This window comes from Belliella filtrata (assembly GCF_022549775.1).
Lineage (GTDB): Bacteria > Bacteroidota > Bacteroidia > Cytophagales > Cyclobacteriaceae > Belliella > Belliella filtrata.
The window spans coordinates 1-43,323 of the sequence record NZ_JAKZGP010000045.1 but is presented as its reverse complement, the minus strand read 5'-3'; the positions used below and the strand labels follow the sequence as shown (position 1 = coordinate 43,323).

Sequence of the window (43,323 nt, the reverse complement as noted above, 5' to 3'; positions counted from 1 at the left end):
AAATCCAACAATGGAGCTGAAAACTTCTGTGTTATAAGATCCGTCGTGGATACCCTGATCAAACGTTCGGGAAATATCTTAGAAAATCTAAATCATATAGCTAATTTACAACCTGAGTAGTTACAATTTTTAAACTAAACCCATATCCAAGTAAATTAAAATTATTCCAAACAAAGGGATTTACATTTTTCAAAATCATTAAAAAGTAAGTAAAACCCTGTTTTTTGAATATTGTATTATTTCATGATAAATATCATTTTTTGAATGATCTATTGGTGTGAAGTTTTCGTATTTATTTTTTGAGATTCAAAGAAATATTCCATAAGTTAAGTTAATCACCCAGTGAAATAGAATATCATTTTGATATTTATGAAAAGCAAAAAATAATATTTTAAAATATTATTGACAATAATATGGCCTTGAAGTGCATAAAAAGTGCTGTAAAAGCTTGTCGAAAATCCGACTTATGAGTTTATGTGATAAAAAATATGGTGGTTTTGTCTTGATGTCGCTGATCATGGTTATGATCAGTGTATTTGACATGCCTTATGTTTTTGCACAGCACTTGAACAAAGATTTAGCATTGCAAACAATCGGGTTAAGAGAAACAAGTTACGGTGAATTACAAGTTTTTGTGTCGGGTAAGTTAGCACTTTGTTCTCATGAGGAGCGTGGAAACATTGATTTGGACGTTCAGGGTGGTGTTCCGCCATATACGTTTAAGTGGAACAATAATGATACAACTCAAAATAGAGTCAATTTATATGCTGGAACCTACACTGTAAACATAACAGATTTTCAGGGAAATAAAATCACCGAGCAAATAGTGATTCAACCTCCTTTTCCTTTGATTTTGGGTGCTATAGAGAAAGTGGATGCCTCTTGTAGTAGTAGCAAAAATGGTTATGCAAAAATTAGCGTATTGGTTGGAAGAGGGGAGCCTTACAGGGTAGAATGGAGCCATGGGTTGGTAGGTGGCATGGAGGCGAATGATTTGCCTGTTGGAGATTATTCAGTCACAGTCTATGATATTTATAATTGTAGCAGAACGGTATCTTTCAGTATAGGGGCTGAGACCTCAGGCTTGCATATCGATGAATCAGTAACTGCCAGTCAATGTGGTGATGCTAATGGAAGCATAGCATTGAAAGTGACAGGAGGAAGGGAACCTTACAGCTATAAGTGGAAGCATGGAGCTTATAGTAACACCGTTAATAAATTGGCCGCAGGGACTTATGAAGTTTTAGTCACAGATGCTGGCGGTTGTACCGCGAGTAAAGTGGTGACAGTGACTTCGAGTGATCCGATCGAGATCCATACAAAGTCCATTTCCCAGCTGACTTGTGACACAACTTCTGAAGGTAGCATCGAGGTAGAAGTCAAAGGTGGTACAGCACCCTATCAATATAAGTGGAGTAATGGAGCGAATACATCTCGGATCACAAATTTAAAGGCAGGGAAATATAGGGTTGAAGCGATAGATGCAAATGGTTGCATGACTTCTACCGAATTTGAAATGAAGCAAGTAGCGTATGATTTAACAGTAAATGTTGTTCAGCTCGGACAAGTCAGTTGCCATGGTGCAGCTGACGGGGTGGTGGAATTGATGGTAGAACAGGCTCAGGAGTCTGTTCGAATACGCTGGTCTGATGGTTTTCATGACCAATGGAAGCGAGATGGTTTGACAGCAGGCACATATACTGCCGTGCTTGAAGACGCTACTGGCTGCAAAATTGAGCATCAAGTGAATATACAAGAGCCATTGGTCTTGAAAGCCAAAATCGATAGCTCTTTAGAAATGAACTGCGATACAGGCGAGCTTACGGGGATTTCGTGGGTTGACATCAGTGGAGGTGTTCCTCCATATACAGTAAAATGGAGTAACGGAGAAACAAACAGTAAGGAAATCAAATTCTACTCAGCCACTGAGATCAGGATAGAAGTGACAGACGCTAATGGCTGTATGACCTCTGATTTGATAAAAGTCGATTTCCCAACTTTTACTGGGTCCGCTAGAGTAGATTTTGAGTATAGAAAATTGGCTTTTGTGAGTGATCCTGAAGTTTTAGTAAATGATAGTATAGCTTTCACCAGCTATATGTCCAATGAGTTTATTCTTTGGGAGTGGGATTTTGGAGATGGGAAGGTGAGTTCTGAAAAGGATCCAATTCACAGTTTTGCCAAAGAAGGTGCATATACCGTGAAGCTAACTGCTTTTGATGTATATGGATGTTCTACTTTCGAGGCAAATACACTTCATGTGAGCTCAAGTACTGAAGTAGTGGTAATGCCAAATGCCTTTAGCCCTAATGGAGATGGACTCAATGATAGGCTGAAACCTGTACTGAAAGGGATCAAACATTTTCAAATGGATGTTTTCAATCATTGGGGAGAACATATTTATTCAGAAAATGGATTGGAAGTTGTGGGCTGGGATGGTACTTACAAAGGGAAGTTGTTGCCAGCCGGCAATTATGTATACAAAATTTCTTACAGCAGACTCGATGATAATGTGGTCAATCAAACGGGGGCGTTCACTTTAATAAGATGATGATATGAGAAAGCTGTATACCCTTGTCGCCATGATCATGTTCTTTGCCAATATTTCGGCGCAAGACATGCAATATTCGCAGTTTTATGCTGCACCTCTTTATCTCAACCCTGCTTTTGCAGGATCATCGGAGATGACTAGAATAGGTGTCAATTACAGGAACCAATGGCCAGGCTTAGGTCACACCTTCAATTCTTACTCTGCCTATATGGATCATTACCTCTTCAACTTGAATAGTGGTATAGGGCTGATCGTGAATGGTACTCAAGAGTCAATGTCCAATTTAAGCACTATGGAAGTTGGTGGAGTGTACGCTTACAGGCTTCAGTTGGGCTTTAGTAGTTTTTTAAGATTTGGTGGTCAGGCAAGTTTTGTCTCACGTGATGCAAATTTCAGCCAGATGATCTTTGGAAGTCAGATAGATGCTAATGGAAATATTGGGGACTTCAGTGGTGAGAATTTAGGAGCTGATGTACGGCATAGATTTATGGATTACAATTTTGGTGCATTGTATCACAATGAGGCTGTGTGGTTAGGAGTTTCGGCACACCACATTACGCAGCCCAATGTGTCTTTTGTAGAGGAAGGTATTTCCAAGTTACCTATGCGACTTTCTGCCCATGGAGGTGTCAAAATCGACCTTTCTCAAGGAATGTCTCAGCAGTTCAATAATAACATCATGGGGAGGAGAGAGCTGCTTTTAGCATTCAATTACAAGCATCAAGATCCATTCAACCAGCTTGACCTTGGAGCACAGATCAACTTGCAGCCGATTGTTTTTGGAGTTTGGTACAGGGGACTTCCAACTATCAGCAGCATGTTGCCCAACAACGAATCTTTGATTGGCTTGATTGGATTTTCATTAGGAAATGGGCTAGATGTTGGGTACAGCTACGATTACACACTTTCAAAACTAAATCAAGCCAACTCAGGAGGAGCCCATGAAATCTCCATGAGGTTTTCATTCTTGGCTGGGGATTCAGGTCAAAGAGATAGAAAAGTGAGCATGATGCCATGCTTTAAGTATTAAGATATTTTGGTTAGGGTGATTTTGCAATTTGCAATGCCTCTGCTTCTGGAAAGTGGAGGTATTTTTTTGTTTTAGAAAAAACAAAACAAGCTTGTATATGCTTCAATTGTTACTAAAAGTTGGGATATGAAAAAGACCTTAAGACTGATTTTGGGAGATCAATTGAATGCAAATCACAGTTGGTTTGAAGAAGCTGACAGCAATGTAACTTACCTAATCATGGAAATCATGCAAGAAGCAGAATACACCAATCATCATATTCAAAAAGTGGTTGCCTTTTTTCTTGCAATGAGAAATTTTGGTGAATTTCTTAAAGAAAAAGGGCATGAAGTGATCTACTTTCACCTAGACGATGACGAAAATACCCAGACACTCAAAGAAAATGTTTTGATGCTTGTAGAGCAACATGATTTTGTAAGATTTGAATACCAGCTTCCAGATGAATATCGTTTGGATCAAATACTCCTAGAATTGACAGAAAAGTTAGAGTCGGATTTGGGGGTTTCTGTCAAGTTAGTAGATAGCGAACATTTCTTAACCGAAAGGGGATTTCTAAAGGATTTTTTCAAAGGGAAGAAAACTTATCTCATGGAGACATTCTATCGGGCTATGAGGGCAAAATACAATGTGCTAATGGATGGTAAAGAGCCTCTGACAGGGAAATGGAATTATGATCATGAAAACCGCAATAAGCTCAAAGACCCACTATTATTGGTACAACCTAAAACATTTCCGAAAGCTGTGAAGGAAATGGTGAAAATGATCCATTCCAAAGGAGCCACTACAATAGGAGAAATTGATGAGAATGCTTTTGATTGGCCAGTAAGCAGGGAGGAGTCTTTGGAAGTATTACGATATTTCTGCGAAAAGCTTCTCTTTCGATTTGGGGAATATCAAGACGCCATGTATGATGGGGATAGTTTTTTGTTCCATAGTAGACTTAGCTTTGCTTTGAATGTCAAGATGATATCACCTCTGGAGGTTGTTGAGTATGTAGAAAAATACTGGTATGGACATCAAGACACTATTGATATAGCGCAGGTGGAAGGGTTTATAAGGCAAATATTAGGGTGGAGGGAGTATATGAGGGGAGTTTACTGGGCAGAAATGCCAGATTTTGCTTCACTCAATTTCTTTGAGCACCAGGAGAAACTTCCTGCTTATTTTTGGACAGGAAAGACAAAGATGAACTGCTTAAAACACGCTATAGAGGGATCCCTAAAGTCAGCATATGCTCACCATATCCAAAGGCTGATGGTCACGGGAAATTTCATGCTACTAGCCGGTATAGATCCCGATGAAGTGGACCAGTGGTACTTGGGTATATATATTGACGCCATAGAGTGGGTGGAAATCACCAATACGAGAGGAATGAGCCAGTTTGCAGATGGAGGAATCGTTGGTACAAAACCTTATGTGTCTTCAGCAAATTACATTGACAAAATGAGTAATTATTGTGAATCTTGCTTTTACAAAAAGAACCTTAAAGTAGGAGATCGAGCTTGTCCTTTCAACAGTCTTTATTGGCATTTTTATGCGAGAAATGAGGAAAAACTCTCGAAAAATCCAAGGATAGGAATGGCGTATAGGACATTGGCGAAGATGAAAGATGCTGATGCTATATTGAAGCAAGCCGAATTTTACCTTGGTCAAATCGATAAGTTGTAGGTGGTGTTAATAAATCCTTTATTCCATAAACTCCTAATTCGAAATGAAAAGAAAAATTTAACCTTCATGAACCTATACTTATTTTTTTACTATCATTTTTCTTTTAGATTCATCAGCTCCAGTACTTTTGGTACAGGTAGAGCTGAGACTTTTCTACCGCCTTTTCCAATCATATCTTCAGCGGCAAACAAGGAGTTGATGATGGCTTCCTCAGTTGCCTCTATTGTGGCTAAAAATAGTGCTGACATATCATCATTTCTTAGCTCCTCTCTCTTGATCAATGTGCTGGAGGATTGATGAGGAATCAGGTTTTCTTTAAAATTCGAAAATGCAATAACGTAATCTCCAGAGCCATTTGAGGCTATTCCGCCTGTTTTGGCTAAGCCAAACATTGCTCTTTCAGCTATTCTTTTGAGATTTCGCTCACCTACTGGTGCGTCAGTAGCTACTATGATCATACATGACCCGTCAGCGGACTCCAATTGGTTTTTGAAAGCATATTGCCCTAAGGTGACGCCAACAGGAGCGCCATTGACTTGAAGCACCCCTCCAAAGTTGGACTGAACAAGTACACCAACGGTGTGACCTCCTAGTGTAGCTGGAAGCTTTCGGGAAGCTGTTCCTATTCCCCCTTTGAATCCAAAGCAGACAGTGCCCGTGCCAGCCCCGACATTCCCCTCCTGTACGATGCCAGTATTTGCTGCATGTATTGCCGCTAGCACCTCTTTACTGTCAATGTGCATCCCACGAATATCATTTAGTAGTCCGTCGTTTGTTTCTCCTACGATTGCATTCACGGATTGAACTTGTTCGTTTCCTTCTTGACTGAGACTATATCGTACTACACCTTCTATTCCGGCTGCGACACTTAACGTGTTGGTGAGAATAATTGGGGATTCAATATTCCCAAGTTCCTCTACCTGAGTAACCCCCGCTAATTTACCGAAACCGTTTCCTATAAAAACTGCCGCAGGAACTTTGTTTTGAAATAGATTCCCTTGGTGAGGAAGGATTGCTGTAACGCCTGTCCTGATATCCTCACCTTCTATTTTGGTCAAATGTCCTACACTGACTCCCGCTACATCTGTTATAGAATTGTTTAGCCCAGGTTTTAGCACACCGATATGTATACCAAGATCTCTAGGCCTCTCTTGACTGTAGGACAGATTGATAAGGAATGGGAAAAGGAGAAGTAGATGGATAACCGTGAGTCTATTCATGAAACAATTAAAACCATTTAAGTAGAAGTTTTGTAATTTTTTTTCCAGCAAAACCATATGGCGGATAAAGCGGTTTGGAGCCTGTTAGTCCTATTCTCTGCTTTAAAATTGCTTTCTCATTGCTGAACGCCAAGAAGCCAAATTTCCCATGTGCTTTGCCTATACCAGAGTTGTTTACCCCTCCGAATGGTAGTTCATGCTGTAAATAGTGAAGGACACAATCATTGACCACCACGGCTCCAGAAGAAGTTCTTGCGATCACTTGATCAGTGATGTCCGACGACTTAGAAAAAGCATACAGAGCCAAAGGCTTTGGTTGAGCATTAACATAAGTAATAGCCTCATCCAAACTTTCATAAGGCACGATGGGAAGAATAGGTCCAAATATCTCTTCTTGCATGACCAGCATCCCTGCATTCACATCGGTGAGTAATGTGGGCTCAAAATAATTCTCATTGCTATTTACTTGACCACCAGTGATGATTCGGGCTCCTTTTTCAGTAGCGTCCGCCAGTAGACGATGAAGTCTTTGCAAGTGTTTTCCATTTACAATTCTCGCATAATCTTTAGATTTCTCTATTCCTTTTCCTTTAGGGTTATACATCTTGTTCAGTGCATCGGTCAATGCTACGACTAATTGCTCCGTGATGCTATTTTGTACTAATATATAGTCAGGGGCAATACAAGTTTGTCCACAATTTACAAATTTACCCCAAATGATTTTGTCTGCTGCATCTTTGAGATCGGCATTGCTGTCAATGATAGCTGGTGATTTGCCTCCAAGTTCAAGCGTAACTGAGCTCAAGTGTTCGGCAGCTGCTTTCATTACGACTTTTCCTATGGCTGGACTTCCAGTAAAAAATATATGGTCGAAGGGCTTACCAAGTAGATATTGTGCTACGTCTGCCTCTCCTTCAAAGACAGCAACATCTTGACTTTCAAACACCTCGTCTACAAGTCTACGGATTAGGGCTGAAGTATGCGGCGTAAGCTCTGAGGGCTTGATGATAGCAGTACACCCCGCTGCTATTGCTGAAACTAGCGGGCCTATTGCCAAGTTGAATGGGTAATTCCATGGTGATATGATAAGTGATACACCTTTTGGCTCATATTCGATAAATGATCTACTACCAAGCATGGTGAGAGGTGTAGATACTTTTTCGGGAGACATCCAGTCTCCAATGTTCTTGATAGCATGTTTGATATCGGAATTGACTACAAAAATTTCAGAAATGTTAGTTTCAGTAAATGGTTTTTTGAAATCAGAAAAAATAGCCTTTCGTATATCATCTTGATTGGCGTCGATCCAACTCTGCAAATCTTCTAGCTTTTTTACCCTCTGTGCTTTGCTGCTTGTCCTGAGTTTGAGCGACTGTGCTTTTTGAGCATCGAAAACCTGATCTATTTGTGTCTTATCCATAGTTTCTTAACATTCTAGTTTTGTTAGAGTATTTAAACCACTTTCATGCCATGCTTGCATCTTATTAGCTTTTTATTAGAAATCTAACGCTCATTGGGCTTTTGGTTTTAGCAAGATAATTGTTTTAGCGGATATTTCCTGATGTTTGAAAGATCAGAATGGTTTGTGGCAAAGTAGTTGTGGTTTACTGTTTTGAAAATATCACCAAAGAATTTCTTACTAAATCTTGATTACTGTTTAAAATTGTTATAAATTTAATTGTTAACAATTTAGATGTGCTTATGAATTCCAAGAAACCCTTATTGATCGAAAATCAAATATGTTTTCCATTGTATGCAGCGTCTAGAATGTTGATTCAGAATTATCATGAGCCTTTGTCTGCGATCGGCTTGACCTATCCACAATACTTAGTAATGTTGGTGCTGTGGGAAGAGGACGGGTTGGCAGTCAATTCAATCGGTAAGAAGCTTCATTTGGATTCAGGTACTTTGACTCCTTTGCTTAAGAGAATGGAGTCTGCTAGTTTGATCAAAAGGGTTCGTAGTGATGTGGATGAGCGAAAGGTAGAAATAGAACTTACATTTCAAGGCAAGGCCTTAAAAAATAAGGCAGAATCAATTCCTGATAAAGTAAGAGTTACATTGAACAGTATGGATACAGAATCGTTAGATAGTCTCAAATCAAAACTTCATCAATTATTAGATACTTTAAACCAATCTTAACAACAAAATGGAAAAAATTAAAATTGATTACACCGCAACAGCTGTAAATACAGGAGGAAGAAAAGGACATGTCAAAACGGATGATGGTCAGCTAGACTTTGATGTGGCCATGCCAAAGGAAATTGGAGGAGAAGGTGGTAAGACTAATCCAGAGCAACTGTTTGCTGCAGGATATGCAGCTTGTTTTGGTGGAGCTTTAGGAGCTGTTGCCAAAGGTGTCAAGCTCAATGATGCAGAGATCACAGTGAAAGCACATTTGGGTAAAACCGAAAATGGCGGCTTTGGACTTGCCGTAGATATTTTGTGTAAAATACCACAAGCTGAATCATTAGAAGCCGCTCAAAAGTTGGTTGAAGCCGCTCATGAAGTTTGTCCTTATTCTAAGGCGACAAGAGGAAATATTGAAGTGAATGTGAAAGCAGTAGAATAAATTCATTTTCTAGGGAAAGAGATTTTTTTCCCAGACAAAAAGAGTACATTTGCAAAGCCTGATAGACCTATTTTAAAAGCTAGGGTTATCAGGCTTTTTTGTATAGAATCATTTGATAGTAATGAGTCTTAACATAAATTAACCGCCTAAATACGAAAGTAGGTTTTTATATCGTTTGGTACTTTATAAATTGCAACGTCTTGAAAAAAGTCAACTTTAATTCGATCTTCATTTTTGTGTTATTAGGATGCCTAAGTCTATTGGCAGTACCAAATGCAAATGGGCAGCAATATGAATTTGGAGGGGGATTAGGGGTAGCGACTTACTCGGGGGACCTAGTCCGCAGATTGGACATGGGAAGACTTGGGGCTCAAGGAACGTTATTTGGCAGACGAAATTTTGACAATGTTTGGTCACTCAGAGTAGGACTATCTTATGGTAGACTCAGTGCGGCTGACAGTATTAATCCAATAGATCCAGTCGCTTTGGTAAGGGATGCCTATTTTCAGGGTAACTTATTTGAGCTATCGGCAGTGATGGAGTATCACTTTCTTGACTATCTTCATCCACAATCACCGAATAGGTTTTCCCCTTATGGTTTTTTTGGAATAGGGGTGTCTTATTTCAATGGGAAAGGAGGGTTTGGATTTGACCCAGACCAGCCTGATAGAGGAGGGTACAGTATAGGTGTTCCAGTGATTCCATTTGGAGTAGGTGTGAAATATAAGCTGACAGACAAATGGGGTCTTGCCTTAGAGATGGGCTTTAGGGCTACTTTCACGGACTTATTGGACAGGGTGGATGGGAATGTCCGTTTTAGAAGAGCGGGTGATGGTATGGGACAGATTGAACCAATTGAACAAATTTATTACCCATATCAAGCCAACTCGAGTGATCGTGATTGGTATTATTTTTTAGGACTTACAGTAAGCTATTCTATATCTTCAGTAAAATGCTACATCTATTAATTAATTGACCTTTAGGTTAGAATATTGAAAAAGAAATAGCATTTTTGTACCTCCAAAAAAATACCGTATTTGGATTTGATCGGAATGAAGGAAAAAATAGATAGTGCAAAAATTCCCCAACACGTAGCGATTATCATGGATGGCAATGGGCGATGGGCTCAGAAAAAAGGTGCCATGAGGATTTTTGGGCATAAGAATGCCCTCGCAGCAGTGAGAGATACCATAGAAGCAGCTGATGATTTGGGTATCAAAATCGTGACTTTGTATGCCTTTTCTACAGAAAATTGGTCTAGGCCAGCCGATGAGGTGAGTGCCTTGATGGAGATCATGATCAATAGTTTTATATCCGAATTGCCAAGAATGCTTCAGAATAATGTGAGACTGACAGCCATAGGAGATATAAATAGCTTGCCTAAAAGTATGCAGGAAAATTTAGCCAATACCGTAGAGAAGACCAAGAATAACACTGGAGTACGAGTAAACTTGGCTTTGAGCTACAGTGGTAGATGGGAAATAGAACAAGCAGTAAAACAACTTGTCAAAAAAGTAGTCGATGGTCAAATGACCATGGGAGATGTTAATCAAGAAGCAATTGCTTCTCATTTGAATACACAAGATATGCCAGATCCTGAACTCTTGATCAGGACAAGTGGGGAATTACGAATTAGTAATTTCCTCCTTTGGCAGATGGCTTATACAGAACTGTATTTTACAGATGTATTGTGGCCAGATTTCAGGAGGAAAGACCTAGAAGAGGCCGTTCTGGATTATCAAAGCAGAGAAAGAAGGTTTGGAAAAACCGGTTCTCAGATTAAATCATAATAAAATTGATGAAGAAGTACTTATTTATCCTAGCTTTTCTCCTGCTTGCAGGCTCTATGCAGGCTCAGATTCGTCTGGGTCAAAGTCGCTACACCTCCAGCAAGCCGGTGGATATCCTCGAGTTGGATTATTCTAAACCAAAAAAGTATAGGATAGCAGAAATCAAGGCCGTTGGTCTTGCTACATTGGATGAAATTGCAATCATTTCCCTGTCAGGATTGAGAGTGGATGATGAGATCACCGTTCCAGGAGATGCAATTTCTAATGCACTTAAAAAGCTTTGGGGGCAAGGAATCATCGGCGATGTTAAGATTTTGGTCACCAAAATCGAAGATGATGATATCTACCTGCTTTTGGATTTGACAGAAAGACCAAGGTTCAGTAGGGTAGAATTCTCAGGTGTGAACAAAACACAGGAATCAGATCTTAAAGATAAAGTCAAAATTCGAGGTAGAGTAGTTCGAGATGATGTATTGAATACCTCACAGAGAAATATTAGGCAGTATTTCGTAGACAAAGGTTTCTTAAACACTGAAGTAAAAGTAACACAAGAAAGAGATACCACACTCCCAAATAGTGTGAAGCTTAGGTTTGATGTAGATACCAAAACCAAAGTGAAAATCAACGAGGTTCTTGTAGATGGGAATGAGGAAATATCAGATCGCAAGATCAAAGGTAAACTGAAGGGTACAAAGGAACACCCTCGTATGCACTTTGTCCGTGAAGTATTTTCTAGAGCAACCAATACCACACCTGAGTCTGCCAAAGAAGCGATTGCCTACAGAAATCCAGTAACTGATGAAGAAGTGAAAACTTACATCAACAAAAACTTTAAGCTGAATTTTTTCAATGCTTCAAAATATGTAGCCAAGGACTTCAAGGATGATAAGAAAAAAGTAATAGATTTCTATAATACTAGAGGATTTAGAGATGCTGAAATACTTTCAGATACTTTGTACAAGTACTCCGATAATACGGTGAATGTAGGTCTGAAAATAGAAGAAGGTCAAAAATATTACTACAGGAATATAAGTTTTGTAGGAAATTATATCCATCCAGATAGTCTTTTGATAGCCAAGTTAGGTATTGAAAAAGGTGATGTTTACAATAAGGAAAAGCTTGACAAAAGGTTGAATTATGACCCACAAAAAGGGGATGATATTTCATCTATTTATCAAGACAATGGATACTTATTCTTCAATATAGACCCAGTAGAAACCAATGTTCAAAATGATTCTATAGACATAGAGCTGCGAATTGTAGAGGGACCTCAAGTGACCGTGAACTCTGTGACAATTGAAGGGAATGAGCGTACCTCTGACCACGTGGTGATGAGAGAAATTAGGATTCTTCCAGGGCAGAAGTTCAACAGAAGTCTCCTGGTAAGAACAATCAGGGAACTGTCCCAACTTGGGTACTTTGACCCTGAGAATATCGAGCCGGATATGCGTCCTAATTTTGAAGATGCTACGGTAGATATTATATTCAAATTGGAAGAACGACCAAATGATCAAGTCGAACTCTCAGGTGGTTGGGGTGGATTCTTCGGGTTTGTGGGTACTGTCGGATTGGTTTTTAACAATTTCTCCATTAAGAATATCAGGCATTTCGACAAGTGGAGACCACTTCCTGTTGGAGATGGTCAGAAACTTTCTTTGAGAGTACAGGCAAATGGTAGGTCTTTCCAAAATTACAGTGTGTCCCTGACCGAGCCTTGGTTTGGTGGTAAGAAACCTAATGCACTAAGCTTTAGTTTCAACCACTCTGTACAGCGTCAGATGAACTTTGGAGCTTTCTCTCCTGCCCAAATGATGAATAGTGGAGGATCTTTCAAAATTACTGGAGCTACACTTGGGCTAGCCAAGAGGGTAACTTGGCCAGATGATTATTTTATGATCAGTAACTCACTACAATACCAAGTTTACGATTTTGATAGATTTGGTAGGAACTTTGGATTAAGCTATGAGACAGGTAGGTCAAATAGTTTGACTTTCAATACTACGATCTCTAGAAATAATGTGGATAACCCTATCTATCCGAGGATGGGTTCAAATATCTCCTTAGCCACTTCATTTACACCACCATATTCTTCTTTGAATAAAAATATCGACAGAGAGTCTCCAGATCAAGAGAGGTTCAAATGGCTAGAATACCACAAGTGGATGTTTGATGCCACTTTCTACAGCCCAGTATTTGGTTCTAACAAATGGGTGCTAAGTGCAAGGACACATATGGGCTTCTTGGGATCTTACGGAAACAGGATCGGAATGATCCCTCTTGAGCGCTTTGTACTAGGTGGAGATGGTATGACTTTCAATAACTTTGCACTAGGTCAAGAAATAGTGGGTCTAAGAGGTTATGAAAATCAAGTGCTGACCCCTGGTGCAGCAGATAGGTTTAATCCAGACTCTAATGTGCCTTATGGTGGGATTGTGTATAATAAGCATGTAATGGAGCTCCGATTCTTGGTGTCACCAAATCCGTCAGCGACGATATTCTTGCTTGGATTTGCTGAAGCTGGTAATAACTGGGGTTCTTATGCAGAATACAATCCATTTACTTTGTATAAATCAGCTGGTATAGGAGCTAGAATTTTTATGCCAGCTTTTGGATTGCTAGGAATAGATTGGGGTTATGGATTTGATGCACTTGGTGAGGAGTTTATTACCAATCCTAACCAAAGAGGTGTAAGGTCTGGACCACAATTCCACTTTACTATCGGACAACAATTCAGGTAATCATGGAAAAATGCATGAAATTGTTATTTTTGTCGGGCGTAATGTTTTTGATGACATGCATGACGCCTTCAATAGCCCAAAAGTGGGGTTATATTGATACAGAGTTTATATTGAACAAACATCCTGATTATAAGCTTGTTCAGCAAGAGTTAGAGGCCTATAGTTCACAGTGGAAAAAAGAGGCACAAAATTTGGAACAAGAGGTTAAAGAGATGCGAAGTGCACTTAAAGCAGAAGAGGTTTTACTGACCGAAGAAATGTATCAAGAGCGTTTGGCGATGATTGAAGAGAAGCAAAAACAAGCTGTGGCATTCAATAATAGAACCTTTGGTATCAATGGTCAGTATTATCAAAAGCAGACAGAATTGATGCAACCATTGCAGTCCAAGATTTATGAAGCCATAGACAGGGTGTCGAAGCGAAATGGTCTAGCTGGACTTTTTGACAAAGCAGCTGGTTTAGGATTGATATATACTGACCCGAGACATGATTACTCGGAGTTTGTTTTGGAAGAATTAGGAATAGAAAACAAATAAATAACAAATTATAATTAAAATGATGAAAGCAAAGTTTATCCTATCTGCAATTGCAATCTTTTGCGTAGGATTTGTAGCACAGGCCCAGGATATCAAGATTGGGTATACCAATGTGGAGTTGATTATGGATATGATGCCAGAGATGGAGCAGATCGGTGCTGATATTCAAGATTACCAGCAGCAACTTCAAACTAACATCCAAACTAAAGGTGAAAGCTTCCAGAGACAAGTACAAACTTATCAGCAGGCAGCCGCTACCATGACTGAAGATGCTAGAGCAACAAAGGAAAATGAATTAAGAAAATTGAACGAAGAGCTTCAGAAGTTTGAGCAAGATGCACAAGTTTCTTACCAAAGAAAACTTCAGCAGTTACTTGAGCCAGTACAGACTAAGGTATTTAATGCCATCAATGCTGTAGCTGCGGAAAATAACTATACACATATTTTCTCAGACTCAGTAGGTAATAACCCTGTATTGCTTTATACTAAAGATGATGATAAATTCACTGAATTAGTATTGAAGAAATTAGGTGTTGCTATTCCTGAAGGTGGTATCCCGAGTGGATCTAACTAATCAATAGATTAGATGATATTTAAAAGTCCCTTTCGAGGGACTTTTTTTTGCTTAGAGGTTTTTAAATTGAGGATGAATATCAAATTGATCATTAATTTTAACTTGAATAGAAGTTTGTTGTAAATATTCTTCTATCTAAGATTGATCTTTTCAATTATTATATTCTAACCAAAGGGTGTATTTTTGGTTCTGATTAGTAAAACTTATCGTATATACACCAACTATGGGAAATCTAAAGGCCAAGACAGGCGTATTGTTAGTGAATCTAGGTACTCCAGATAGCACCGCAACAGGAGATGTTAGAAAATATCTTAGGGAATTTTTAATGGATGGAAGGGTGATCGATATACCCGTGATTCCACGCTGGATGTTAGTCAATTTGATTATAGCGCCCTTTAGGGCTCCTAAATCTGCCAATGAATACAGAAAACTTTGGACAGATAGAGGGTCTCCATTGCTATTTCACACGGAAGATTTGAAAGCAAAGCTTATCCCAAAGCTGGATAATAGTAAATACATTGTGGAAATGGCCATGAGGTATCAGACGCCAAGCATAGAGGAAGGGTTGAACAAGTTAAATAAGGCGAATGTAAGTAAGATTATCGTTATTCCACTTTTTCCTCAATATGCATCAGCTACGAATGGCTCTGTAGTCGATAAGGTAATGGAGATAGCTAGAACATGGCAAATCATTCCTAATATTACTTTTGTCAATAACTTTGTAGAGCACCCTCTTTTCTTAGAAGCATGGGCAGAGCTTGGAAGGGAAATGATGGCAAAAGATGAGTACGATATGTATCTCTTTTCTTATCATGGCTTACCAGAGCGTCAGATCAAAAAAGGCTCTGTTGATGGGTACTGTAAGCTTTCTGACAAGTGCTGTGGAAATTATACAAAGAAGAATCAATTTTGCTATCGTGGTCAATGCTTTCATACCACACGCCAGCTAGCTTCAAAACTTGGCTTGCCTGAAGAGAAAGTAATGACCTGTTTTCAGTCCAGACTTGGAAAGGATCCATGGATCAAGCCTTATACAGAAGATGTGATCAAGGAACTAGCAAATAAGGGTGTCAAAAGAGTTTTAGTGTTCTCTCCAGCATTCGTAGCGGATTGTCTTGAGACTACAGTAGAAGTAGGTCAGGAGTATAAGGAAGAGTTCGAAGAGCTTGGAGGAGAAAAGTGGGATTTAGTTTCAAGTCTCAACTCTAATGACACTTGGGTTGAATGTGTCAAGGATTTAGTGATTTCAAATTCCTAATAATCCTTTTCTTTCTTTTCTATACAACAATTTTATTCGATCTATGTCTGTGTCAAGACAAAAGCCCATTTATCAAAGCTCAGGCTTCCTCTTTTTTGGGATTATGTTGGTGGCTTTCAACCTTAGGCCGTCTATCACCGCTGTAGGGCCTTTGATTCCTATGATTCGTGCTGATTTGGGTCTTTCCAACGGATGGGCAGGGTTTCTGACCACCTTGCCACTCCTCACGTTTGCTACCTTTTCTCTGTTTGCAGCAAGTATTGGTAAAAGACTTGGCAATGCCCAAGCCATATTGCTTGCATTGTTCATTCTTCTAATTGGATCCGTAATTCGGGTGCTTGGGGGAGCCATGTGGTTATACATTGGTACTGGGCTTACAGGTATAGGAATTGTAATATGTAATGTGTTGTTGATTCCACTGATCAAGAATAGACTTCCTCAAAAGACTGGGATAGTCACAGCTTCCTATACAACGGGAATGACTTTGACAGCCGCTGTAGCTTCTGGTGTGAGTGCTCCCCTTGCTTTGGACTTAGGTCTAGGCTGGAAAGGCTCTTTATTGTCTTGGGCTGTATTGATTGTACTTGGGATATTGATATGGTCGCCTCAAGCTAAAATGCCGAAAGTAGCGCCTATTCCTGCCATTCAAAAGTTCAAAGTAAATGTGTGGAAGTCAAGACTTGCCTGGCAGATCAGTATGTTTATGGGAGTACAATCTTTGTTGTTTTTCACATTGATAGCCTGGCTACCTGATATGATGATTTCTCGTGGATTGAGCCCTGTAGAGGCTGGAGCTTTGATGTCTTTGATGCAGCTCATTGGTCTAGTGGGGACTTTTCTAGCGCCTATTGTAGCCGTCAAATTCAAAGATCAAGTAGGGATAATTCTAACCTTGGGGAGTTTTTATTTGTTAGGTTTTTCTTCTTTATTCATACATGTATTATGGGTGAATTACATTGGACTTACTTTGGTAGGATTGGGCTTAGGTGCAAGTATTTCTCTTGCATATACCCTGATAGGTTTGAGAACTAAGTCTGAAAAAGTAACGGCGTCACTTTCTGGGATGTCTCAGTCTGCTGGCTATTACCTTGCCGCATTGGGGCCATTGCTGTTTGGAGTAGTATTCGATGTTTTTTCAGATTGGGACCACCTGATTTACCTGATGCTAACCAGTACAATTCTTTTTATGTTTTTTGGTGTTAAAAGTGGGCGATCAAGATCAGTTGATTAAAGGTTTTTAACCGCAGAGTGCGCCAAGTTTTCGACAAGTAAGCAATGTATTTTTAATCATTTAGTCAAATACAATTCTCCGTGCCCCTAACGTAACCTGGTAATTCTTTGCAGTTAAAAAAAAGAAAACCGCAGAAGTCGCTAATCTTTTGCGGTTAAACCAATTCAGCCCTCTCCTAAGATAGCCTTGATTTCCTCTGCTTGTAAGTTGCAATTGATCCATTCACTATCTAGGTCAGCACCATATTTTTTGTAGAAATTGATAGCTGGTTCATTCCAATCCAATACTTGCCACATCATGCCCGTACATTTATCCTCCAGGCATTTTAGCATAGTCCTGTCAAAAAGGAGTTTTCCAGCTCCATTTCCTCTTTCGGATGCGGTGACAACTATATCTTCTAGATAAAGCCTTCTGCCTTTCCAAGTGCTGTATCTATAATAATAAATAGAAATCCCAATGATTTCATTTGTGCTGGCCTTTACAGCAACAAAACAACCAAAGACAGGGTTTTCTCCAAAGCCATCAGCTTCCATCATGGCTACGGTATTGCTTACTTGCTCAGGAGCTTTTTCATAAATAGCTAGTTCCATTACTAGCTCCAAAACCCTGGGTAAATCCGCTTTTTCTCCTTTTCTAATTGTATACATGTTCGAATGTAGGCAAAAATTGAAAAAGCTTAAAATCAATTTTTATATTTGAATTCCTTTGTGCTGAAAAAGGACAAATTTAACACCTGCCTTATGTTTATATCTATCGATGCCGGCAATACCAACATTACCATTGGATTTCACGACTCAAATATAAGGGAATGGATACATGAATTTAGGATAGAAAGCAAAGGTAGCTTAACACTTCTGAGCCTGGAGAGGGCCATGCATTTGTTCTTTTTGGAAAATGACCTAAAAGTAGACTCCGTCTCATTCGTAGGGGTTAGCTCGGTCGTGCCTGAACTGAACGAACTTCTTGACCAATTTTGTAATGAATTCCTTGGTAAACCATGCTACTTTATCAATGGTAATAGCTATCAAAAATTAAATGTAAGTACAAGTAGACCGAATGAAATTGGAACTGACTTAATGTGCAATGTCACCGCTGCATACGAGAGGTACAAGCAGGCTAATATTATCGTAGATTTTGGTACAGCTTTGACTTTTACCGTTGTAGATAATGAAGGTAAAGTAGTCGGAGTCAATATTGTTCCTGGGTTAAAAACAGCCGTTAAGTCGCTTTTCTCTAATACTTCCAAACTACCCGAAGTTCCGCTTATAGTTCCCAAAGCTGCAATCGGAACAAATACTGTAGAATCCATTCAAGCAGGTATACTTTATGGTTATTCAGGCTTGGTTCGTGGTATGCTTGAGACCATTAGCCAAGAGCTTGACGCTCCAGTAAAGGTGATAGCCACAGGTGGTCTTTCGACTATTTTGTCAAATTTGGAAGACAGTTTTGATGATGTGGATCGTAACCTAACACTAGAGGGAATAAGGCTGATTACTTTAGCAAATATTAATAGCCAATTATAAAATGAGGGTTTGGGCAAATCAGACGGTACTTTTCTTGCTCTCTATGTGAACAAACACCAGGGAAATCCCCAACATTTCCCATCATATCCCACATCAATTGAAAATGTAAATGAGCAGGCCAGTCTCCATTTTCAGGAAATTCACCTACATGGCAAAGCAAATCCCCCTTTTTGAATTTCTTCCCTACTGTCAAGTTAGCTAAATCAACTCTTTGTAAGTGACCATAAAGGCTGTACAGAAGTTTGTTCCCAAGCTTATGCTCCATGATGATCGTTGGACCATAATTCCCGAAACCTACGTTGTCTTGAAAGCTATGTATGGCTCCATCTATAGGTGTGTACACAGGATGCCCAGCTTTTGTCCAAATATCTACGCCCAAATGAATATCTCTAAAGTCTTCTACAGCAGTGGCGAAAACTTTACTGCGCTGATAGATCGCTCGATGCTCGAAGTAGCCCCCTATTCCGTATTGTTTTCGTGATGAGTTTAGTAGTCCGAATACATATCTGTCGAATAAAGCTGTACTACTTAGGTCTATTTCAATAAGTTTGTGGTTAGAGGGGGAAAAATCCATCTTCATGGTGTTTTTTTCATTGAGAGGGACTCCCATAAGTGGGAAAATTTCAACATTTGCTAAGAGTTGTTCAAGCATAGGGTTCATGAATTTGGATTAAAGATATAAATCAAACGTCTGAAACTTGCTACCTTTATCAGAGAAAATCCAAATAGTACTTTATGCACGTTTTTCCGACCTTAGAAAATATCCAGGTTGCTCATCAGAGAATCCAGCCTTTTATTCATCGCACGCCAATTATGAAATCTACTGCTATCAATGAATTGGCAGGATGTGAGATTTTTTTCAAATGTGAGAATTTTCAGAAAGTTGGGGCATTCAAAGCTAGAGGAGCTGCCAATGCAGTTGCCAAGCTCAATAAAGAGCAGAAGACAAATGGTGTGGCAACCCATTCTTCGGGAAATCATGCCGCAGCGTTGGCACGTGCGGCTAGCGTGGCTGGAATCAAATCATATATCGTAATGCCATCTTCTGCTCCAAAGATCAAAAAGAAGGCGGTCAAGTCTTATGGGGGTGAAATCATAGAGTGCGAGCCAAACTTACAAGCTAGAGAAACTACCTTGCAGCAAGTGGTGGCTGAGACAGGAGCCATTTTCATCCCTCCGTATGATTACTTTGATGTAGTCGAAGGTCAAGCTACTTGTGCTTTGGAGATGTGGGAGGAAGGTATACCATTTGATACCATCATGGCTCCGGTAGGGGGAGGAGGGCTTCTTGGAGGAACGGCCCTGGCAAGTAAATATATTTCACCTAATACAAAGGTGATTGCAGCTGAGCCTGAAGGAGCGGATGATGCCTTCAGGTCTTTTCAAGCCAAAGAGCTTATTCCCATGCAAAGCCCAAACACTATCGCTGACGGACTTCTGACATCTCTTGGAAAGTTGAATTTTGAGATCATCCTAAAGCATGTTGATGATATACTTACTGTTGGAGATGTGGAAATAGTAGAAGCCATGAGATTAATCTATGAAAGAATGAAAATTGTTGTCGAGCCGAGTTGTGCGGTACCATTGGCAGCTTTATTAAAGCATAAAGAGCAGTTTCAAAATCAAAAAGTTGGTATAATCTTGAGTGGAGGCAATGTGGATTTGGGAAGATTGCCATTTTAAAAAAATAGATGCATTAGGTTACCTATGCTTTGCATGGATACCCTAATGCATATTTCTGGCTTATGTGATGCAGTTTACTTTTGAATTTTTTTTCCGATATCAGCCAATGCATTGGCATCAAAGTCACCTTGGAACTCTAGTACGATAAAATCACTATTTTTATCATTGATAAGCAATACAATATCACTGATTTTTTTAGAACCTTTGGTGAAGATGATCACATCATTTGACTTTTCGGATACTTCCATCATAAGTTCAAATTTCTCTTTTTCTAGCCCTCTTTTGAGTCCATTGAATTCTGTTGTATTAGATGATTGCTTGGGAAGTTTGTAAAACTTCATTTTCTCAATCGACTTGGTAAGTATAGATGATTGAGCTTCATCTAGATCGATGTTGAATCCTTTGGCAAAGTTCATGAAGTTTCCGCCAAGATCTAAGTGGAAGAAATCAGGATTGCTCTTATGCTTTTGATAAAGTGCGTCTACAGCTTTGCTTTGAGCTATAGCTGATTGGACGATCAGCAAAAGTATAGATGCAATGAAGGTTAGCTTCAGTTTCATAATTTGATGTTTTATAGTTAAGATTTTATTTTTTCTTTGATTTGTAGTTCTCCATTCCTGGAATATTGGTTTTTTCGGAGAGCATATTTAGATCTTGATAGGTGAAATTTCCGAGCATGCTGAGCAAGGTGAAATTTTCATCGGAACCTGTTATCATCAATAGTTCTCTGACCTTGCCTCCTTCTTCTCTCACCATGAATTTGACATTGGAATTCTTGTCTTGGACGTCCATGAGGTCTTCGTACTTGTTTTTGGTCAAGGTAGACATGGCCTCATTGTATAGTGGCTTGCCATTCACTTTGTCAGCAGTCAGTATTCTGATCCCTCTTACTTTTGAAATTAGCTCTCCTAGGTCAGCAGCATCCTTGTCATTGCTGACATCAGACTTTAGGAAACCTCCAGCCATTTGCATCATTTTTGGGCTGATATATACCCTAGAGAAGCGATCATCTTCCATGTACTTGGAAAAAAACTTCACAATGGCATCGTCTTGCGCCTGAGCACCCGTAAACAGGAAAAGGGCAATGATTATAAGGAAATATTTTTTCATGTTTAATTAGTTTCTATTTCAAAGATTTGATTGGTCGTGTTGAGGTACCGAAGCTCTTGAAGTGTCTGGAGATTGTCAGTGCCCTTGTGCATGTTGTGTTGTATTAGGCTAAATGCTTCCATGACTTGTAGGTAGGCCAGCCTTTCAGCTTCTCTTTGTTTATAGGAGAAAAAACTGACCCCAGCGACTAGTAAAATGATCAATCCAGCAGCAATTTGAGTCCAATAGGTGTTCAAATAGAACTTTTTGATACTTGGGTTTTGTATTTTCTCAGGAGAGAATGACTTGATTTGATCTATTCCTAAGAAAAATGCTTTTTCTGTTTCATGTTTTTTGGAATCTTTCAAGAGTACTTTAAGCTCTTTTTCCTCTTTCAAAGAAGTGTTGCCTTCCCAGTATTTTTCGATTAAATAAGTTATTCTGTCCATTATTTTTTCTGAGTCAAATAGTTTTTTAGCGCTTGTCTTGCTCTATAGAGGTTTACTTTTACTGCATCTAAACTAATGTCTAGGTAAGAAGATATTTCTTCATAAGTTAACCCTTCTACTTCTCTGAGATGGAAAACTTCCCTTTGCTTTTCTGGCAATGATTCTAGGTAGTGATAGACCAATTTCAATCTCGAGGCTGTGTCCTGATCAGGTTCTCTTGGTATTAAATCTTCTCGTTCTATCTCTCCCAATGGCTCAAGTCTCTTATTGGTCCTGAAGTGCTGTAAGGTTTCGTTTTTAAGTGATTTGACAATCCAGCCAGTGGGGTTTTCCATTTTTTCTAGGTCGCTTTTCTTAAGCCATGCTTTTTCAAATACTTGCTGCAAGACATCATTGGCGACCTCTCGATCTTTGACCCAGAGGTATGCCATGCGGTAGAGCTTGCCCTTGAGTGGCCAGATATGTGTCTCAAAGAATGACTTCATTCGAGTAGATGATGCATGTGAATTGAAAATGTTACAGCAATTTGAGAAAAAAATTTAAACTTAGAATAATTTTAAATTGCCACTAAAAATAGTATGCATGCCTACTATTTCTTATTTTGCATGGACGATTATACAATGGACGATGAAATGATGTTTGATTGCTGTCCAAAACAAAAGAACTGTATATTTGAAATGTGAAATTGCCTATCAATTTAAAGCTGCGAATTAAAAAAGCTCTCAAAATGAAAAATAATGAGTCGAAAATATGCTGTTTGTTTGTCACCGGTGCAAATGCCAGTGAGAGCAAGAAAGAATCTTTGAGATCTGGGCATAAAAAAAGTCCCGATTTCTCGGGACTCGTGGTGATGAGTGGATTCGAACCACCGACTCACGGATTTTCAGTCCGATGCTCTACCAACTGAGCTACATCACCCTGACCGTTTAAGGTGATGCAAAGGTAGATATTTGTTCTGTTCTTGCAAATGATTCTAATAAAAAAATTACAGTAAATTTATCCAAAATATACTAATCTAATCAATATGAGTATTTTACCTCAAATAATATTTCTCATAATTTTTGCGCTAGCAGGGTACTTTCTATACAAAAGGGTGGCTTACCTCAAGCGAAACATCCTTCTTGGAAAGTCCGAAAGCAGAAATGATCAACCCGAAGCACGATGGAAGACGATGCTGTTGGTAGCTTTGGGACAGCAGAAAATGTTCAAACGCTTGATCCCAGCTATATTGCACATCATGATTTATGTTGCTTTCATTGTGATCAACCTGGAGGTTCTGGAGTTTGTAATCGATGGTCTCACGGGTAGCCATAGAATATTTGCCCCATACCTTGGTGACTTGTATGGTGTTGCGATGAACGTGTTCGAAGTCTTAGCGATAGCCGTACTCGTTTCCTGTATAGCTTTCTTGATTCGAAGAAATGTACTAAGAGTTCCGAGGCTGGTTAAGACAGAGCTTAAGGGTTGGCCAGCAATGGATGCGAATTTGATCTTAATCATTGAAATCGTTTTGATGGTTGCTATTTTGACTATGAATGCTACCGATCAGCTTCTTGCAGCACGAGGAATAGAGGGGTATGTATTGTTGAATGGCTTATTTTTCAGCGAATTGATCCAGCCGGTCTTTTCTGGATTGAGCGACACGGCATTGGTGGCAATAGAGAGGTTTGCTTGGTGGTTCCATATTGTTGGTATTTTGGCCTTTGCGATTTATGTGACGTATTCGAAGCATTTGCATATATTTCTGGCATTTCCGAATACATGGTATTCTAATCTCAAGCCAAAAGGGGAAATTGAAAATATGCCTGATGTCACCAAAGAAGTGAACATGATGCTTGGGATTCCAGTGGAAGGAGCGGATGAGCCACCAGCTGAGATTGCGAGATTTGGCGCCAAGGACATTAATGATCTTAGCTGGGTAAATATCATGAATGCATACAGCTGTACGGAGTGTGGTAGATGCACTGCCGAATGCCCAGCAAATATCACAGGGAAGAAATTGTCTCCTCGTAAAATCATGATGGATGTTCGTGATCGAGCTGAGGAAGTGGGTAAAAGTATCGATCAAGGTGGTGCAGGGCTGGAAGATGGGAAGTCTCTTTTGGGAGATTTTATCACTAAGGAAGAACTTAATGCTTGTACCTCTTGCAATGCTTGTGTCGAAGCATGTCCTGTAAACATAGATCCATTATCCATTATAATACAGATGCGTAGGTATGTTGCTATGGAAGAATCTAGCACTCCAGCACAATGGAACGCGATGTTTCAAAACATGGAAACGAGCTTTTCTCCATGGAAGTTTGCACCAACAGACAGGTTCAACTGGGCAGATCAACTCAAAAATGAAGAATTGAAATAATAAAACTTATAAGCTGTTAGGAAGAGAAAGAAGCAAATGAAATTTGCTGTTTGATATTCAAAAGTTGAAATATGGCTCTAACAAACGGTAGACGAGTCTGCTGGAAAATATTTGAATAGGTCAAAGATGATTGAATATTTACATTGAAACCAAGATTAATAAGTAGATAGAATAAGATAATCAATATAGATCTACTATCTAACCCCGATAGCTATCGGGACTACAATCTAAAATCCATACTATGTCAACATATAAAATACCAACAATGGCTGAAATGGCCACAAATGGAGAAAGTCCTGAGATACTCTTTTGGGTAGGATGTGCAGGATCATTTGATGATAGGTACAAGGCCGTCACTCAGGCATTTGTTAAGATTCTCAATAAAGTAGGTATTAGCTTTGCAGTACTAGGGCCTGAGGAAGCATGTACAGGCGACCCTGCCAGAAGGGCAGGAAATGAGTTTCTTTTTCAAATGCAAGCAGTGGCTAATATCCAAGTGATGAATGGTTACGAAGTAAAGAAAGTAGTAACAGCTTGTCCTCATTGCTTCAATACGATCAAAAACGAATATCCAGCATTGGGTGGGAATTATGAGGTGATTCACCATTCCCAATTTCTCCAACAACTGATCAATGATGGTAAAGTAGTACTGAAGGGTGGAGGTGAATTCAAGGGTAAAAAAATCACCTTTCACGACTCTTGCTATCTAGGAAGAGCCAATGATGTGTACGAAGCACCTAGGGAGGTGATCAAAGCACTCGATGTGGAGTTGGTAGAGATGAAGCGTTGTCGTTCAAAAGGACTGTGCTGTGGAGCTGGAGGAGCGCAAATGTTCAAGGAGCCAGAGCCAGGGAATAAAGACATCAACGTAGAGCGAACAGAAGAAGCTCTAGCTACAGGTGCTGCAGCAATTGCAGTAGGTTGCCCTTTCTGCTTGACCATGATGACTGATGGAGTTAAAAATAAAGAGCGTGAGCATGAAGTCAAAGTTTATGACTTGGCAGAGATGATTGCGAAAGACATGGGGATTTAGTTGGCTTAAGTCCACGGTAGGTGATTACCCGTGGACTTAAGTTTTTTTGCCTTAAATTTTTCTTATTCAAAAAGAATAATGTTATTCTACAAACAGAATGCTCCTACAGAGCTTAATAAAGGGATTATTTGTACTAAATGTTATTTATAAAGTGCCAAGTATCAAATTCTTCATCCTTCATACCTCACCTTCATCCTTTACCCTTCTTAAATCCCTAGGCTCAGAGGGCAAACTGTTCGTAAAAAGGAAAACAGCAGCCATTTAAAATAGCTCCCTTGGAGCGACCTTCTGGTATTCACATTTCTTTTTTCGCAAATACACCCAAAGCTTATAAGTCTTCGTTAAAGAAAAGAACTTATTGCGTATTTTTCCGCTTTAAATATCGAGTTAAGTATGGACTGAATAAAAAACTATGTGCATCTATGAGGTGAAAAAACAAAACACATAGCCACATAGAAAACATAAAAACAATAATATTTGAAATATGTATTTGGAATTTGATCAAATGCCTGCTCATGCAAGAGTTTGGGTATATCAGGCAGACAGAAAGTTCAACGAAGAAGAGTTACATTGGGTAGAAGAAAGGTTAGTGTCATTTTGTAACCAATGGAATACCCATGGAAGCATGATGCTTACTTCGTTTCGGGTAAAGTTCGGACAAGTGGTAATATTAGCTGTAGATGAATCCAGATTGGGTGCAAGTGGCTGTTCTATTGATAGCTCCGTGCGTGTATTGAGGGAGATTGAAGAAAAGTTTGGTGTCAACCTTTTGGATCAGGGTAAGGTTTCTTTTTTGGAAAATGAGGACAGCTTGGTGGTCAATTCCGTCTTTGGTATCAAAGAGAAAGTAGCCAAAGGTGAATTGCGACCAGATGCTGTCACATTGAATCCTTTGGTAAAATTGAAAGGTGATTTGGAAAATAATTGGCTTCTTCCTGCTAAAGATAGTTGGTTAAACAAATACTTTCAAAATTAATTATTATAATTATCCTATATTTAAAAAAAACTAAGAACATATCCGATTTTCATTGCAATGAAGCGAAGCCTCCTAGTATTCTTTTTGATTTCACTGTTGGGAATATCCTGTACAAGTCTTCCCAAAAAAGGACAGAAACAATTTGCCTCTGGTGAATACCAATATGCGATCGGTACTTTTTCAAGAATTTTAGAAAAGGATCCTGACAATAGGGATGCTAATTTTTATGTAGCGGAGAGTTATCGCTTATCCAATCGAGTAGAAAAATCATCTTCTTATTATGAGAAGTTGGTGGATAATGAGCCTGAGTTTGAAAATTTGTACAGACTAGGTCTTAGTTACAAAGCTCAAGGCGAAAATGAGAAGGCGATGGAAAGCTTCGAGAGAGCTAAAGGTCTGACGGTAGATGATGACTATTTAAGATTAGTCAATCATGAGCTGAGCGTATTGACAAAGGTTGGAGAGATTAAAGATTATTGGCCAAATATAGAAATCCAAAATTACACTTCCTTGAATACCGCTGGACCAGATTATGCGCCTGTTGCAAGTGAAGGATATCTTTATTTTGCAAGTTCTAGGCAAGCTTCTGGCATCTATCCAGCTACTGGCGTGCCGTATACTAAGCTCTTTAGAACCAAGGCGGAAGGTGTGAGAGTAGATGTGCAAAATATCCAAGCCATGCCTGAGTTTCGCAATGAAGAAGGCCTAAACCAAGGAGCAATTGCTATCAGTCCAGATGGTAATACAATCATATACGCTAGAGGAAACTCCACATCAAATAAAGATCTTCCAGATGTACACCTATTTGCTTCATACTTCAGAGGGGGAGGTTTTACTCAGCCGATTTGGATGCCATTGAACGAGGATGAGTTCTGGTGGAATAGCACACCGGCATTTAGCCCTGATGGAAATACGTTGTATTTTGCTTCAAATAGGCCTGGAGGCCAGGGTGGAACAGATTTATACCAAGCCACCAAGTTAGCAAATGGTGATTTTGGAAATCCAGTGAATCTTGGCGCTCAAATCAATACTCCGGGCAATGAAATGTTTCCGAGAGTGACAAAAGATGGTAAGATTTTCTTTGCTTCTGACGGACATCCTGGACTGGGGAAGTTAGATATTTTTGTTGCAGAGCCTATCGATGGAGGAGGCTATGAGGTAAAGAACCTTGGTCCAAAAGTCAATTCTTCGGCTGATGATTTTGGTATATTTTTCACTAATTATCCCCAAGAAGGATTCTTGACTTCCAATAGAGCTGGAGGTGCTGGAGATGATGATATTTATTCATTTGAAGATAAAACGCCAAAGCCTAAGGTGGTTAACGTACTATTGAACGTGACCACTTTGGAAAAGAAAGAGGATGGTTCTGAGGAAATTTTGCCTCAAACAAGGGTAGCCTTATATGACGCCTCAAACAAAATGACGGGAGGAGATTTCTCCAATCAAAATGGACGGGTAAGATTCACGTTAGCTCCGGATGAGAATTTCTCTCTGATTGCTTCTAAGGCAGGATATTTCTCCAAGAGCATTACTTACGATACACGTGGCAAGACACCAAAGCAAGAGGATTTGATTCAAGATGTAACCAATATTGTCCTAGATACTACAATCGTATTGGATGTTTTGGTCTTGGACAAAGCCATAGTATTAGAGAATATCTATTATGATCTTGACAAAGCGGATATCAGACCTGATGCCGCTGAGGAATTAGATAAGTTGGTGACCATATTGAAAGATAATCCTACGATATCCATAGAGCTTAGCTCCCATACTGATGCCCGTGCAACTGATGCATACAATGACGCACTTTCCCAGCGAAGGGCTGAGTCTGCGGTAGCTTACATGGTGTCAAAAGGTATTTCTGAGGATAGGTTGGTTGCCAAGGGATATGGTAAGCGACAGCTCATCATCAAGGATGCGAAGACAGAGGAAGAACATCAGGTAAACAGAAGGACAGAGTTTAAGGTGATCGAGGTGAAATGATAGGGAATTAGTCTAGTTTTTTCCAGACGAAAACCCCCATTGCTCTTTGATCATGGACCAGCACACTTTTGGGAGATTCTAGATTTCCCAAATGGTGTTTTTTGGTCAGTTTCTCGATCAAATTAGGCGTAAGGATAAATCGCTCACTATCATCTGGAAGTAGATATACGCCCGCACCGAGTTGTGGAGAATTCTCAAGAATGCCTCCATAGCTCGTGGCCATTCTTAAGAAAAATATTCCCCCTGGTTTCAATACACGCATCATTTCATCAAGCATGTCGAAAAATTGGCCTTCACTTTTCGCAAAGTGTAATACCGCTGAACTGATCACAACATCGAAAGCTCCCTTGTGAAAAGGCATGTCTTGAACTGTAGCTACTTGAAATCTCTGAACATCAAAAGACGGGTTGATCGTTTGGGCATAAATTCGAGCCATTTGAATAGCAATTGGGTTGGAATCTACACCGAAGATTTGATAATTTTGATTTAGAAAATAAATACAGTTTCTTCCTTCTCCACATCCTGCGTCCAAGATTTTCATTTCTTTGGAAAATCTTCCCTTCAGTATTTGATCTAGCAGGTAAATGTCAATGTTGCCAAGTAGCTCGTTGAGTTTATTGATTTCCATTTTCAAATTCATTGAGTGCGTCTTGCATTTTCTTTTTCCCAATCTCTGCCAGTTCTGCCGCTCTGTGAAATTCCAGTGTTCCGGCTTGGGTTCGTGCGATGGAAACTAAAACATCTACTTTGTGCCTTTCTAAAATTACCGATGTCAGCTTATCTTGAAGGATGTCAAATGAATAATTGAGAAGTTCTAGAGAACTCATGCCTTTATATTTCTCCACTTTAGCATCTGATTCAAAATATTTGGCAAATTTATCTTTGTAATCTTTTACCCACCTTGGTACTTTGATTAGGCTGTCTGTTTCTTTTTTCGGACTAGGAGCTACCACCACTTCAACAAATGCTTCTTTGGGGCCATTGAGGTCGATTGCAATGATGATTTCTCCTCTTTTCTTTTTTGGCAAAAGGGATAATGGAAGTGGATTGAGGATTCCTCCGTCGACATACTCTCTATCTTTGATCCTTGCGGGGGTGAGTACAGTGGGTATCGAAACAGATGCCCTTATCGCATCGAAGAGCATGCCTTTATCAAAGATTTTCTCTTTTCCTTGTGGAATTTCTACTGCTGTACAGTTGAATGGAATTTTTAGCTCCTCAATTTTACAATCTTCTATTAGTTTTTTTAAGGCTAAAAAGACTTTTTCACCTTTGATGAATCCTTTGGTTGATAATGTAAAGTCCATGAGGGAAAAAACATCAATTCTATCCAGGTTACAAATCCAATCTTTGAAGACAGGAAGAAAACCTGTGGCATAAATCCCTCCCACCAAAGCTCCTGCCGAGCTTCCTGATATAGAAACTATCTCATAGCCGGCCTCTTCTAAAGCTTCAATGACACCAATATGTGCCATTCCTCTAGCGCCACCACTTGATAGAACCAAAGAGACGGTTTTTTTACCCATGATTAAAAATGATTTTGAAAGTCCACATTGATATTGGTACTTTTGGGAATAAAGATCTTAATTATGGAGCAATTTAAACCATTTCACCTCGCTTTTCCAATAAATGATATTGAAGAGACAAGAAAGTTTTATGGAGATCTCTTGGGATGCGAGATTGGTAGGAGTACAGACAAGTGGATAGACTTCAATTTTTTTGGACACCAACTTTCAGCGCATGTCAAGCCAGAGGAATTGGCACAAGCTCATGCCAATCAAGTGGATGGTAAGTATGTACCCGTAAGGCATTTCGGAGCGATTTTGCCTTGGGCTGAATGGCACGAGCTGGCAGACAAACTCAAGGAGAATGCCATTGATTTTATTATAGAGCCATATATCAGATTCCAAGGTGAAGTGGGGGAGCAAGCCACCATGTTTTTCTTAGATCCTGCTGGTAATGCCTTAGAGTTTAAGTCTTTTCAAGATCCCAGTCAGATATTTGCAAAGTAGGTTTTTGATACTAGCTGATATGTGTATTCGCAACTTTATCAGTAACATATTGAAAACTTCGATTTATCTTAACTTTGTTATTGATTGATTTTCTCAATGAATTTATATTACTGGCAAATTATCGTATTTCCAAGTTTGCTGATTTGGGAACTTGAGATAGTTTGGTCAAATTTCAGCTCATACTAAGATGATTAAGCTATGAAGAAAATCAACTATTTATTCTTTTCAAGTGTCTTGATGATAACTGCCTGCTTTGTTAGTTTTATCAAAATTCCTGAACAGTCAAGGATAGATCCTGATCTTGTGAAGTTTTGTTCTGGGTTGTGTTTCGGTGTAGCGGTTGCTTTGGTTATTTTGTTTTTGGATAATTTGTTTTTTTCTCAAAAAAGGAACCAGTGAGATATATCGAGGAGTATAAATGAATTCTTTAGTCTAGAGAGCTTTCATAAAGTTTTTTGAGTTAAGGTCACGAAATACATGACAAACCACTGATGGCTTTGAGTTGCCACCTATATCTTAATTGATTTTTAATGGGATTAATTAAATTTAATTTTGCACTTGGTAACTTTGTTTCCCCGTTTGGGGTTATACCACCATGATGACCAAAAAAGAGCTGTTATATTACAAAACCTATACCCAAGAAAACCATTCTGAATGGATAGTTTTTATCCATGGAGCTGGTGGCTCTTCATCGATTTGGTATAAGCAAATCAGGGAATTCAAGGAGCATTACAACTTGCTACTCATTGACCTTAGAGGACACGGCAGGTCGGTAAATTCTTTCCGTAATTTGTGGAATGAGAAATATACATTTCCTAATGTCACGAAGGATATTATTGAAGTATTAAATCATTTAAACCTTCCGCCTGCTCATTTTATGGGGGTTTCATTAGGGACAATTCTAGCTAGACAACTTGCCGAAATGGAACCACATCGGGTAAAAAGCCTGATCATGGCTGGTGCTGTCACTAAGCTAAATTTCACCTCAAGGCTTCTGGTTGTATTAGGTAACACTTTCAAAAGTATTCTTCCTTACATGTGGTTATACAGGTTATTTGCCTTTATCATTATGCCACTAAATCATCATGCTGAATCCAGAAATTTGTTTATCCGAGAAGCTAAACGATTATGTCAAAAGGAATTTATCAGGTGGTTTAAGCTCACTAAAGATATTAACCCTTTACTTCGCTTCTTCAAAGAGAAGGACTTGAATATTCCGACATTCTATGTGATGGGGGAGGAGGATATTATGTTTTTAGAATCAGTCCGAAAGATAGTGGCAGGGCACAAGCAAGCCTTTTTGCAAGTTATCAAGTCTTGTGGGCATGTCGTAAATGTGGAACAGCCAGAGATTTTCAATGAGCTTACCTTGAGTTGGCTAAAAAATTATAAGCAGTATAGTAAATCAATAGTGGATCATTCCTAATGAAAAGACAAACCAAAACTATTTTGATTGTTGCAATTATAGCAGTTGTTGCAATTATTTTTATTTATCCAAGAATAGATATGATGATGGGGAAGGAAGAGGGGAGCGCGCCTGGTACACAAGCACCACAAGGTCCTGGTAAGCCTATTCCTGTCAATGTAATCGAAGTCAAGCCTCAAAGGTTAGAGAATAACCTGAATATCACGGGCGCGATTATTCCCAATGAGACAGTTAATTTACGTGCCGAGATTTCTGGTCTTGTGGACAGGATTACTTTCAAGGAAGGTGAGTTTGTAAAGAAGGGATCTCCTTTACTTTACCTGAATGACGATGAGCTAAAAGCGCAATTCGATCGCTTAGACTATACCAAGAAATTGTACGAAAGTCAAGAAAATAGGCAAAAACAGCTTTTGGCAAAAGAGGCAATTAGTCAAGAAGAATATGATGTGTCACTCAATCAGTTCAATACCAACTTGGCTGATTTGAGATTGGTCGAAGCGCAACTGAACAAGACGATAATCCGTGCGCCATTTGATGGGGTATTAGGTTTGAGACAGATTTCCGAAGGATCAGTAATAGGTACTTCTGACGTTATTGCAAGTATCGTGAATATCGACCCAATTAAGATCGAGTTTTCGATTCCTGAAAGATATTCTAACCAAGTGAAACTGGGCTCAAAAATAATTTTCTCTAATGATGGAAGTGGTGTGGAGAGAGAGGGGACTGTTTATGCATACGAACCTACTATAGATGCAGCTACCCGGACATTGAGGTTGAGGGCAGAGAGTCAGAACAAAGACAGGGTTTTTCTTCCAGGGATGTTTGTGAGGATTCGATACACCCTTGGTATAGAGGAGAATGCCTTGCTTGTGCCAGCAGAGTCAGTCATTCCAGAGCTAAGTGGTTACAAAGTATATGTGGCCAATGCTGAAAATCAAGCTGAAGAGCGTATAGTGAGTATAGGGACAAGAACAGACAGTCAAGTACATATTGTAGATGGTCTCAAAGAAGGGGATTTGGTACTGACTACCGGAATCTTGCAAGTAAGAACGGGTTCACCGCTTGAGGTTACCAAAACCAAATAAATTGAATGGCAAGTTTATCAACCATTAGTATCAGGAGGCCTGTATTGGCCATAGTGATGTCCCTGACAATTCTTTTGTTTGGGATTATAGGTATTAGTTTTTTAGGTGTAAGGGAGTTTCCAAGTGTGGACCCACCTGTGATCAACGTAAGGACTACTTACGTCGGTGCCAACGCTGATGTAATAGAGGCACAGATCACCGAACCACTTGAAGAGGCAATCAACGGTATCGCAGGGATCAAATCCCTAACTTCGACATCCAATGATGGAACCAGTAATATAGTTGTCGAATTCGATGTGGGAGGTGACCTAGAAGCAGCGGCTAATGATGTGAGGGACAAAGTAGCTGGTGCACAGCGAAACCTGCCTCCTGACGCAGATCCTCCTGTAGTTTCGAAAGCAGATACTGACTCTCAACCTATTGTGTTTTTGAATGTTCAAAGTAACAAGAGGAACTTGCTGGAGCTTTCGGATTTGGCAAACAATGTTTTCAAAGAAAGATTGCAGACCATACCGGGAGTAAGTACAGTTCAGATTTGGGGAGAAAAGCAATATGCGATTCGTCTGCGAATGGATCCTTTGAGGATGGCATCTTATGGAGTCACTCCTTTGGATGTATTGAATAAGGTGCAAAGTGAAAACGTTGAGCTTCCTTCAGGAAGAATTGAAGGGGCTGCTATAGAACTCTCTGTGCGAACCAAAAGTAGACTTAGCACCCCACAGGAATTCAATGACCTCATCATCAAAGAGGATCAGAATAATATTGTGAGATTTCAAGATGTGGGTAAGGCAGAGCTGGCAGCTTTAAATGAGCGGACCGTACTTAAGCGTGACGGTATTCCTATGGTAGGAGTGGTGCTTATTCCCTTGCCAGGGTCTAATAATATTGAGATTGTTGATGAATTCTATAGAAGGTTGGAATTTATCGAAAAGGATCTTCCAGAAGATGTATCCCTGGATATAGGCTTTGATTCCACTAGTTTTATCCGTTCTTCGATCTCTGAAGTTCAAGAGACGATTATCACTGCATTTATTCTGGTAGTATTGATTATCTTCCTATTCTTGAGGGATTGGAGGACTACTTTCATTCCTGTTTTGACGATTCCAATTTCCTTGATTGGAGTATTTTTCCTGATGTACTTGATGGATTTTTCTATCAATGTATTGACGCTTTTAGGTATTGTGCTTTCCATTGGTCTGGTTGTGGATGATGCTATCGTGGTATTGGAAAACATCTATTCTAGAATAGAAAAAGGTGAAAATCCAGATACGGCAGCAGAAAAGGGTGCTGAAGAAATTTTCTTTGCCGTAATCGCAACTACTGTAGCACTAGCGGCAGTTTTTTTACCAGTAATTTTCTTGACTGGAACTACAGGTCGATTGTTTAGGGAGTTTGGTGTTGTAGTGGCTGGTGCTGTTATTATATCTTCATTTGTAGCATTGACAATGACACCTATGCTAAGCTCAAAACTCCTGAAACGTAGAGAAAAACAAAATTGGATTCACAGAAAGACAGAGCCCGTTTTTGTATGGCTCAATGATAAATATTTCTATTTGCTTCAGGGTTTTATGAAAGCCAAATGGATAGCGTTTATCGTGATTATTCTGACAGGATTGGGTATTTATGGCTTATTTAACATTATCCCTACGGAACTTTCTCCCATAGAAGATAGGGGAGAAATGAGAATCAATCTCAGTGGCCCAGAAGGAGCTACTTTCGAGTACATGGACAGGGTTTTGGATGAAATGACGCAAGAATTTCAAGCTTCAATTGAAGCCGATGAGCTTTCTGGTACCATTTCAGTTACTTCACCAGGCTTTGGTACTGCAAGTACAAATTCAGGGTTTTTGAGACTCATTTTGACTGATGCTGCCGATCGAAAGAGAAGCCAACAGGAGATTTATGATGAGGTGAATCAGAAGCTACAGAGGTTTACAGCTGTGAGGGCATTTGCTACACAACCGCCTTCTATAGGTGATAGGAGGGCAGGGCTTCCTGTCCAGTATGTGCTACAAGCGCCTACCTTGGACAAGCTGAAGGAAGTGATTCCTGAGTTTATGAATAAAGCAAATGAAAGCAGTGTTTTTAGCTTTACTGATATTAACTTGAAGTTTACCAAGCCCGAGATCGAAGTAGAAATCGATAGAGAAAAGGCCAGAAATATTGGCGTATCTGTACAAGAAATTGCAAGGACTTTGCAGCTTTCTTATTCGGGTCAGCGATTTGCCTATTTTATCATGAATGGGAAGCAATACCAAGTGGTAGGTGAGATGCAGCTAAGAGATAGGAATGAGCCAATTAACCTGAGAACACTATATGTAAGGGCTGAAAATGGAAGTTTGGTACAATTGGATAATTTGGTAAGGATCAATGAGAGAAGTACACCACCGCAGTTGTACAGGTTCAATAGATTTGTCAGTGCGACTGTATCGGCTAACTTGGCTCCTGGCTACACCATTGGTACGGGCTTAGAAGAAATGGATAGAATCGCAGGAGAAGTCTTGGACGAATCATTCAGCACGGATGTAGCTGGACTTTCTAAAGAGTATCGGGAGAGTTCAAATAGCTTGATTTTCGCTTTTATCTTTGCTTTGGTTTTGATTTACCTGGTGCTATCTGCACAGTTTGAAAGCTTCTTGGATCCATTGACGATCATGTTCACTGTACCTTTGGCACTATTTGGTGCATTGGCTTCGCTATGGTTATTTGATTTCACTTTGAATATATTCAGTCAGATTGGAATCATTATGTTGATAGGCTTGGTGACCAAAAATGGCATCTTGATAGTAGAGTTTGCCAATCAAAGAAAGGCACAAGGGCTTTCCGTAGAAGAAGCGATCTTGGATGCTTCAAGTGCGAGATTTAGGCCAATCTTGATGACGAGTTTGTCTACTATATTGGGAATACTCCCTATCGCTTTGGCGCTAGGAGCTGGTTCAGAAGGAAGGGTACCTATGGGAGTGGCAGTAGTAGGTGGCTTGGTCTTCTCTACTATTCTCACCTTATTCATCATCCCAGCGATTTATACATACCTTACATCCAAACAAGGAAGATTAGCAAGAGTGTAATGAAGAAAAATATATTAATACTCCTGTTGCTTATACAGGGGGCTTTCATAGCAAATGCACAGGAGGAAGAGCAGCTCAATTTGGAAAAGGCCATTATGATTGGCTTAGAGAAGAATTTTGATGTTAAGATCGCTATCAATAACGTTTTACTTGCCAACTATGATAAAAAAATAGGCTTTGGTACGGCATTTATGCCTCAAGTAGATGCAGTTTATGCGCTAAATTACAGTGTGGAAGATGTAGAGCAGCAGTTTGTCAATTCGCCAGAGCCTAACGAAATTCGAGGGGCAGAATCCGATACTGAAAACTTCACGGTAACTGCCATATATGGCTTCAATCCAGAAGCTGTAGTGACAATGAGGAGACTAGGCAAGCTAGCAGAAATCAGTGAACTAGACTCCAAAGTGGCTGTGGAGAATACTGTGGCTGCGATATCTACGGCTTACTACAGATTAGTATTGGAGCTGCAGAGACAAAAGGTTTTGGAGAAGACATTAGAGTTTTCGAAAAACAGGCTGGATATTGCTGAGGCGCGTTATGAACTTGGTGGGGCTGGTCGTAGGGATTTTCTAACAGCCCAAGTTGATTACAATTCTGATCTTTCTCTTCGTGTGAATCAAGATCAAGTGATCAAAGCGGCTAGGATCAATCTTAATGAACTATTAGGAATAGGACCAGAGCAAGATTTCTTTGTCAAAGATACTATTGTGATATCAGAAGATTTGAGACTTGAGGACTTGGTGGAGAATGCATACATGCACAATAAGCAGTTTCTCGTAGCCCAAAGGCAGGAAAATGTTGCATTTCTTCAGTTGAGAGAAACTCAATTACAGCGACTACCTTCTATAAATTTGAGTGGTGCCTATGTCAACAATACCTTGAACTCAGAAGCTGGTTTTCTTTTGAAAAACCAAAGAGAAGGGTTTAACCTTGGAGGAAATGTATCCTTGAATATTTTTAATGGATTTGTACTTAATAGAAGAATTCAAAGTGCCAAAGTCCAGCGTAATAATGCAGAGCTTGCGATGCAGCAGTTTGAGATTCAAATGACTTCCGATATTTACAGGGCTTATAATGCCTACCAAATAAGTAATCAACTTCTTGATATAGAGGAGAAAAATTATGAAGTAGCGGTAGAAAATGCTGAAATTGCACTCGAAAGATTTAGGCTTGGGATCGCGAATTATCTTGAATTCAGGGATGCTCAGGTTAACCTCCTGACAGCTGAAGATCGATTGATTTCTTCATTGTATAACATCAAAGAGAGTGAAATAGAACTGTTGAGGTTGTCAGGGAAAATTTACTTTAGAAATGTGGATGAGCGTTTCGAATAACTGATCAATCCTTTGGATATTTAGTTTAGAGAGAAAGCTCTTGTGTACAAGTTACAAGAGCTTTTTTGTTTACTTTCAGGGACTTACTTATTTTTGAGTTTTGATTTTGGTATATTATTTGCTAAAACTGTTGCTTGATGCGTGATTTTGAGTATCAAATCGAGCATTTATAGTTTATGAAAAGAATTACCCAAATCATTGCTTTATGTTTTATTCTCCTTTTGTTTGGGGTACAGTGTACCTTTTTTCAAAAGGAGAAGGAAGTTCCTTATTGGGAAAATCCCACACTTCTTGACTTGGATGAGATCACCAAAAGAGGGTATATTCGGGCAATTGTTGACAATTCTTCTACAAGCTATTATATCTACAGAGGTAGAAGAATGGGCTATGAATTTGAACTTTTGCGGAATCTGGCGGCTAACTTAGGAGTCAGGCTTCATTTGATCGTGAAATCTGATATTGAAGAAGCATTTTATTTGCTCAATAAAGGTCAAGCTGATATCATTGCGATGAATCTGGAGCAAACTGAGCAAAGGAAACTTTATGCTAAATTTACTTTGCCACTCGGTGAGATGAGTACGGTGCTAATTCAAAGAAAGCAAGGTGCTTCAGTTACTGATTTTTCAGATTTGAACCAGAAGTCTGTTCATATTCCCCAAGGTTCTATATACAAAGACCAGCTCAATCATTTCAATCAAGACAGTACATTTCATATTAATATTCTAGAGATTCCTGAAAGCCGGGAAGAGTTGATATCAAAAGTAGTAAAAGGTGAAATCGATTATACAGTAGCTGATAAAGATTTGGCTCTGGTGAATGCCACCTATTACAACGATTTGAATGTCGGGGTGGAAATCAGTGAAAAATCTCCAGTATCTTGGGTGGTTAGGACCAATGCTCCACTTTTAGAGTCTGCAATCAACGATTGGATTTTCAAGCGTACCAAGTCTGGCTATCTGGCCACTTTATATGCTAAATATTTCTTAAATTCCAAAAACAGCTATTACCGCAGTAATAGCGCATTCTCTTCTTTGGGGGGCAATAAAATTTCTGCATATGATGATATCATCAAAAAGGCAGCAGACAAGTTGGGTTGGGATTGGCGATTGTTGGCCTCTTTGGTGTATAAAGAGTCTGGGTTTGATGCTGAAGCTACCTCTTATGCTGGAGCAAGTGGCTTGCTGCAACTGATGCCTGTCACTTTGGATAGATTTGGCGTAGCAGATCCAAATGATCCCTATCAAAGTCTAATGGGAGGAGTTAATTTTTTAGAGTACTTAGATAAATTTTGGAGAGAAAGAATACCTGAATCCAATGAAAGAATTAAGTTCATCCTGGCGTCTTACAACATAGGACATGGCCATGTAGAAGACGCCTGGAGGTTGACATTGAAGTATGGTAGAAATCCACAACACTGGGATCAAGTAAGCCATTTTCTAAAGCTGAAAACAGATCCTGAATACTATCGAGACCCTATTGTAAAAAGTGGATATGCCAAAGGCCATGTTGCGGTCACTTATGTAGAAGATATACTGATATTGTATAATTCCTATCGAGTACTCATTGAGCCGTAGATCTTTTGAATCAGACTTGTTCTAAAGCTTGCTCTATATCCCAGATGATATCTTGGAAATGTTCTACGCCTATAGAAAGCCTCACCAGCCTCTCCGAGATACCAAGCAATTCTCTATCTTCTAAAGATACATCGCTATGCGTCATCGTAGCTGGATGCTCTGCCAAAGACTCTGTGCTTCCAAGTGACACAGCTAATTTCATCAACTTTAGGCTGTTTAGGAATTTGAAGGCTTCTTTTTCACCTCCTTTGATATCGAAGGATATCATCGCACCTGCACATTTGAGTTGTTTTTTGAAAATGTCATGCTGCCTACTTCCTGCCTCCAGATTTCCAAGATAATATACCTTTTCTACTTTTGGGTGAGTCTGCAAATACTTTGCAACCTCTACAGTATTGGTGGCTTGCTGAGTCATTCTTACTTTGAGTGTTTCCAAGCTTCTCATCAGGAGCCAGCCTGTCCAGGGGCCTGCCATATTGCCCAGAAATGTTCTCAAAGTTCTTACTCTAGTCATGTATTTCGACTTACCCAATACGGCTCCAGCTATCAGGTCAGAATGCCCTCCAATGTATTTTGTCGCAGAATATACGATCAGATCAGCACCGTGCTTTAGTGGATGTTGCCACAATGGCCCCATGTAGGTATTGTCTACACATACCACGACATCTTGATCATCGGTAGAAATGGAGTCAGCAACATCTCTACAAAGCTCTAGATCAAAAAGCGCATTGGTTGGGTTCGCAGGAGTCTCTACATAGATAAGCTTTATATTGCCTTTGTCTTTTTTCACCAAGTCCAATATTTCTTCTTTCGTCTGCTCACTGGTAAAACCTATTCCTTTGATGCCATATTGAGGGAGTACTTTGTTGATAAAATGATCTGTACCTCCATAGACAGGCTTGCTATAAAGCATGATGTCGCCTGGTCTCAAAAACTCTAGCATGACAGTCGAGATGGCAGACATACCACTCTCAAATACTGCACATTCATCTGCCTCATCCCAAAGGCAAAGTCTCTCTTCTAGTATTTGTAAGTCAGGGTTGTTCAACCTGCTGTATATTAGTCCGAGTTCTTCATTGGGCTCCTTTTCTCTTTGGCCATAAGCTACTTCAAAAAAGGCCTTGCCTTCTTCTGCTGATTTGAAGACGAAGGTAGAGGTTTGAAAAATGGGACATTTAATGGCTCCTTCTGACAGCTCTGGTTTGTACCCATGAGTCATCATCAAGCTCTCCGGATGGAATGATCTATTATTCATAGTTATGCTGGATTTACGCCACAAATCAGCTAAAAAGTTTATCAAAAACCTAGCATGGTGTCAAAATATTATTTTGAAAAATACTATTAAAAATTTATATAATTCTGAAAATAGGAAAAATAATCAGTAATTTAATTATTTTCAGAATATTATTTCGAAGAGGTGATTGCGAGGGAAAGTGGAGAAAAGAAAATACTGAACTTGATATGTTCAAGAGTATCATTGAATAATCAGTTTTCTGAAGTATTCTTTGTCTCTGGTTTTTATAGTGATGGTATACACACCTCTTGGAAGATCCTTTACTGCAAAGTCAAAATCTCCTTCATTTGGGCTTAAGTCCTTGATAACTTGTCCTAAGCTATTGATCAGACTTATTCCTCTGATGGTGCCTAGTCCGCTGGTGCTTATCTTAATGTCACCTTTTGAAGGGTTTGGATATATTTTGATGGCGATATTTTGAGCTTTTTCTTCGGATATATTGGTGATCAAATTGACATTGACTTTCAATGTTGCTGCAGTGCCTGTATTGCAGGCATTCATAGGAGTGGCAGTCAGGTTGAAGTCACCTTCACGTTGCCACCTGACTCGAACTTGATGTGTTCCTTGCCCGGAGATGATTGTTCCTCCTGAATTGCTTATCGCCCAAGTGTAATTTACGCCTTGAGTCAATGCAACCTCATACTCCTCTTCCACAAGTCCCACAAATTCAGAGCCTATGATTTCTTCAGGTTGCTCTGGAGGGCTTTGCACGGATATTGGTTTGATAGTTGCGGAAGCATTTCCACATGGGTTTCTTGGGCTTACTTGGATACTTCGATCTCCGGTGCTTGTCCATTCTACATTGACTTTTGAAGTTCCTTGTCCTTCCCTGATTAGTCCACCTGAAGCTACCCAAACGTAGTCAGTGCCAGGGATGTTTGGGACTTCGTATGAGATAATGCTACCAAGACAAACAGCACCTTCTCCGCTAATCTCAGGTAAAAGTTGCGGTTGTACAGACACAAGTACCTCAAGGCCTCTGGTACCACCATTTCCACATGAATTTTGTCCTCTTACCAGCACGGCATTTCTACCTGGGATATCCCAATTGACAACAATTCGATTTGTCCCTTGCCCTTCAAGGATGGTACCTCCGTCTACCCTCCATTCAAAAGTTTCTCCCAGTACATTGGTGTTTTGGACGGTGTATATTTGTTGACTGATACAAATGTTACTTTCACCAAAGATTAAGGTTGGGGTGTCTGGTACAGCACAGCTGTATTGGAAAAGGGTACCTTGGTCACCTACAGCATAGCCTATACTCAATGATCCAAAGCTTACATCTGTAAAGTTTTGGAATGTTCCTGTAGCATTTTGTACCCAAGTTTCGCCGCTATCCATGGTTTTTAAAATCAAGCCCTTTGCTCCAGTTACAAATCCTACAGACTCATCCAAAAAATCAACTCCAGTAAAATCAACCTGAAAGGAAGTTTGAATAATTTTCCAAGTCAGGCCTTGGTCTTCAGTCTTAATAATAGTGCCTTGCTTTCCGATAGCTATAGCACTGTTTTCATCAAGTTTGGTTAGGTCTACAAGGTCAGTTGTAGAAGGAGAAGTGATTGCAGTCCAAGTTTGACCGTCTTCAGTTCTACTAATGTGCCCACCTTCGCCGACCACAATGCCAATTGAATTTTCAAAAAACACTATTTGGTTCAAGTTGACAATCGTATTGCTTGCTTCTACTTCTTGCCAATTGACTCCGTTATTTTCTGTTTTGCTGATGAACCCACCCTCGCCGACGACATAGCCGAGGTTGTTGTTTGCAAAGTAGAGTCCTCGAAGGTTGGTAGTGGTGTTGGTGTTCAACGATGACCAGTTGCCACCTGAATTGCTGGTTCTGAGTACAGTTCCTTGATCACCTACAACAAATCCGAGTGCATTTGTGATAAAGTAAAGGTTGCGAAAGTCAATGGATAATGGTCTAGAACGATCTACGATGCTATTTCCTCCATTGCTTGTTGAGAATATTTTGCCCTCAGGGCCTACGAAGTACCCTAAGTTTTCTGTGCGAAACTGTGCAGCTACATAGTCCGCATTGTTACCCGATAGCCTCAAGGTCCATGATCCACCAGAATTGGTAGACGCAAGCATGTGACCACTAGTACCAATTGCAAATACCATGTTTGAATTACCTCTAAAGCTGATATCTCTATAGGTCTGTGTATTGCTCACATTGATCCCGTCAAAAGTGAGCCCAGCGTTGGTGGTACGCAATAGCGTGGCGGATTGCCCAACTACCACGCCAAGATTCGTGTTGGTTTTATTGAAATACACAGCTAAAAGATCTCTTTCTGTTCCAGAGTTTATGACCGTCCAAGAGGTTCCTGCATTAGTGGTTTTAAGAATGGTACCCCTATTTCCAACAGCATATCCATTCGAAGCGTTTGTGAAATAGACATCATTCAAAGGCTGCGTATTTTGTGTATTGAGAAAAGTCCAATTGTTCCCTTGATTAGACGTACGTAGTATCCGTCCGTCTTGTAATGAGATGTAGCCTGTGTCCAACGTAGCAAAATAAATACTAGAAAGGTTTGCTGTAGTACCTACATCTTGTCTTGCCCATGAGTCTCCGGCATTGGTGGACCGATACAATTGACCATTGTCTCCTACAGCAAAAGCTCGGTTCTGGTTTACAAATTTAACTTTTTTCAGGGTGGTTGATGTATTAATTTTTATGCGTGTCCAGGTACTTCCAGCGTTTGTTGTTTTATAAACAATCCCATTTTCCCCGACCATAAGCCCAATATTCTGATTGAAAAAGTCTACCCCATACATGATGACATCATCAGGAGCCTCTTGTTCGATCCAACTTAACCCACCGTCTACAGTTTTCAAGATGATCCTGTCTCCAGAGACGAAGCCTACTTCATCATTTACCCATGTGATTCCAGTGAATTCATTTCCCCACCCACCCACTCTTCTCCAAGTTTGGGATTGAAGAGAATAGGTGACGCTAAGCAAACAAATCGTCAAAAGTAAAACTTTCGCCATAGTCAATGAGGTCGATGAATCAGTACAAAATTAGAATTATTGAGCATATAATGAACACTTTCTGAGTTGATTGAGTTAGCTATTTTTCAAGATTTTACTTAAGTATGGACAAACTGCATATAAGGTTTTAAGAAATGATTTTTTCATCCGTAACTACTCAGGTACATTATTTACTGACCAATATTCAAATATTTGGAGTCTTGTGCTCCTTTGTAGCGTATTGACGCGTATTTGTATGTTAATGTACGAAAATCAGCTTTAAAGTTGGTTTATCCA

At 39.6% G+C, this 43,323-nt stretch carries 36 protein-coding genes and 1 tRNA gene; 24 read left to right on the top strand and 13 right to left on the bottom strand.

The window, feature by feature from the left end; genetic code table 11:
- Positions 1 to 466: 466 nt before the first annotated feature.
- The 3 genes from MM239_RS15205 to MM239_RS15195 all read left to right on the top strand — a co-directional run bounded on the left by MM239_RS15205 (position 467) and on the right by MM239_RS15195 (position 5,249).
- Complete coding sequence (locus MM239_RS15205; RefSeq protein ID WP_241349108.1) at positions 467 to 2,551, top strand: T9SS type B sorting domain-containing protein; 2,085 nt, start codon at positions 467 to 469, stop codon at positions 2,549 to 2,551.
- A 4-nt stretch (positions 2,552 to 2,555) separates the two neighbouring features.
- Positions 2,556 to 3,581 carry a PorP/SprF family type IX secretion system membrane protein gene (locus MM239_RS15200; RefSeq protein WP_241349107.1) on the top strand — a complete coding sequence of 342 codons (1,026 nt, stop codon included), beginning with the start codon at positions 2,556 to 2,558 and terminating at the stop codon, positions 3,579 to 3,581.
- A 126-nt stretch (positions 3,582 to 3,707) separates the two neighbouring features.
- Positions 3,708 to 5,249, top strand: a complete 1,542-nt coding sequence (locus MM239_RS15195; RefSeq protein WP_241349106.1) for a cryptochrome/photolyase family protein — start codon at positions 3,708 to 3,710, stop codon at positions 5,247 to 5,249.
- A gap of 92 nt (positions 5,250 to 5,341) precedes the next feature.
- Here the strand turns inward: MM239_RS15195 and MM239_RS15190 are convergent, their stop codons facing one another.
- Together MM239_RS15190 and MM239_RS15185 are read right to left on the bottom strand one after the other, a co-directional pair.
- On the bottom strand, positions 5,342 to 6,469 hold the full coding sequence (locus tag MM239_RS15190; protein ID WP_241349105.1) for a DmpA family aminopeptidase: 1,128 nt from the start codon (positions 6,467 to 6,469) through the stop codon (positions 5,342 to 5,344).
- A gap of 7 nt (positions 6,470 to 6,476) precedes the next feature.
- Complete coding sequence (locus tag MM239_RS15185; protein ID WP_241349104.1) at positions 6,477 to 7,889, bottom strand: aldehyde dehydrogenase family protein; 1,413 nt, start codon at positions 7,887 to 7,889, stop codon at positions 6,477 to 6,479.
- Between the two features lie 281 nt (positions 7,890 to 8,170).
- On the opposite strand from MM239_RS15185, the gene MM239_RS15180 reads away from it, so the two are divergent.
- From MM239_RS15180 to MM239_RS15140, 9 genes are all read left to right on the top strand, one after another.
- A complete protein-coding gene (locus MM239_RS15180) occupies positions 8,171 to 8,611 on the top strand; it encodes a MarR family winged helix-turn-helix transcriptional regulator (RefSeq protein WP_241349103.1) in 441 nt (146 codons plus the stop codon).
- 7 nt (positions 8,612 to 8,618) lie between these two features.
- Positions 8,619 to 9,041 (top strand): organic hydroperoxide resistance protein, encoded by a 423-nt coding sequence (locus tag MM239_RS15175; RefSeq protein ID WP_241349102.1) that lies wholly within the window; start codon positions 8,619 to 8,621, stop codon positions 9,039 to 9,041.
- 200 nt (positions 9,042 to 9,241) lie between these two features.
- Positions 9,242 to 10,009 carry a type IX secretion system protein PorG gene (gene porG, locus MM239_RS15170; protein ID WP_241349101.1) on the top strand — a complete coding sequence of 256 codons (768 nt, stop codon included), beginning with the start codon at positions 9,242 to 9,244 and terminating at the stop codon, positions 10,007 to 10,009.
- 84 nt (positions 10,010 to 10,093) lie between these two features.
- Positions 10,094 to 10,831 (top strand): isoprenyl transferase, encoded by a 738-nt coding sequence (locus MM239_RS15165; protein WP_241349100.1) that lies wholly within the window; start codon positions 10,094 to 10,096, stop codon positions 10,829 to 10,831.
- A gap of 8 nt (positions 10,832 to 10,839) precedes the next feature.
- Positions 10,840 to 13,569, top strand: coding sequence for a BamA/OMP85 family outer membrane protein (locus MM239_RS15160; protein ID WP_241349099.1), 2,730 nt, complete (start codon positions 10,840 to 10,842; stop codon positions 13,567 to 13,569).
- Positions 13,570 to 13,571: 2 nt separating this feature from the next.
- Positions 13,572 to 14,105 carry an OmpH family outer membrane protein gene (locus MM239_RS15155; protein ID WP_241349098.1) on the top strand — a complete coding sequence of 178 codons (534 nt, stop codon included), beginning with the start codon at positions 13,572 to 13,574 and terminating at the stop codon, positions 14,103 to 14,105.
- Positions 14,106 to 14,124: 19 nt separating this feature from the next.
- Positions 14,125 to 14,679 carry an OmpH family outer membrane protein gene (locus tag MM239_RS15150; RefSeq protein WP_241349097.1) on the top strand — a complete coding sequence of 185 codons (555 nt, stop codon included), beginning with the start codon at positions 14,125 to 14,127 and terminating at the stop codon, positions 14,677 to 14,679.
- Positions 14,680 to 14,902: 223 nt separating this feature from the next.
- Positions 14,903 to 15,937, top strand: a complete 1,035-nt coding sequence (gene hemH, locus MM239_RS15145; RefSeq protein WP_241349096.1) for a ferrochelatase — start codon at positions 14,903 to 14,905, stop codon at positions 15,935 to 15,937.
- Between the two features lie 43 nt (positions 15,938 to 15,980).
- Positions 15,981 to 17,168, top strand: a complete 1,188-nt coding sequence (locus MM239_RS15140; RefSeq protein ID WP_241349095.1) for a CynX/NimT family MFS transporter — start codon at positions 15,981 to 15,983, stop codon at positions 17,166 to 17,168.
- A 164-nt stretch (positions 17,169 to 17,332) separates the two neighbouring features.
- Here the strand turns inward: MM239_RS15140 and MM239_RS15135 are convergent, their stop codons facing one another.
- A complete protein-coding gene (locus MM239_RS15135; RefSeq protein ID WP_241349094.1) occupies positions 17,333 to 17,815 on the bottom strand; it encodes a GNAT family N-acetyltransferase in 483 nt (160 codons plus the stop codon).
- Between the two features lie 93 nt (positions 17,816 to 17,908).
- Between MM239_RS15135 and MM239_RS15130 the strand changes: the two genes are divergently transcribed.
- Complete coding sequence (locus MM239_RS15130; RefSeq protein WP_241349093.1) at positions 17,909 to 18,691, top strand: type III pantothenate kinase; 783 nt, start codon at positions 17,909 to 17,911, stop codon at positions 18,689 to 18,691.
- Here MM239_RS15130 and MM239_RS15125 read toward each other — a convergent pair.
- Positions 18,675 to 19,343, bottom strand: a complete 669-nt coding sequence (locus MM239_RS15125) for a peptidoglycan DD-metalloendopeptidase family protein (protein ID WP_241349092.1) — start codon at positions 19,341 to 19,343, stop codon at positions 18,675 to 18,677. The genes MM239_RS15130 and MM239_RS15125 overlap by 17 nt on opposite strands.
- 83 nt (positions 19,344 to 19,426) lie before the next feature.
- Here MM239_RS15125 and MM239_RS15120 point away from each other — a divergent pair, with 83 nt between their 5' ends.
- Entirely contained in the window at positions 19,427 to 20,374 is a 948-nt protein-coding gene (locus MM239_RS15120; protein ID WP_241349091.1) for a pyridoxal-phosphate dependent enzyme, read from the top strand.
- Between the two features lie 74 nt (positions 20,375 to 20,448).
- Here MM239_RS15120 and MM239_RS15115 read toward each other — a convergent pair whose 3' ends face one another.
- The 5 genes from MM239_RS15115 to MM239_RS15095 form a co-directional block, all read right to left on the bottom strand.
- Complete coding sequence (locus MM239_RS15115; protein ID WP_241349090.1) at positions 20,449 to 20,934, bottom strand: DUF4252 domain-containing protein; 486 nt, start codon at positions 20,932 to 20,934, stop codon at positions 20,449 to 20,451.
- Between the two features lie 25 nt (positions 20,935 to 20,959).
- Positions 20,960 to 21,484: a DUF4252 domain-containing protein gene (locus tag MM239_RS15110; protein WP_241349089.1), complete on the bottom strand. Its 525-nt coding sequence runs from the start codon at positions 21,482 to 21,484 to the stop codon at positions 20,960 to 20,962.
- A 2-nt stretch (positions 21,485 to 21,486) separates the two neighbouring features.
- Entirely contained in the window at positions 21,487 to 21,912 is a 426-nt protein-coding gene (locus MM239_RS15105; RefSeq protein ID WP_241349088.1) for a hypothetical protein, read from the bottom strand.
- Positions 21,912 to 22,397: an RNA polymerase sigma factor gene (locus MM239_RS15100; protein WP_241349087.1), complete on the bottom strand. Its 486-nt coding sequence runs from the start codon at positions 22,395 to 22,397 to the stop codon at positions 21,912 to 21,914. Before MM239_RS15100 ends, MM239_RS15105 begins: the two co-directional genes overlap by 1 nt.
- A gap of 360 nt (positions 22,398 to 22,757) precedes the next feature.
- Positions 22,758 to 22,830 (bottom strand) — tRNA-Phe (locus MM239_RS15095).
- A 106-nt stretch (positions 22,831 to 22,936) separates the two neighbouring features.
- Here MM239_RS15095 and MM239_RS15090 point away from each other — a divergent pair.
- The 4 genes from MM239_RS15090 to MM239_RS15075 all read left to right on the top strand — a co-directional run bounded on the left by MM239_RS15090 (position 22,937) and on the right by MM239_RS15075 (position 28,263).
- Positions 22,937 to 24,271, top strand: coding sequence for a 4Fe-4S dicluster domain-containing protein (locus MM239_RS15090; RefSeq protein ID WP_241349086.1), 1,335 nt, complete (start codon positions 22,937 to 22,939; stop codon positions 24,269 to 24,271).
- Between the two features lie 241 nt (positions 24,272 to 24,512).
- Positions 24,513 to 25,304 carry a (Fe-S)-binding protein gene (locus tag MM239_RS15085; protein WP_241349085.1) on the top strand — a complete coding sequence of 264 codons (792 nt, stop codon included), beginning with the start codon at positions 24,513 to 24,515 and terminating at the stop codon, positions 25,302 to 25,304.
- Between the two features lie 484 nt (positions 25,305 to 25,788).
- Positions 25,789 to 26,280, top strand: a complete 492-nt coding sequence (locus MM239_RS15080) for a hypothetical protein (RefSeq protein ID WP_241349084.1) — start codon at positions 25,789 to 25,791, stop codon at positions 26,278 to 26,280.
- A gap of 57 nt (positions 26,281 to 26,337) precedes the next feature.
- Positions 26,338 to 28,263: an OmpA family protein gene (locus MM239_RS15075; RefSeq protein ID WP_241349083.1), complete on the top strand. Its 1,926-nt coding sequence runs from the start codon at positions 26,338 to 26,340 to the stop codon at positions 28,261 to 28,263.
- A 7-nt stretch (positions 28,264 to 28,270) separates the two neighbouring features.
- Here the strand turns inward: MM239_RS15075 and MM239_RS15070 are convergent, their stop codons facing one another.
- Positions 28,271 to 28,891: a class I SAM-dependent methyltransferase gene (locus tag MM239_RS15070; protein ID WP_241349082.1), complete on the bottom strand. Its 621-nt coding sequence runs from the start codon at positions 28,889 to 28,891 to the stop codon at positions 28,271 to 28,273.
- Positions 28,878 to 29,789: a patatin-like phospholipase family protein gene (locus MM239_RS15065; RefSeq protein WP_241349081.1), complete on the bottom strand. Its 912-nt coding sequence runs from the start codon at positions 29,787 to 29,789 to the stop codon at positions 28,878 to 28,880. The genes MM239_RS15070 and MM239_RS15065 overlap by 14 nt, the downstream gene beginning before the upstream one ends.
- A 63-nt stretch (positions 29,790 to 29,852) precedes the next feature.
- On the opposite strand from MM239_RS15065, the gene MM239_RS15060 reads away from it, so the two are divergent.
- From MM239_RS15060 to MM239_RS15035, 6 genes are all read left to right on the top strand, one after another.
- The gene (locus tag MM239_RS15060; RefSeq protein WP_241349080.1) at positions 29,853 to 30,275 is read left to right on the top strand and encodes a VOC family protein; all 423 of its coding nucleotides are present in this window, start codon (positions 29,853 to 29,855) and stop codon (positions 30,273 to 30,275) included.
- Between the two features lie 598 nt (positions 30,276 to 30,873).
- A complete protein-coding gene (locus MM239_RS15055; RefSeq protein WP_241349109.1) occupies positions 30,874 to 31,701 on the top strand; it encodes an alpha/beta fold hydrolase in 828 nt (275 codons plus the stop codon).
- Complete coding sequence (locus tag MM239_RS15050; protein ID WP_241349079.1) at positions 31,701 to 32,786, top strand: efflux RND transporter periplasmic adaptor subunit; 1,086 nt, start codon at positions 31,701 to 31,703, stop codon at positions 32,784 to 32,786. The genes MM239_RS15055 and MM239_RS15050 overlap by 1 nt, the downstream gene beginning before the upstream one ends.
- A gap of 5 nt (positions 32,787 to 32,791) precedes the next feature.
- Positions 32,792 to 35,854 carry an efflux RND transporter permease subunit gene (locus tag MM239_RS15045; protein WP_241349078.1) on the top strand — a complete coding sequence of 1,021 codons (3,063 nt, stop codon included), beginning with the start codon at positions 32,792 to 32,794 and terminating at the stop codon, positions 35,852 to 35,854.
- The gene (locus tag MM239_RS15040) at positions 35,854 to 37,188 is read left to right on the top strand and encodes a TolC family protein (RefSeq protein WP_241349077.1); all 1,335 of its coding nucleotides are present in this window, start codon (positions 35,854 to 35,856) and stop codon (positions 37,186 to 37,188) included. The genes MM239_RS15045 and MM239_RS15040 overlap by 1 nt, the downstream gene beginning before the upstream one ends.
- Positions 37,189 to 37,364: 176 nt before the next feature.
- Entirely contained in the window at positions 37,365 to 38,762 is a 1,398-nt protein-coding gene (locus MM239_RS15035; protein ID WP_241349076.1) for an MltF family protein, read from the top strand.
- 10 nt (positions 38,763 to 38,772) lie between these two features.
- On the opposite strand, the gene MM239_RS15030 is transcribed toward MM239_RS15035, so the two are convergent.
- Both MM239_RS15030 and MM239_RS15025 read right to left on the bottom strand, forming a co-directional pair.
- Entirely contained in the window at positions 38,773 to 40,017 is a 1,245-nt protein-coding gene (locus MM239_RS15030) for a cystathionine gamma-synthase family protein (protein WP_241349075.1), read from the bottom strand.
- 219 nt (positions 40,018 to 40,236) lie between these two features.
- Complete coding sequence (locus MM239_RS15025) at positions 40,237 to 43,047, bottom strand: YCF48-related protein (protein ID WP_241349074.1); 2,811 nt, start codon at positions 43,045 to 43,047, stop codon at positions 40,237 to 40,239.
- Positions 43,048 to 43,323: the final 276 nt, after the last annotated feature.

Bases quoted from the DNA above. Each gene is read 5' to 3' on its own strand.
- MM239_RS15135 (WP_241349094.1), bottom strand. From the start codon at position 17,815: ATGTATACAATTAGAAAAGGAGAAAAAGCGGATTTACCCAGGGTTTTG.
- MM239_RS15110 (WP_241349089.1), bottom strand. From the start codon at position 21,484: ATGAAAAAATATTTCCTTATAATCATTGCCCTTTTCCTGTTTACGGGT.
- MM239_RS15030 (WP_241349075.1), bottom strand. From the start codon at position 40,017: ATGAATAATAGATCATTCCATCCGGAGAGCTTGATGATGACTCATGGG.
- MM239_RS15165 (WP_241349100.1), top strand. From the start codon at position 10,094: ATGAAGGAAAAAATAGATAGTGCAAAAATTCCCCAACACGTAGCGATT.
- MM239_RS15125 (WP_241349092.1), bottom strand. From the start codon at position 19,343: ATGCTTGAACAACTCTTAGCAAATGTTGAAATTTTCCCACTTATGGGA.
- MM239_RS15200 (WP_241349107.1), top strand. From the start codon at position 2,556: ATGAGAAAGCTGTATACCCTTGTCGCCATGATCATGTTCTTTGCCAAT.
- MM239_RS15205 (WP_241349108.1), top strand. From the start codon at position 467: ATGAGTTTATGTGATAAAAAATATGGTGGTTTTGTCTTGATGTCGCTG.
- MM239_RS15185 (WP_241349104.1), bottom strand. From the start codon at position 7,889: ATGGATAAGACACAAATAGATCAGGTTTTCGATGCTCAAAAAGCACAG.
- hemH (WP_241349096.1), top strand. From the start codon at position 14,903: ATGGGAAATCTAAAGGCCAAGACAGGCGTATTGTTAGTGAATCTAGGT.
- MM239_RS15025 (WP_241349074.1), bottom strand. From the start codon at position 43,047: ATGGCGAAAGTTTTACTTTTGACGATTTGTTTGCTTAGCGTCACCTAT.
- MM239_RS15045 (WP_241349078.1), top strand. From the start codon at position 32,792: ATGGCAAGTTTATCAACCATTAGTATCAGGAGGCCTGTATTGGCCATA.
- MM239_RS15105 (WP_241349088.1), bottom strand. From the start codon at position 21,912: ATGGACAGAATAACTTATTTAATCGAAAAATACTGGGAAGGCAACACT.
- MM239_RS15180 (WP_241349103.1), top strand. From the start codon at position 8,171: ATGAATTCCAAGAAACCCTTATTGATCGAAAATCAAATATGTTTTCCA.
- MM239_RS15085 (WP_241349085.1), top strand. From the start codon at position 24,513: ATGTCAACATATAAAATACCAACAATGGCTGAAATGGCCACAAATGGA.
- MM239_RS15115 (WP_241349090.1), bottom strand. From the start codon at position 20,934: ATGAAACTGAAGCTAACCTTCATTGCATCTATACTTTTGCTGATCGTC.
- MM239_RS15060 (WP_241349080.1), top strand. From the start codon at position 29,853: ATGGAGCAATTTAAACCATTTCACCTCGCTTTTCCAATAAATGATATT.
- MM239_RS15070 (WP_241349082.1), bottom strand. From the start codon at position 28,891: ATGGAAATCAATAAACTCAACGAGCTACTTGGCAACATTGACATTTAC.
- MM239_RS15190 (WP_241349105.1), bottom strand. From the start codon at position 6,469: ATGAATAGACTCACGGTTATCCATCTACTTCTCCTTTTCCCATTCCTT.
- MM239_RS15130 (WP_241349093.1), top strand. From the start codon at position 17,909: ATGTTTATATCTATCGATGCCGGCAATACCAACATTACCATTGGATTT.
- MM239_RS15065 (WP_241349081.1), bottom strand. From the start codon at position 29,789: ATGGGTAAAAAAACCGTCTCTTTGGTTCTATCAAGTGGTGGCGCTAGA.
- MM239_RS15195 (WP_241349106.1), top strand. From the start codon at position 3,708: ATGAAAAAGACCTTAAGACTGATTTTGGGAGATCAATTGAATGCAAAT.
- MM239_RS15035 (WP_241349076.1), top strand. From the start codon at position 37,365: ATGAAAAGAATTACCCAAATCATTGCTTTATGTTTTATTCTCCTTTTG.
- MM239_RS15140 (WP_241349095.1), top strand. From the start codon at position 15,981: ATGTCTGTGTCAAGACAAAAGCCCATTTATCAAAGCTCAGGCTTCCTC.
- MM239_RS15150 (WP_241349097.1), top strand. From the start codon at position 14,125: ATGATGAAAGCAAAGTTTATCCTATCTGCAATTGCAATCTTTTGCGTA.
- MM239_RS15155 (WP_241349098.1), top strand. From the start codon at position 13,572: ATGGAAAAATGCATGAAATTGTTATTTTTGTCGGGCGTAATGTTTTTG.
- MM239_RS15055 (WP_241349109.1), top strand. From the start codon at position 30,874: ATGACCAAAAAAGAGCTGTTATATTACAAAACCTATACCCAAGAAAAC.
- MM239_RS15175 (WP_241349102.1), top strand. From the start codon at position 8,619: ATGGAAAAAATTAAAATTGATTACACCGCAACAGCTGTAAATACAGGA.
- MM239_RS15080 (WP_241349084.1), top strand. From the start codon at position 25,789: ATGTATTTGGAATTTGATCAAATGCCTGCTCATGCAAGAGTTTGGGTA.
- MM239_RS15090 (WP_241349086.1), top strand. From the start codon at position 22,937: ATGAGTATTTTACCTCAAATAATATTTCTCATAATTTTTGCGCTAGCA.
- MM239_RS15075 (WP_241349083.1), top strand. From the start codon at position 26,338: ATGAAGCGAAGCCTCCTAGTATTCTTTTTGATTTCACTGTTGGGAATA.
- MM239_RS15100 (WP_241349087.1), bottom strand. From the start codon at position 22,397: ATGAAGTCATTCTTTGAGACACATATCTGGCCACTCAAGGGCAAGCTC.
- MM239_RS15050 (WP_241349079.1), top strand. From the start codon at position 31,701: ATGAAAAGACAAACCAAAACTATTTTGATTGTTGCAATTATAGCAGTT.
- MM239_RS15160 (WP_241349099.1), top strand. From the start codon at position 10,840: ATGAAGAAGTACTTATTTATCCTAGCTTTTCTCCTGCTTGCAGGCTCT.
- MM239_RS15120 (WP_241349091.1), top strand. From the start codon at position 19,427: ATGCACGTTTTTCCGACCTTAGAAAATATCCAGGTTGCTCATCAGAGA.
- MM239_RS15040 (WP_241349077.1), top strand. From the start codon at position 35,854: ATGAAGAAAAATATATTAATACTCCTGTTGCTTATACAGGGGGCTTTC.